Below are 44,287 nucleotides of genomic sequence, written 5' to 3'. Positions count from 1 at the left end.
GGCGGTGGTCGTCTTATTAATTATCGGGATTATCTTTGCCCGCCTGTATCGCCGCGCGTCAGCTGAACAGGCGTTTGTACGTACCGGACTTGGCGGGCAAAAGGTGGTGATGAGCGGTGGCGCAATTGTCATGCCCATCTTCCACGAAATTATTCCTATCAACATGAACACCCTCAAACTTGAGGTGAGCCGTTCGACTGTCGACAGCCTCATCACTAAAGACCGTATGCGTGTGGATGTCGTCGTCGCCTTTTTCGTGCGTGTAAAACCGTCTGTTGAAGGGATTGCTACCGCCGCACAGACCCTGGGGCAGCGGACGCTGTCACCAGAGGATTTACGTGTGCTAATAGAAGATAAGTTTGTCGATGCCCTGCGTGCCACTGCGTCGCAGATGACCATGCATGAACTGCAGGATACGCGTGAAAACTTCGTTCAGGGCGTACAAAATACCGTCGCGGAAGATCTATCCAAAAACGGTCTGGAACTGGAGAGCGTTTCACTCACCAACTTTAACCAGACCGAAAAAGTCCATTTCAACCCGAATAACGCCTTTGATGCCGAGGGTCTGACCAAGCTGACCCAGGAAACAGAACGCCGTCGCCGCGAACGTAACGAAGTCGAACAGGACGTTGAAGTTGCGGTACGTGAGAAAAACCGTGATGCGCTGTCGCGCAAGCTGGAGATCGAACAGCAGGAAGCCTTCATGACGCTCGAGCAGGAGCAGCAGGTGAAAACCCGCACGGCCGAGCAAAACGCCAAAATTGCCGCCTTCGAAGCCGAACGTCATCGTGAAGCTGAACAGACGCGTATCCTTGCTGAACGCCAGATTCAGGAAACAGAAATCGAGCGCGAACAGGCAGTGCGATCCAGAAAAGTCGAGGCCGAGCGTGAAGTTCGCATCAAAGAGATCGAACAGCAGCAGGCAACGGAGATAGCCAACCAAACCAAGTCCATCGCCATTGCCGCCAAGTCTGAACAGCAGTCTCAGGCTGAAGCACGCGCTAACGATGCGCTGGCCGAAGCGGTTCGCGCCCAGCAGAACGTAGAAACCACCCGCCAGACCGCAGAAGCGGATCGTGCCAAACAGGTCGCGCTGATCGCCGCGGCGCAGGATGCAGAAACCCAGGCAGTTGAATTGACCGTGCGGGCAAAAGCCGAAAAAGAAGCCGCAGAATTGCAGGCGGCGGCAATTGTTGAACTGGCCGAAGCGACGCGCAAAAAAGGTCTCGCAGAAGCCGAAGCCCAGCGTGCACTCAACGATGCCATCAACGTGCTTTCCGACGAACAGACCAGCCTGAAATTTAAGCTGGCTCTGCTGCAGTCTCTGCCAGCGGTTATTGAGAAATCCGTTGAGCCAATGAAGTCTATCGACGGAATCAAGATTATCCAGGTTGATGGCCTGAATCGTGGTGGCGCCGTCGGTGAAGTGAACGCAGGTAACGTAAGCGGTGGAAATTTGGCTGAGCAGGCATTATCAGCCGCCCTTGCCTATCGTACACAAGCGCCGCTGATTGACTCACTGTTAAATGAAATTGGTTTGTCCGGCGGTTCGCTAAATGCGCTTACCACTCCGTTAAACGCCACGACAACAGTCGACGTTAACCATCAGACAACGATGAAAGAAGAATAACGACTTCTGCCTTATGTCCCCCGTCCCTGGCCCATAAAGCCGGGGATTTTTTATTCTGGCGTGCCGTTTTGCGTGGATGCTCCAGCAATAAAAAACCTGCGGGAGAAAGCCCTTGCGCCTGTCAGGTCGCTCACTAACAATCGCTTGGTCAGCAAGGGCTGCAACGAGAAAGCCCCTCTCGAAGAAGGGGCTTTAATAAGGAAAGGGTTATGATGAAGCGAGTCATCATACTGGTTGTGCTGTTACTGTTAAGTTTCCACGCTTACTAACAGTCAATCAGAGGGGGGAGAAATCCCCTCTCACCCTTATTCCTGTACTTTAGGTCGAAAAAACAGCAGCGTCAACAGCGGGAAACGCACAGAAACGAAAAGTTTGACCCGTTTCCAGCATTTGTTATTTATCGCTGTCTTTCTGGATCTTCTTGATGATATTGGTCGTCGAACAGCCATCTTCGAAGTTCAGCACCAACACTTCACCGCCGTTCGCCCATACCTCTTTGCTGCCCGCAATATCTTCTGGCTTATAGTCGCCGCCTTTGACCAGCAGATCCGGCAGGACGCCAGCAATCAGACGCTGCGGCGTATCCTCTTCAAAAGAGACCACCCAGTCGACGGATTCCAGCGCGCCCAACACGATCATGCGCTGTTCCAGCGGGTTGACCGGACGCGTTTCGCCTTTCAGACGTTTCGTGGACGCATCGCTGTTAACCGCCACGATCAGGCGATCGCCCAGCTTGCGCGCATTTGCCAGATAGGAGACATGGCCCGCATGCAGGATGTCGAACACGCCGTTAGTCATCACCACTTTCTCACCGCGCTTGCGGGCGCTGGCGACGGCCTGTTTCAGCTCAGATTCGCTCATCACGCCAAAACCAGTATCAGCCCGACCACGCACGGCGTTTTCCAGTTCAATCGGAGAAACGGTGGAGGTCCCCAGTTTACCGACCACAACACCGGCAGCAGCGTTAGCAAAATAGCACGCCTCTTCCAGCGAATTACCCGCCGCCAGCGTCGCCGCCAGCACACCGATTACCGTATCGCCCGCACCGGTCACGTCATACACTTCCTGCGCCTGCGTCGGCATATGCAGTGGCGATTTGCCCGGTTGCAGCAACGTCATCCCCTGTTCTGAACGGGTAATCAGCAGTGCGGAAAGGTCGAAATCAGCAATCACTTTCATGCCGCGCTCAACCAGTTCATCTTCGCTTTTGCATTTACCGGCGACCGCTTCAAACTCAGACAGGTTCGGCGTTAGCAGCGTTGCGCCGCGGTAACGTTCAAAATCGGTCCCTTTCGGATCGATAAGTACCGGCACGCCAGCCTTACGCGCCAACGCAATCATCTGCTGCACGCTTGCCAGCGCGCCTTTGGCATAGTCGGAAAGCACCAGCGCGCCGATAGAACCCAGCGCCTGGTTAATTCGCTCGTGCAGCGGTTGCGGATCCACGCCTTCAAAACCTTCTTCGAAATCCAGACGAATCAACTGCTGATTGCGGGAAAGCACGCGCAGTTTGGTGATTGTCGGATGCGTCGGCACGGAAACGAAGTCGCATTTTACGTTCACATCCGCCAGCGTTTTGCTCAGCGCACGCGCCGCGTCGTCGATACCAGTCAAACCCACCAGACGAGAATTTGCGCCCAGAGAGGCAATGTTCATCGCCACGTTTGCTGCGCCACCGGGACGTTCTTCGATGGTATCGACCTTCACCACCGGAACCGGCGCTTCAGGTGAAATACGGCTGGTAGGGCCGTACCAGTAGCGATCCAGCATCACATCACCGACAACCATGACTCCTGCACGTTCAAACTCTGGCAGCGTTACTTTCATTCCTGTCTCCTGAGAGATTCTCTGAGGGTCTTAAAATTTGCGCGCGATAATAGCACACTTCACTCGGCAACCAGCCACTTCTGCCAGCTGTCACGCACCAGCGTACGTTCAGCGCTGAAGTGTTCCGCCGCTACATGGCCCGGAAGTTCCTGCAGGGCAAGATGGTGAAGTTCGTCGCGCAGCGTTGTATAAGCGCGGGTAAGCGCCAGCGCTTCCTGCTCATCCATAATGTCGTTTTGCGCCAGCAATTCCAGAATGCGCACGTTATCCGACCAGCGCGTCAGCTTCGGTTTTTCATGCGCATAGCGCAGCACCAGATATTGCGTAATAAACTCAATATCGGTAATGCCACCCTCATCCGCTTTAATATCAAAACGATCCCGATGTTTATTGCCCAAATGGGCGCGCATTTTCTCACGCATTTCACGCACGTCGGTCTGCAAGGTTTTCCCATCACGGACGAGGGTCATGATATCGCGACGAATCGCATCAAACTGAGAGGTCAACTGCGGGTCGCCGTATACCACGCGAGCACGCACCAGCGCCTGATGCTCCCATGTCCAGGCTTCGTTGCGCTGGTAATCGGCAAAAGCGTCGGTTGATGTCACCAGCATTCCCGCCGCGCCGGATGGACGCAGTCGCGCATCCACTTCGTACAAAATACCGGACGAGGTGCGGGTGCTGAAAAGGTGCATAATGCGCTGCGACAAACGCAGATAGAACTGTCGCCCGTCAATCTCACGCTCACCGTCCGTCATCACGTCCATCGGACAATCATGCAGGAAGATCAAATCGAGATCCGAACTGTAGCCCAGTTCCCAGCCGCCCAGTTTGCCATAGCCGACGACGGCAAAACCGCGCCCCTCACGTTCACCAAGATGCGTTGGCTGCCCGTAGCGAGCAACCATCTGCGTCCACGCCTGCTGGACTACCGCATCGATAATCGCTTCCGCCAGCCAGGTTAAGTGATCGCTCACTTTCATCACTGGCAGCGTACCGGCAATATCAGCCGCGGCAATACGCAGTAGCTGCGTTTGTTTAAACTGGCGCAGTGCCTCCAGTTGCTGTTCTTCGTCATCTTCCGGTACGCGCAGCAAATACTGGCGCAGCTCATCGCGGTAGGCATCCGTCGCGGTGGGTTGATACAGGGTGTTCGGATCCAGCAGTTCATCGAGCAACAGCGGATACCGCGCCAGCTGGCTGGCAATCATCGGCGAGGCGGCACAGAGCGAAATCAGGTGCTTAAGCGCTCCCGGGAATTCACTCAGCAGCTCCAGATAGGTCGTGCGGGTCACAATGCCCACCAGCAGCGGTGTGATGCGCGACAGCGGTATTGAGGCGTCGTCACGCGTACAGACATCGCTCAACAGATGCGGCATTAAATGATCCAGCACCTGACGTCCGCGCGGGCCAATGGTGCGTTTATCCAGCTCTTTGCGGAAATCGGCAATCAGAGACAGCACGCGCCGGCGATCTTCATCCGCCAGATGCGTCAGCACCGGCGTGGTATCATCTTCCTGTAATGCGTCCTGCCACAGTTCGCGCCACTGTTCTGAGAGTGACTCTTCCTGGGTTTCGGCCTCGTCATCGCCAATCAGCTCGTTAAATACCCGGCGTACGTTGTCCATATGATTGGCCAGTACATCGGTTAATTGCTGCCAGTCATCAACGTTCATCCCCCACGCCAGTCGCGCGCGATTCAGTTCATCGCCCGGCAGCGTTTGGGTCTGTTCATCATTGATGCTTTGCAGCAGGTTTTCCAGGCGGCGTAAATAGAGATAGGCTGCGCGCAGTTGTTCCGCGTCGGTATCAGACAGTAGGTGTAATTCATTGATGGCACTGAGCGTGGGTAACAGCGAGCGGGATTGCAGCGACGGCTCCCGCCCACCGCGAATAAGCTGGAATACCTGCACGATAAATTCGATTTCACGAATGCCGCCCGCCCCGAGCTTAATGTTGTCTTTCAGGCCACGGCGGCGCACTTCTCGGGCAATCATCCCTTTCATGTTACGCAGAGACTGGATCACGCTGAAATCAATATAGCGACGGAAGACAAAAGGCCGCAGCATGGCACGAAGCTCGCTGACGTATGTGCCGTCGGCATCGCCCATAATGCGGGCTTTAACCATCGCATAGCGTTCCCAGTCGCGCCCTTGCTCCTGGTAATAATCCTCCAGCGCGGAGAAGCTCAGCACCAGCGGGCCGCTGTCGCCAAACGGGCGTAAACGCATGTCCACCCGATAGACAAACCCATCCATTGTGGGCTGATCCAGCACTTTGATAAGCCGCTGGCCCATACGGGTAAAGAACTGCGCGTTATCCAACTCGCGACGCCCGCCCTGCGTGCTGCCGTGCTCCGGCCAGGCAAAAATCAGATCGATATCAGAAGAAAAATTCAGCTCGCCGCCGCCGAGTTTTCCCATGCCTAAAATCAGCAGCGGCTGCGCAACACCTTCAGGATTACACGGCGTACCCCACTCACGACAGCAGGCGTCATACAACCAGTCGCGTGCGGCGACAATCAGCGTTTCAGCCAGATGGCTTAACTGCTGCAAAATGCTCTCTTCCGTCACCAGCGATAGCGTCTGCGCCCAGGCAATACGCACCATGATGCGGCGGCGAAACAGGCGCAGCTCGCGCATCAGCGTGTTTTCATCACCGACGTCAACCAATGCTTGCTGCAACCACTCGGCATAGTGTTGCCATTCATCCGCCTGAGGTGGCGCACTTTCCAGCTCAACCAGCCATTCGGGATGGGCAATCATGCTGTCGCGGACAAAATCACTGAATGTAAGCACTGACTTCGCCTGAACGCTAAGCGAGGACTCAGATATTGCTGCTGGCAGCCGCTCAACAACGGTCGGCCAGTACTGCTGTAACGGTGAAGAGAGCTGCTTCATGTATGGGACATCCTTTGCGTATTGAGGCTCATGGTATGGCCTCGTAGGCCTGATAAGCGCAGCGCCATCAGGCATCCCGGCCTCAACCCTGATTATCGTTTTCCGCTGTGCAGCCAGAACGGTTCCAGCGCGATCGCCTCGTTGCGGAAGTGTTCAATTTCAATATATTGGTTGGCCACAATAGCCCGACGTAAGCCCTGCCAGTTGGCGATCCATTCCGATGCAACATTTTCGTCGTAGTATCCCGCCAGCATCAGCATGCTATCAATGTTGCGCGTCAGGCGCGGTAGCTGATCGACGTACTTATCGCCCAACGGCTGAGCGAAAGTGGTTTTCAGTTCAGCGGCATGACGTGAGAGATGCGTATCCGAGAAACGCTTAAAGGAGTCGGCAATTTTGCTCTGCGCCTTCGCATCCAGGAACGGCTGCCATCCTTTGGTCACCAGCCATTCGGTCAGCGCCAGCTTAGCCATTGCCGTTTGCGTACTGTAAACCGCCGAAATAGCAGAAACGTCCGACGCAATGATCGCTTCCGATTGGGTCAGCAACTCACGTAAGTGAGCGCTCGCTTTTCGTGGCACATTACCGCCAAACAACATCAGAATGTGACGCACCAGACCCATTGCCGCCAGCACCTCGGCTTTCGCCCCTTTGACGCCGCGTACCCACAGCTCTTCGTGGTACTGCCACTGTGATAATGCCAGCTCCAGCGCCGCTTCCAGCCCCTGCTCAATGCTCGCCTTCGCCGGAACCTTCAAAATCCGCGTCGGTTTGAGTTCGCGCGGCGCATTCCCCTGAGCCAGATGATAACCGCGCGCTGCTTTGCTCAAACTGCCCTGGCGTAAACCGGTTTGCGAAACCAGCTGGTTTGCCAGCTCCAGTACCGCACGGGTATCGCCGCTTAGCAGTTCAAGTTCAAGCTCACAGATAGGTTCTGCAAACTCGCCCGCTTTCACTTCCCCCAGATCGAGGGCCATTTCAATCCGGCTGCCATCAACATCAACCAACCATTTCTCACGGTAAAAATCGGTGCTGAACAACGGCTGCACTTGAGAAGCAAGTTCAGCGGGCAGCTCGCCATCGGGCCAGACTTCCGTTGGGAACAAGGTGAGATCCAGCTCAGGCGCGTTTAGTGCAACGTTATATTCCGGCCGCTGGTGCAGTCCGCCCGTCACGCGTCCGGCAATTTTCATGGTCATTTCGTAATGACCGTTTTCACCGCGAATACGCAGCCCCATATCGTGACCACGCAACCACGCATCCGGCGTTTCGTAGTAAATATTCAGCAACTGGCTGGGCGCATGATGCTCTCCCCCCAGCGTATTCAGACGTTCACGCAGCGCATCTACAGCGTCACTATTAACGATAAATTTTAATTCGATTTCCTGGGCCATGGTCTTGTACTTATGGGTTATGTCACAGTTGAGAAAACTGACTGCGAACTAAGTTCGTTCTTTATGGTCAGTAGATAGTATTTTGCGCCAAATTGCCATGCAACGAGCAATTTGACGGGCGTAAAAGTTTCGGGTGGTGGCAAAAAGGACACAGATGATTCCGATTGATGTCGAATGCTTTGCGTAGAGACACTGATGCCACTACTATCGTTCCACTTTCTATGACAATAACGACAGCCTGATGCCAAAATTACGCCTGATTGGATTAACTTTACTCGCACTTAGCGCCACTGCAGTCTCTCATGCCGAAGAGAAGCGCTATGTCTCTGACGAACTGAACACCTGGGTCCGCAGCGGTCCGGGAGATAATTATCGCCTCGTGGGTACGGTTAACGCCGGCGAGGAAGTCACGCTATTACAGACCGATGCCAACACCAACTACGCCCAGGTGAAAGACAGCACCGGACGTACCGCCTGGATCCCACTGAAAGAGCTGAACAGTACGCCAAGCCTGCGTACCCGTGTACCCGATCTGGAAAACCAGGTTAAAACACTGACCGATAAGCTCAATAATATCGATACCACATGGAATCAGCGTACCGCCGATATGCAGCAAAAAGTATCGCAAAGCGACAGCGTGATCGACGGGTTGAAGGAAGAAAACCAGAAGCTGAAGAACGAGCTTATCGTGGCGCAAAAGAAGGTAAGCGCAGCCAACCTTCAGCTTGATGACAAACAGCGTACTATCATCATGCAATGGTTTATGTATGGCGGCGGCGTGCTGGGTCTTGGTCTGCTGCTCGGCCTGGTTCTGCCGCACATGATCCCAAGCCGTAAACGCAAAGATCGCTGGATGAACTGAATCGCCTTCTCCGCCACACTGACATATGATTAAGGGATGTTTTTTTCAAAAGGAAAGTGGCGTGAAGATTTATCTGGTCGGTGGTGCTGTTCGGGATGCGTTATTAGGGCTACCGATTAAAGATAAAGATTGGGTCGTTGTCGGCGCCACGCCGCAGGAGATGCTTGACGCGGGCTATCAGCAGGTAGGCCGCGATTTCCCCGTGTTTCTCCACCCACACTCCCGGGAAGAGTATGCGCTGGCGCGCACCGAACGAAAATCGGGCTCAGGTTACACCGGATTCACCTGTTATGCCGCGCCAGATGTGACGCTGGAAGCCGATCTTCAGCGGCGCGACCTGACCATCAACGCAATGGCCCGCGATGACAACGGGGAGATTATCGACCCGTATAACGGACGCGACGATCTGGAAAACCGCCTGCTGCGTCATGTTTCCCCGGCCTTTAGCGAAGATCCGCTGCGCGTGCTGCGCGTGGCGCGCTTTGCTGCTCGCTATGCGCACCTTGGCTTTCGTGTTGCTGATGAAACCATGACGCTGATGCGCAACATGGCCGCCGCTGGAGAGCTGGAACACCTGACGCCAGAACGCGTGTGGAAAGAGACAGAAAGCGCCTTAACCACCCGCAACCCACAGGTATTTTTTCAGGTCCTGCGCGATTGCGATGCCCTGCGCGTGCTGTTCCCGGAAGTAGATGCTCTGTTCGGCGTTCCCGCGCCCGCGCAGTGGCATCCGGAAATCGATACCGGTATTCACACGCTGATGACGCTGTCGATGGCAGCCATGTTAAGCCCGGAGGTCGACGTGCGTTTCGCCACGCTGTGTCACGATCTCGGTAAAGCATTAACGCCTAAAGCACTCTGGCCGCGCCACCACGGCCACGGTCCGGCGGGCGTTAAGCTGGTCGAGCAACTGTGTCAGCGCCTGCGCGTGCCGAATGATATCCGCGACTTAGCCAAACTGGTGGCCGAGTTCCACGACCTGATTCATACCTTCCCGATCCTGCAACCGAAAACCATCGTTAAGCTGTTTGATTCCATCGATGCATGGCGCAAACCACAGCGCGTGGAGCAAATCGCCCTGACCAGCGAGGCCGACGTGCGTGGGCGAACCGGTTTTGAAGCGGCGGATTACCCGCAAGGCAGGCTGTTGCGTGAAGCCTGGCTGGTTGCACAGGCGGTACCCACGAAAGATGTCGTGGAAGCGGGATTCAAAGGTCAGGCAATTCGTGAAGAACTGACCCGGCGTCGCATTGCGGCGGTGGCCAACTGGAAGGAGAAGCGGTGTCCTAAACCCACCGCCTGAACGGATATCACCCGTAGGCCGGATAAGGCGAAACGCCGCCATCCGGCACCACGGTAAGTCATCAGAAGAACACGACGTAAACGGCAGCCGCCACAATAAAGCGGTAAATAGCAAACGGAATGAACGAAATACGCTTAATCAGCTGCAGGAAGGTTTTGATCGCCACCAGTGCCACGATAAACGCCGTCACAAATCCAACTGCAAACATTGGGATATCTGATGCACTAAGGAACGACCAGCTCTTGTAGAGATCCAGCGCCGTCGCGCCCATCATCATCGGCACAGCCAGCAGGAAAGAGAATTCAGAGGCCGCGTAACGGCTCACCCCCATCAGCATACCGCCAGAAATCGTCGCACCGGAACGAGAAAAACCCGGCCACAGCGCGAGACACTGAAAACAGCCAATCATAAACGCCTGTCGATACGTCATATCATCCAGACCCGGCGCGCGCGGCTCTTTCGGTTTGAGGCACTCTGCGACAATCAGCAGCACGCCCCCCACCACCAGCGCATACATCACGTTGATCGGATTAAACAGTGACTTGATGGTGTCGTGGAAGACCAGCCCCAGGACAACGGCTGGAATCATCCCCAACAGGATATGCCCCAGCGTCAGCCGACCTTTACCAGTACCTTCATGCGGGGCCTTGCCAAAGTGAATGCCAATTAAACCAAACAGACGTCGCCAGAACATCACCACTACCGCCAGAATGGAACCCAGTTGGATCACGACTTCAAACGTTTTTGCGGTATCGCCCTCAAAACCTAACAAGTGGCCAACAATTATCATATGGCCGGTACTGGAAACGGGTAGGAACTCCGTCAGCCCTTCGACCACACCCAAAATTGCCGCCACCAGCAGCGAGTGCATATCACTCATCAATAAACCCCTAACGAAAGAGAAAAAGCACGGCAAAAAAGAGCCGACGTCAGGACTCTTTTATACCCGTTTGATTTAGAAATTATTAAATTAATTATTTTCTTTCAGATTATTGCCACGCTCAATGACGACCCCGACGTTTGCCGCACGGGCCACCGCACCAGGTTTGCTCAGCTTGATGCGCACCCACGGAGAATTAAAGCGGTTAAGTAGCAAATCCGCCACCTCTTCCGCCACACGTTCTACCAGCGCAAAACGCCCACCTTCCACATGATTAACAACCGTTTGAGCAATATCAGCATAGCTCAGGCAATCAGCCACATCATCGCTTTTAGCTGATTTGCGGTTATCCCATGCCATTTCGATATCGAACACCAACCGTTGTTCGATCGTTTGTTCCCAGTCGTAAACACCAATAGTGGTGATTACAGAAAGTTGCTCTATAAATACAATATCCATCACGACCTGCCTGCTTTTTGGCTAACCCGGATACCACTTCCGGCGAAATATGCGTATTATCCACAGAAGTAGCGTTTTACACGACATTTTCAAAACGGAACAGCTTATGAGTGCAATCGCGCCTGGAATGATTATCTTCGCGTACCTCTGTGGCTCAATTTCCAGTGCTATTCTGGTATGCCGCCTTGCTGGATTGCCGGACCCGCGCGACAGCGGCTCTGGGAATCCGGGCGCGACAAACGTGCTGCGCATCGGTGGCAAGGGAGCCGCCGTCGCGGTACTGATTTTCGACGTCCTGAAAGGTATGTTACCCGTCTGGGGTGCCTATGCGCTAGGCGTCAGCCCCTTCTGGCTGGGATTGATCGCAATCGCCGCCTGTCTGGGACACATTTGGCCGGTATTTTTCGGCTTTAAAGGTGGAAAAGGCGTTGCCACCGCCTTTGGCGCAATTGCGCCGATTGGCTGGGACTTAACCGGCGTGATGGCCGGAACCTGGCTACTAACCGTCCTGTTAAGCGGCTATTCGTCGTTAGGCGCTATCGTCAGTGCGCTGATCGCCCCTTTTTACGTCTGGTGGTTCAATCCCCAGTTCACTTTCCCGGTGTCCATGTTGTCGTGCTTAATTCTGCTTCGTCACCATGACAACATTCAGCGTCTGTGGCGTCGTCAGGAGCCGAAGATCTGGACCAAGCTAAAGAAAAAACGCGAAAAAGACCCCGAGTGATTTTATTGTCGGATAGCGACGCATCGGCGTCTTATCCGGCCTCGGGGATGTGATACCCCTCCACCGGCTTGCCTAATCGACGCTGACACCACGTCGCCAGAAACTCCACGCACACGCGAAGCTTCACGCTGCGATACAACGGCTCCTGATAAACCGCCCAGATATTGGCGCTTTGCGCATAGTCCGGTAGCACCCGCACCAGTTCACCGCTAGCCAGAAACGGTTGTACGTCCCATTCAGAACGCAGCATGATCCCTTTTCCCTGCAGCGCCCACTGCAGCACAATCTCACCGCTGTTAGAGGAAAGATGTCCCGCCACCTTAACCGACTTTTTCTCCTGGCCGTTATCCAGTTCCCACACCCCGTGAGTCATATCCCGTTCTTTGGTGACCAGACAATCATGTCGAATTAATTCCTGTAACGTCATCGGCTCACCGTATTTTTGTAAATACGTCGGGGCCGCACACAATATTCTTTTGTTTTTCGTTAACAAATGCGCAATATAATAATCCGGAATTTCATCATTAATACGAATATCCAAATCGATATTATCCTGCGCCAAATCAATTTGCCGATCGTAAAGTTCAAAATGTACCTGTAATTCAGGATAGCTGTGCATCAATTCGGTAATTGCCGGTGCAATATAACTGCGCCCAAAACCAAAGCTACAGCCGATACGAATCATCCCTGCCGGACGCGTTTTGAGTTGCGTAACGTCATCGACCAGATGCTGATAACCTGCGAGGATCGCCTGCGCATGTTCATAGCAACGTTGACCACTCTCAGTGAGCGCTACGCCACGCGCAGAGCGGCTTAGCAGCGTCGTCCCCAACGTAGACTCAAGGATCTGAATGCGTTTCGTCACAAACGCCGGCGTTTGCCCCAGCGTCGCAGCGGCGGCGCTGAAACTGCCGCTATGCACAATTTCAACCAGCACCTGCAGGTCTTTCGCCAGGGGATACGTGTTCAGCATGATCGGTAATCCGTAATGTGGTTAACCGCAGTGTAATTCTCCCATACGTATTAAACCCTGCCCTGGCGCAATTTTTATTGCCTTATCTGGACATCATTCACGAACTGTTAATTAGATATTCACAGTGCCAAATAATATAAAACCACATTTTTAGTGGTAGTTTGTGACGGAGAATTTATTTCCAGATAAATAAAAGAACTGGAGTTAATAAGATGAGCAATCAAAATAACCAACATGCGATAACTACGCTGACGAACATTGTCGCCGACTTTACCGCCATGATTTCTACCCGCATGCCTGACGATGTTGTGGATAAATTAAAGCAACTGCGTGAAGGCGAAACATCAAAGATGGGTAAAATCATCTACCACACCATGTTTGACAACATGCAGAAAGCTATCGACCTGAACCGCCCTGCCTGTCAGGACACCGGGGAGATTATGTTCTTCGTGAAGGTCGGTTCCCGTTTTCCGCTACTTGGCGAACTGCAAAGCATTCTGAAACAGGCCGTTGAAGATGCCACGGTAAAAGCGCCGCTGCGCCATAACGCGGTTGAGATTTTTGACGAAGTGAATACCGGAAAAAATACCGGTACCGGTGTTCCGTGGGTCACCTGGGACATCATCCCTGATAATGATGACGCGGAAATCGAAGTCTACATGGCAGGCGGCGGCTGTACGCTGCCAGGGCGCTCAAAAGTGTTAATGCCTTCTGAAGGCTACGAAGGCGTGGTGAAATTTGTCTTCGAAAATATCTCCACGCTGGCAGTCAACGCCTGTCCGCCGGTACTGGTGGGCGTAGGTATTGCCACCTCCGTAGAAACCGCTGCCGTGCTTTCTCGTAAAGCGGTGCTGCGCCCAATCGGTTCACGCCATCCAAATCCAAAAGCGGCAGAACTGGAACTGCGCCTGGAAGAAGGACTTAACCGTCTGGGCATTGGGCCGCAAGGGTTGACCGGGAATAGCTCAGTGATGGGTGTGCATATCGAATCCGCCGCGCGCCACCCGTCGACTATCGGCGTTGCCGTCTCTACCGGCTGCTGGGCGCATCGTCGCGGCACGCTGTTGATTCATGCCGACCTCTCCTTCGAAAACCTGTCTCACACCCGGAGCGCGTTATGAAAAAGATCCTCACAACCCCGATCAAAGCCGAAGATCTGGCTGACATTCGCGTTGGCGATGTCATTTACCTGAGCGGCACGCTGGTGACCTGCCGTGACGTTTGCCACCGCCGCCTGATCGAACTGAAGCGCCCGATTCCTTATGACCTGAACGGCAAAGCCATTTTCCATGCGGGCCCGATCGTCCGTAAGAACGGTGAAAAATGGGAGATGGTCTCCGTCGGCCCAACTACCAGCATGCGTATGGAAGCGTTTGAGAAAGACTTTATCGAGCAGACGGGCGTCAAGCTGGTGGTCGGCAAAGGCGGCATGGGACCGCTGACGGAAGAAGGCTGCAAGCAGTTCAAAGCGCTGCACGTCATCTTCCCGGCTGGCTGTGCGGTCGTGGCGGCAACTCAGGTTGAAGAAATTGAAGAGGTACACTGGACCGAACTCGGCATGCCGGAATCTCTGTGGGTATGCCGGGTAAAAGAGTTCGGCCCGCTGATCGTTTCCATCGATACCCACGGTAATAACCTGATTGCCGAAAACAAAAAGCTGTTCGCTGAACGTCGCGATCCTATCGTCGATGAAATCTGCGAGCACGTGCACTACATCAAATAACCCTCCCGGAGGGGCGTAACGCCTCTCCCTCTTCGCAGGGATACAACAATGGCACCTTTAGCTGGTTGGTGGCGATACCTGGCTCCGCTGGTGGTCATCGCCATTATTGCTGTTCTGCCCGTCCCCACCGGTCTTGAGAGTCACACCTGGCTCTATTTTGCCGTCTTTACCGGTGTGATTGTCGGGCTTATTCTGGAACCTGTACCGGGCGCGGTGGTGGCGATGATTGGCATTTCGATCATCGCTGTCCTTTCACCGTGGCTGCTGTTCAGCCCGGAGCAACTCGCGCAGGACGGTTTTAAATTTACCGCCAAATCACTGTCATGGGCGGTATCGGGCTTTTCAAACTCGGTCATCTGGCTGATCTTCGCGGCCTTTATGTTTGGTACTGGCTATGAGAAAACCGGCCTTGGTCGGCGTATCGCGCTAATGCTGGTGAAAAAGATGGGACACCGGACGCTGTTTCTCGGCTATGCGGTGATGTTCTCAGAGCTGATCCTCGCCCCCGTCACGCCTTCCAACTCCGCGCGCGGAGCCGGAATAATCTACCCGATTATCCGCAACCTGCCGCCGCTGTATAATTCACAACCCAATAGCGCCAGTTCACGCTCCATTGGCTCGTACATCATGTGGATGGGCATTGTCGCTGACTGCGTTACCAGCGCTATTTTCTTAACGGCGATGGCACCGAACCTGCTGTTGATCGGCCTGATGAAAGGCGCGTCCCACACGGCGCTGAGCTGGGGCGACTGGTTCTTAGGCATGCTGCCGCTGAGCATTTTACTGGTGCTGATCGTGCCGTGGCTGGCGTACGTGCTGTATCCACCAGTGCTGAAATCCGGCGATCAGGTTCCACGTTGGGCGGATACAGAGCTAAAAGCGATGGGGCCGCTCTGCGCTCGCGAGAAAAAGATGCTGGTACTGATGGTCGGCGCGCTGGTGCTGTGGATCTTCGGCGGCGACTACATTGACGCCGCAATGGTCGGATACAGCGTGGTGGCGTTGATGCTGGTACTACGCATCATTAGCTGGGATGACATCGTCAGCAATAAAGCCGCATGGAACGTCTTTTTCTGGCTGGCCTCGCTGATCACGCTCGCCACCGGGCTCAATAACACCGGTTTTATCACCTGGTTCGGCAAGCTGCTGGCGGGAGGACTGAGCGGCTATTCGCCGATGATGGTGATGGTGGCGCTGATCGTGGTGTTCTATCTGCTGCGCTACTTCTTTGCCAGCGCCACGGCGTATACCTCTGCCCTCGCGCCGATGATGATTGCCGCCGCGCTGGCGATGCCGGAAATCCCATTACCGGTCTTCTGCCTGATGGTCGGCGCCGCCATTGGTCTGGGCAGCATTCTGACCCCATACGCCACCGGTCCTAGCCCTATCTACTACGGCAGCGGCTATTTGCCGACGGTGGATTACTGGCGGCTCGGCGCTATTTTTGGCCTGATTTTCCTCGTGCTGCTGGTGATCACCGGTCTGCTCTGGATGCCCCTCGTGTTACTGTAAACCCCATTGGGGCGGCGTATTGTCGCCCCTTTTTCCATAAGCTTCTCATATGACCCTTTTCCCGATGCGCTGAGGCATACTTTTTTGTATGCAAACACCCTCATGCTGATAAGGGAAACGCTCTGGACACGGTTGCGCACGAGACACTCACACGGGGCTGGCAGGCCGAACTGGATCTGCATTTTACCCGCACCGGGCACAAAACGGTGCTCGCCTCGGCGCGTCATCATGGTCCATTGACGGTTCAGCGTCCGTTTTACCCGGAAGAGGAGGTCTGTCACCTCTATTTGCTGCATCCACCTGCGGGGATCGTTGGCGGAGATGAGCTTCATATTGCCGTCACACTCGACGAAAACAGCCATGCGTTAATCACCCAGCCCGGCGCGGGCAAGTTTTATCGCAGCCGAGGGCCACAAGCGTTGCTGCGCCAGCACTTTACCCTCGCCTCGCACGCCACGCTGGAGTGGCTGCCGCAGGATACAATCCTCTTTCCCGGTGCCAACGCTGTTATTCAGTCTGTATTTCACATCGCATCAGAGAGTCGTTTGCTGGCCTGGGATCTGTTGTGTCTTGGGCGACCGGTTATGCAAGAGACCTTCAGCCACGGCGTGCTGCAAAACCGTCTGGAAGTGTGGCGAGATGACCAGCCGCTGTTGATAGAACGCTTGCAGTTGCAGGAGGGAGAGCTGAGTGGCATTGCGCATCATCCCTGGGTCGGCACGTTGCTGTGTTATCCGGCCAGCGAACACATGCTGGAGGGCACGCGCGAGCGGCTTACACCGCTTGGCGATTACGCCGGGGCAACGCTTAACGACTCGCTACTGACAATCCGTTTTCTTGCCGACGACAACCTGATTGTACAGCGCGTTATGCGTGACATCTGGCAATTCCTGCGCCCGTTGCTGACACACAAAGCGCCTGTGCTACCGCGAATCTGGCAAACCTAAGAGAACCCTTATGGAACTGACTCCCAGAGAAAAAGACAAGTTGTTGCTGTTTACCGCCGCGCTGGTGGCAGAACGTCGCCTGGCCCGCGGGCTGAAGCTGAACTACCCGGAATCGGTGGCGCTGATTAGCGCTTTCATCATGGAAGGCGCGCGCGACGGGCAAACCGTGGCCGCGCTGATGGAGGATGGGCGTCACGTCCTGCGTCGCGATCAGGTGATGGAAGGCATACCGGAAATGATCCCGGATATTCAGGTTGAAGCCACATTTCCGGACGGATCGAAGCTGGTCACCGTCCACAACCCGATCGTCTAAGGAGCGGCAATGATCCCAGGTGAATATCAGATCGCAAAAGGCAGTATCGCACTTAATCAGGGGCGAGAGATCTGCACGATCGTGGTGGAAAATCATGGCGACAGGCCCATCCAGGTGGGATCGCACTATCACTTTTTCGAAGTGAACCCGGCGCTGCACTTTGACAGGCTGGCCGCACGCGGCTTTCGTCTGAACATTGCTGCGGGCACAGCGGTGCGTTTTGAGCCAGGACAAAAACGCGAAGTCGAACTGGTGCGCGTTGCTGGCGCACAAAGGATCGTGGGTTTTCGCAGCGAAGTGATGGGCGCGCTGGAGGCAGATAATGAGTGAAATTTCCCGGCAAGCGTATGCCGACATGTTTGGCCCAACCACCGGCGATAAAGTGCGCCTGGCGGATACCGACCTGTGGATCGAAGTGGAAAAAGACTTCACCACCTACGGTGAAGAGGTCAAATTCGGCGGCGGAAAAGTGATCCGCGACGGCATGGGCCAGGGGCAAATGCGCGCCGATGCATGTGTGGATCTGGTGATAACCAACGCGCTGATCGTCGATCACTGGGGGATCGTGAAAGCGGATATTGGTATCAAAGCCGGCAGGATCTTCGCCATCGGCAAGGCAGGTAATCCCGATATTCAGCCCAACGTTACGATCCCGATAGGCGTGGGAACTGAAGTCATCGCCGGGGAAGGCAAGATCGTCACCGCAGGCGGCGTGGATACGCATATTCACTGGATCTGCCCACAGCAAGCGCAAGAGGCGCTGGTTTCCGGCGTGACGACGATGATCGGCGGCGGCACCGGTCCGGCCGCGGGCACTCACGCCACCACCTGTACGCCGGGGCCGTGGTACATCGCACGCATGCTGCAGGCGGCAGAAACGTTACCGGTTAACATCGGTTTACTGGGCAAAGGTAACGGCTCAAATCCTGACGCCTTGCGCGAGCAAATCACCGCGGGCGCAATTGGCCTGAAAATCCATGAAGACTGGGGTGCCACGCCCGCCGCTATTGACTGCGCACTGACCGTGGCCGACGAGATGGACATCCAGGTCGCGCTGCACAGTGACACGCTCAATGAGTCCGGTTTCGTGGAAGATACGCTGGCGGCGATTGGCGATCGCACCATTCATACTTTTCACACCGAAGGCGCGGGCGGCGGTCATGCGCCGGATATCATCACCGCCTGCGCGCATCCGAATATCCTGCCCTCCTCTACGAACCCGACGCTGCCCTATACCATCAACACCATCGACGAGCATCTCGACATGCTGATGGTTTGCCACCATCTCGATCCGGATATCGCCGAAGACGTGGCCTTTGCCGAATCACGCATTCGCCGGGAAACGATCGCTGCCGAAGATGTGCTGCATGACATTGGCGCCTTTTCCCTGACCTCGTCCGATTCACAGGCAATGGGGCGCGTGGGCGAAGTGATCCTGCGCACCTGGCAGGTGGCGCACCGCATGAAGACGCAGCGTGGAGCTTTGGCAGAAGAAACCGGTGACAACGACAACCTGCGCGTTAAACGCTACGTCGCCAAATACACCATTAATCCGGCGCTAACCCACGGTATCGCCCACGAAGTCGGCTCCGTTGAGCCTGGCAAACTGGCCGATCTGGTGCTGTGGTCACCGGCATTCTTTGGCGTAAAACCGGCGACGATCGTTAAAGGCGGGATGATCGTCTGTGCGCCGATGGGCGACATCAATGCCTCGATTCCCACCCCGCAGCCGGTACATTACCGCATGATGTTCGGCGCACTTGGCGCTGCGCGGCATCACACCCGGCTGACCTTTATTTCGCAAGCCGCTGACGCGCAAAACATCGCGCAGCAGCTCAATCTGCAAAGCGCCATCGCCGTCGTCAAAGGCTGCAGAACGGTGAAAAAGGCTGACATGATCCACAACGACCTGCAACCCAATATCACCGTCGATGCTCAGACCTACGAGGTGCGTATTGATGGCGAACTGATTACCAGCGAACCGGCAAACGTTTTGCCGATGGCGCAACGCTATTTTCTGTTTTGAGGAGTGACGATGATCTACCTGACCCAACGCCTTGACCACGCTCACCGCGTCACCGCAAGCGTCACGCTACCCATTGATATGCGGGTAAAAAGTCGTGCCAGAGTGGCGCTGAACGACGGTCGCGAAGCCGGGCTGATGCTACCGCGCGGTTTGCTGTTACGCGGTGGCGACCTGCTGACCACCGACGATGGCAGCGAGGTGATCGAAGTGATCGCCGCGCCGGAGTCGGTTTCCGTGGTGCGCTGCGCCGATCCTTTCCTGCTCGCCAAAGCCTGTTATCACCTCGGCAATCGCCACGTTCCGCTGCAAATTCTGCCCGATGAGCTGCGCTACCACCACGATCACGTGCTGGACGCCATGCTGCGCCAGTTCAACCTCGAGGTGACGTTCGCTCAACTACCGTTTGAACCGGAAGCAGGCGCTTATGCCAGTGAATCACACGGGCATCATCACGGCCATGCGCACTGATGCATAACACCCAACAGCTGCGTCTGATGCAGCTCGCCAGCAGCGCACTCCCGGTGGGGTCGTTTACCTGGTCCCAGGGTCTGGAGTGGGCGGTGGAGATTGGCTGGGTGAAAAGCGTCGATGACTTCTCTGCCTGGCAAATTCAGCAGATGGAGCAGAACTTTTTTACCGTCGACCTACCGCTGCTGGCGAGACTGTATCGCGCCTGCGAGCAGGACGATCTCGCTGCCGCACGCCGCTGGACCACTTACCTGTTAGCCTGTCGCGAAACCCACGAACTGCGGGATGAAGAACGCAGCCGGGGCGCGGCGTTTACGCGGCTGGTCACCGACTGGGAGGCGGATTGCTCGCGAGAGTGGCGTACGCTCTTTGTTGACAGCCAGCTTTGCGGCATGGCCTGGCTGGGCGTGCGCTGGAATATCCCCCTGACCGAACTGGCGTTAAGCCTCGGCTACAGCTGGATTGAGAGCGCAGTGATGGCTGGCGTCAAGCTGGTTCCTTTTGGACAACAGGCGGCCCAGCGTTTGATTATTGCGCTCTGCGATCGCTATGCGCAGGGTCTGGCACAGGCGCTGGCGTGTCCTGACACCAGTCTCGGCTCCGCAACGCCGTTGGCCGCCATCGCCTCTGCCCGGCATGAAACGCAATATTCCCGATTATTCCGCTCCTGAGGAGAAAAAATGAGTAACAGCAAGCATCCCCTGCGCGTAGGCGTTGGCGGCCCGGTCGGTTCCGGCAAAACGGCGCTGCTGGAAGCGTTATGCAAAGCCATGCGCAGCAGCTATCAACTGGCGGTGGTCACCAACGATATCTACACCAAAGAAGATCAACGCATTCTCACCGAAGCGGGCGCACTGGAGCCAGACAGGATCGTCGGTGTGGAAACCGGCGGTTGCCCGCATACCGCCATCCGCGAAGATGCATCGATGAATCTGGCTGCCGTAGAGGCGTTAAGCGAGAAATTCGGCAATCTGGATCTGATTTTTGTGGAAAGCGGCGGCGATAACCTGAGCGCCACCTTCAGTCCGGAATTAGCGGATCTGACGATCTATGTGATCGACGTTGCCGAAGGCGAGAAGATCCCGCGTAAGGGAGGCCCGGGGATCACTAAATCCGATTTTCTGGTGATCAATAAAACCGATCTGGCCCCTTACGTCGGCGCCTCGCTGGAGGTGATGGAACGCGATACCCTGCGTATGCGCGGCGAGCGTCCGTGGACGTTCAGCAATTTAAAATCCGGAGAGGGTCTGGAAAAAATTATCGCGTTTCTGGAAGAGAAAGGAATGCTGCGGATGTAGCGTCTTGCCCGGTAACATTGCGTCACCGGGCAAAAAATCACGCCGCCGGTAATTCCGCCAGCGGCCAGCGTGGGCGCACGGTTACGCCAAGATCCGCCGTTGCGCCTGCTTTAAAACGCACCATGCCCGCGTAGGCGATCATCGCCCCGTTGTCGGTACAAAATTCCGGACGCGCGTAAAATACTTCGCCACGACGTTTTTGCATCATTTCAGCCAATTTTGCGCGCAGCGTACGGTTCGCGCTCACGCCCCCCGCCATCACCAGACGTTTAAAACCGGTTTGATCCAGCGCGCGTTTGCACTTGATCATCAGCGTATCAACTACCGCATCTTCAAAGGCACGGGCGATATCTGCGCGCGTCTGATCGTCATTTTCGTTATTACGAATGGTATTCGCGGCAAAGGTTTTCAGCCCGGAGAAGCTGAAATCCAGCCCCGGACGGTCGGTCATCGGGCGCGGAAAGACAAAACGTTTTTCAACGCCTTGCGAGGCCAGCTTTGACAGCATTGGACCGCCAGGATAATCCAGTCCCAGCAGCTTGGCGGTTTTGTCGAACGCTTCACCAGCAGCATCATCAATCGATTCGCCGAGTAATTCATACTGACCGATACCGGTGACGCTAATCAGCTGCGTGTGACCGCCAGAAACCAGCAGCGCGACGAACGGAAAAGCAGGAGGATTATCTTCCAGCATCGGCGCCAGCAGATGACCTTCCATATGGTGTACAGGAATCGCCGGCACGCCCCAGGCGAACGCCAGGGAGCGTCCTACGGTTGCGCCAACCAGCAGCGCGCCAACCAGACCAGGACCTGCGGTATACGCTACCGCATCAATCTCTTTTGCCGTCAGTCCCGCTTCTTTCAGCGCGGCCTGGATCAGCGGTACGGTTTTACGTACATGATCGCGCGAGGCCAGTTCTGGCACTACGCCGCCGTAGTCAGCGTGTAATTTCACCTGACTATACAATTGGTTGGCTAAAAGACCTTTTTCATCGTCGTAAATGGCGATGCCGGTTTCATCGCAGGATGTTTCAATACCCAGTACACGCATGACTTGTTTTACCTCGCTCTATTACCGCGCAGTGTAGGACCAATGCGGGTTGATGTAAAACTTTGTTCGCCCCAGGAGTTCCGCTCGTGTATACTCCTTGTCCTTATAAAAGTCCCTTTCAAAATCGCGTCGGTGCTTTACAAAGCAGCAGCAATTGCAGTAAAATTCCGCACCATTTTGAAATAAGCTGGCGTTGATGCCAGCGGCAAACCGAATTTATTAAAGGTGAGAGTTACATGCCGGTAATTAAAGTACGTGAAAACGAGCCGTTCGACGTAGCACTGCGTCGCTTCAAGCGTTCATGCGAAAAAGCAGGTGTTCTGGCGGAAGTTCGTCGTCGTGAGTTCTATGAAAAACCGACTACCGAACGTAAGCGCGCTAAAGCTTCTGCTGTGAAACGTCACGCGAAGAAACTGGCTCGCGAAAACGCACGCCGTACTCGTCTGTACTAATCTATTGAGAGCCAAAGCTCTCAATTCAGACTGAGTTGTAGTTGTAAGGCCGTGCTTCCGGAAGGAATGCGCGGCTTATTTTCGTTTATACACGTCATCATTCAAGCTGCCTCTGTGTTGGCTGCAGTCGCTCACCCCAGTCACGTACTGATGTACGCTCCTGAGGATTCGCTTCCTTGCCGCCTTGATGCATCCTGAATGATTTTGTGTATATGAGTCATCAAAAAACAGGGGCTTATGGCTGGACGAATTCCTCGCGTTTTTATCAATGACCTGCTGGCAAGAACCGACATCGTCGATCTCATCGACGCGCGGGTAAAGCTGAAAAAGCAGGGCAAAAATTATCACGCGTGCTGTCCGTTCCATAACGAAAAAACCCCCTCTTTCACCGTAAACGGTGAAAAACAGTTTTATCACTGCTTTGGGTGTGGCGCGCATGGCAACGCCGTCGACTTTCTCATGAACTACGACAAGCTCGAGTTTGTGGAAACCGTCGAAGAACTGGCCGCAATGCACAACCTTGAAGTGCCCTATGAAGCAGGCAGTGGCCCCAGTCAGATAGAGCGCCATCAACGGCAAAGCCTTTATCAATTGATGGACGGCCTGAACACTTTTTATCAACAGTCTTTGATGCAGCCCGCCGCTACCCCCGCGCGCCAGTACCTGGAAAAGCGAGGATTAAGTAGCGACGTTATCACCCGTTTTGCTATTGGTTTTGCGCCCCCCGGCTGGGACAACGTCCTGAAACGGTTTGGCGGCAATGCTGAGAATCGCAAATCGTTGGTCGATGCGGGGATGTTGGTCACCAACGATCAGGGACGCAGTTACGATCGCTTCCGCGAACGGGTGATGTTCCCCATCCGCGACAAACGTGGTCGGGTCATTGGTTTTGGTGGACGCGTGCTGGGCGATGCCCTGCCGAAGTATCTCAACTCCCCGGAAACCGATATTTTCCATAAAGGTCGCCAGCTGTATGGCCTTTATGAAGCCCAGCAGGATAACGCCGATCCGCAGCGCCTGTTAGTGGTAGAAGGCTATATGGATGTGGTGGCGCTGGCGCAATACGGCATTAACTACGCCGTGGCATCCCTTGGGACATCCACCACCGCCGATCACATTCAGCTGTTGTTCCGCGCGACGAACAACGTAATTTGCTGTTACGACGGCGACCGCGCCGGGCGCGACGCAGCATGGCGCGCGCTGGAAACCGCACTGCCCTATATGACAGACGGACGCCAGCTACGCTTTATGTTTTTACCTGACGGCGAAGATCCCGATACGCTGGTGCGCAAAGAAGGGAAAGAGGCCTTTGAAGCCCGGATGGAGCAGGCGCTGCCGCTCTCTGCGTTTTTATTTAACAGCCTGTTGCCGCAGGTGGATTTGAGTACCCCAGACGGACGCGCACAGCTCAGCACGCTGGCATTACCGCTGATTACTCAGGTACCAGGCGAAACGTTGCGCATTTACCTGCGACAGGAGTTGGGAAACAAGCTCGGCATTCTGGATGACAGCCAGCTTGAACGTTTAATGCCAAAACTGGCAGAAAATGGGGCTTCCCGCCCTGTTCCACAGCTAAAACGTACGACCATGCGTATACTTATAGGGTTGCTGGTGCAGAACCCGGAGCTCGCCCCGCTGGTTCCACCGTTAGGCGCACTGGATAGCAATAAGCTGCCTGGACTTGGCTTATTCAGAGAACTGGTCAACACTTGTCTGGCTCAGCCAGGTCTGACCACCGGGCAACTTTTAGAACACTACCGTGGCACAAATGATGCTGCAACCCTTGAAAAACTGTCGATGTGGGACGATATAGCAGATAAAGATATCGCAGAAAAAACCTTCACCGACTCACTCAACCATATGTTTGATTCGATGCTTGAACTGCGCCAGGAAGAGTTGATAGCTCGTGAGCGCACACACGGTTTAAGCAGCGAAGAACGCCGGGAACTCTGGACGCTGAACCAGGAACTGGCCAGGAAATAAGAGAAAGACAAAATCATTCGCGTTGTATCAAGGCAGCAAGTAAACGAACGCAGCTAACGCAGAGACAACGTGAAAGATGAAGTATTTAACGGCTTAACTGCCGAATATCGATCGGGAAGCCCCCGACAGCCGCACGGAGAGGCAGCGGCAAAATATAAGTATGCCCTCGTTTTGCCGTTGGCGGTTTTACCGCCCAACACCAATCAAACGAATTAAGTGTGGATACCGTCTTATGGAGCAAAACCCGCAGTCACAGCTGAAGCTTCTTGTCCAACGTGGTAAGGAGCAAGGCTATCTGACCTATGCCGAGGTCAATGACCATCTGCCGGAAGATATCGTCGATTCAGATCAAATCGAAGACATCATCCAAATGATCAATGACATGGGTATTCAGGTGATGGAAGAAGCACCTGATGCCGATGATCTGCTGCTTGCTGAAACCTCCAACAGCACCGATGAAGACGCGGAAGAAGCGGCTGCCCAGGTTCTGTCCAGCGTTGAGTCCGAAATCGGTCGTACAACTGACCCGGTCCGCATGTACATGCGTGAAATGGGTACCGTTGAACTGTTAACCCGCGAAGGCGAAATCGACATCGCTAAACGCATCGAAGACGGGATTAACCAGGTTCAATGCTCCGTTGCCGAATACCCGGAAGCTATCACCTACCTGCTTGAGCAGTACGATCGCGTAGAAGCTGAAGAAGCACGTCTTTCCGATCTGATCACTGGCTTTGTCGATCCAAACGCGGAAGAAGACATGGCGCCAACGGCGACCCACGTCGGTTCTGAACTCTCTCAGGAAGAGATGGATGACGATGAAGACGAAGATGAAGAAGATGGCGACGACGACAGCAGCGATGACGACAACAGCATCGACCCTGAGTTAGCGCGTGAAAAATTCGGTGAACTGCGTACTCAGTACGAAATCACTCGCGACACCATTAAAGCGAAAGGCCGCAGCCATGCTGCCGCGCAGGAAGAAATTCAGAAGCTGTCCGAAGTGTTCAAACAGTTCCGTCTGGTGCCGAAGCAGTTCGACTACCTGGTAAACAGCATGCGCGTCATGATGGACCGCGTGCGTACTCAGGAACGTCTGATCATGAAGCTCTGCGTTGAGCAGTGCAAAATGCCGAAGAAAAACTTCATCACCCTGTTCACTGGCAACGAAACCAGCGAAACCTGGTTCAACGCGGCAATCGCGATGAACAAACCGTGGTCTGAAAAACTGCACGACGTGGCAGATGACGTTCACCGCGGCCTGCAGAAACTGCAGCAGATTGAAGAAGAAACCGGCCTGACCATCGAGCAGGTTAAAGACATCAACCGTCGCATGTCCATCGGTGAAGCGAAAGCCCGCCGTGCGAAAAAAGAGATGGTTGAAGCGAACTTACGTCTGGTTATCTCTATCGCTAAAAAATACACCAACCGTGGCCTGCAGTTCCTGGATCTGATTCAGGAAGGTAACATCGGCCTGATGAAAGCGGTTGATAAGTTTGAATACCGTCGTGGTTACAAGTTCTCCACCTATGCAACCTGGTGGATCCGTCAGGCGATCACCCGTTCGATCGCGGATCAGGCGCGTACCATCCGTATCCCGGTACATATGATTGAGACTATCAACAAGCTCAACCGTATCTCCCGTCAGATGCTGCAAGAGATGGGCCGCGAGCCGACACCGGAAGAGCTGGCTGAACGCATGCTGATGCCGGAAGACAAGATCCGTAAAGTGCTGAAGATCGCCAAAGAGCCTATCTCCATGGAAACGCCGATCGGCGACGATGAAGATTCGCATCTGGGTGATTTCATCGAGGATACCACCCTCGAGCTACCGCTGGACTCCGCGACCACCGAGAGCCTGCGTGCCGCAACGCATGACGTTCTGGCTGGCCTGACCGCTCGTGAAGCGAAAGTTCTGCGTATGCGTTTCGGTATCGATATGAACACTGACCACACGCTGGAAGAAGTCGGTAAACAGTTCGACGTTACCCGTGAACGTATCCGTCAGATCGAAGCGAAAGCGCTGCGTAAACTGCGCCACCCGAGCCGCTCTGAAGTACTGCGTAGCTTCCTCGACGATTAATCTCGCCACATAAGCATAAACGCCACCGCAAGGTGGCGTTTTTCTTTATAGTCCCCGCCTGAGCAGGGCGTCGTTCACTTCCCGATACGCTTCCACCAGTTTATCCAGCGTGATCCGGCTTAACCCGCTGGGATTCGGCAATACCCATAATTGCGTCGCGCCAATGGTCAACGTCTGCTTCCCCCACTGCGCCCCACGCTGGCTAAGGCCCTGCTCAAAGGCCTGCTTACCGAGGATTGCGAGCGCGGCGGGCTGATACTCTTCTATTTTCTCAATGAGCAGACGACCGCCGTTGCGCATTTCCTGTAGCTTCACTTCATTGGCTTGCACCGTTGGTCTGTCGACAAATTTCGTCACGCCGCAGCGGAAGTCCAGCAGGTGCTGTGCCTCTTCAGGTTTAAGCTGGCGATCGGTAAATCCCGCCTGATGGATAACCTTCCAGAAGCGATTCGCGGGATGCGCAAAGGGAAATCCTGTACCCGCAGAAGAGAGCCCCGGATTGATGCCGCAAAATACTACCCGCAGCCCCGGTGCCAGTATGTCCTTAACCATAATTACTCCGAACAATACATCAAGGGACAAGTATAACGGACTGAAAATACATTGTTTATAAAAACAGCATCCGTACGCTTATGTCTGGATTGCAACGCGGAGTTACTTTATAATCCACCGCCACGGCCCCTTAGCTCAGTGGTTAGAGCAGGCGACTCATAATCGCTTGGTCGCTGGTTCAAGTCCAGCAGGGGCCACCAAATTTCAAGGACTTGCGAGAAATCGCAGGTCCTTTTTGTTATTGGAAATATATGCAATTGTTGGCAAAGCCAATAATTGGATGGCTCTGAATGCGTAGCGGGGGATGGCGAGGGAATAAGGTATATCATGCGATACGCCAGCCCATATTGCTGGCATGCCATTAGGACGCTACCATCAGAGATGGAAACGTCCGTTAGCGTGTTATTCGATAGTCAGCTCACACGAGTTCTTTGAGCTGCTCCTGCATATAGGTCGAAAAATACTCTGGATTCTTGATAAGGATACGGTTACCGGAGGCGACTTTTTCTGCCCATCCGGCTACTTTTTTCGTGAACTCAGGATTCCATCCCTCCTGCTCACCCCGTGCCATTACAACTTCCGGACTCGCTGGCACACCTAAGTCATGCAAATACTTTAGGATTCCCTTAGCGGTACTTTCATCCATTGAATGGGGTACTGACGCCGAAGTGTTCATACCACCAATAAAATCCAATGCTTTCTCAATTGCTGTTGGCATGCTCTTATCCTTAAAATTAACCACGTGAGAGACACATTTATACTATGTACCCAACTCCGCCGGGATATCAAAGAGAACGTTGCCTTTATTTGATTTACCCCGCAGCTAAACGCTTGCGGAGGCTGTTTTCTGCACGATTAATTCGCCATTCCGGCCAAAACCAGCCCGGTCGCCACCGCATTACGCGGCCCTTCGGTACCACGAATGTTGCCCTGTCCGGCGACAACCCCGTAATGTGCCAGCGCGTCGGTAATCATCTGTGGGATTTCGAAATCCAACGAGGAACCGCCCACCAGCACCACGAAAGAGATATCGCGAATGGATCCGCCGGGAGACACCTGGCGCAATGCACGCAGGCAGTTGGTCACAAAAACCTTCTCTTTGGCCTGACGTCGCACCAGACGAATTTTTTCCAGCGAAGTCTGGTTATCTACCGGGATCAGCTCGCCACCTTTCAGATACACCACTTTGGCGAATACTGATGGGCTGAGCGGTTCGCGGAAAAACTCCACCGCACCGTTCTCATGACGAATACTGAACAGGCTCTCTACTTTCGCCAACGGGTATTTTTTTATTTCCTCGGCCAGAAACGGATCGCTCAGACCCAGCTCCGTCTGAATCAACAGGCTGACCATATTACCCGCACCGGCCAGATGTACCGCCTTTACTGTCCCTTCGCTATTGATGATGGCTGCATCAGTGGAACCTGCGCCTAAATCGAGGATCGCCAGCGGTGCAGCACATCCAGGCGTCGTTAACGCACCTGTCACGGCCATATTGGCCTCTACCCCTCCTACTTCAACGGAGGTGTTTAATCGCGCGCTCAACTCGCTGGCAATAGCCTGCATTTGTAAACGATCGGATTTCACCATCGCCGCAATGCCGACAGCATTTTCCATCGAACACTCCCCGGCGATGCCGCCCTGCACCTTGCGCGGAATAAACGTATCAACCGCCAACAGATCCTGAATATGCACCGCGTTCATATCATGCCCAGTCAGCGAGGCCATCACCTTTCGCACTCGCTCCAGCATGCCGCCTGCGTGCGTACCAGCTTCCCCACCAATATCGCGCACGGGCGCGCAGGCGTTCATCGCCTGCATAATGGCCTGCGCACCTTGCGCTACGTCGGCTTCACCGCCGCGCTTTTCACCACGGATAAAGATCTTACCCGCCGGGATCACTCTTGATTGCACATCGCCCTGCGGGGTTTTTAGCACCACGGCGGAGCGGTTACCAATCAGCGCTCTGGCAATAGGGACGATGGTTTGTGTTTCCTCCGGCGTCAGGGCAAAGAACGTGGCGATGCCGTAGGGGTTAGACAGCGCACGAACAACCTGGCCCGCGGCCGCCACTTCCACCGCCGCCAGCACACCTTCCGGCACCTTCTCCAGCAGGGTGACTTCATCAACCACCGGCATTGGCCGACGCAGGCGATTATTCACCAACACGCCATCATCTTTTTTCAGGATGGCCGCCACCACGTTGATTCCGCGATCCAGTGCCTCATTAATGAGCCAAACTGCCTCGAGAAAATCCATTGCCTCACCCACCAATGGGATCCAGCCCTGAGCAAATCGATCCTCACTCAATGCCGCCAGCTTCTCCACAGCAATGGTGGTTCCCATTCCCACGCCAACGCCGCCGGGCGTTTGTGGGTTATGCCCTATCATCGTTGATTCGGTAATGATGGTTTCCGTGATGGTTTCCATCGCCACATCGCCAATCACCGGTGCGGCTTCATTGATACAGATTTTCGCCACATCTTTAAGCGACCATGGCGTTTTTTCCAGCGCCTGCTGCAGGGAAGCGACCACCCCGGCAATATTGTCCCGCGTTCCTTTCATGCCCGTGGTCGCGACAATCCCGCTGGCGATAAACCGGTCATGCTGCGCCAACGCCACTTCCGTGGTGGCGTTGCCGATATCAATCCCTGCGATTAACGGCATATTCCCTCCGTCACTGGCTGCCTTTACGCAGCTTGTTTCTCTGCTGATACACCTCTGCCGACTCACGCACAAATCCGGCGTTCACCGTCGCGTGCCAGGTATGTTCCAGCTCATCAGCGATCGCCTGTAGCTCCGCGAATGAAGAGCGAAACGGACGTAGCGCGTTGTAGATTTCCAGAATGCGGGTATCCGGGATGGCAATCAGTTCGGCCGCGCGGCGGAAGTTGCGCGCCACGGCGTGACGTTGCATCTGTTCGGCAATCTGCGCCTGATACTCCAGCGTTTGCTGAGAAATACGCACATCCTGCGGCCCTACATGTCCCGCCAGCACATTCTCAAGGGTGATATCGGTTAGCGGTTTCCCGGTGGGGGTCAGGATTTTCTCCGGGCAGCGGGTAGCTAAAGGATAATCCTGCGCGGTCATGATGTTGTCGTTCATTGTCATTCCCTTACTAATGCAATATGCAGCGTGACAGGCGCAGCATCCTGCACCACATGCTTGGTTTCTTTAATGTGAAACAGCGCGGCTTTGGCCATAAATTTGGGGCGCACCATCTGGTCATTGACCACCGGAACCGGCGAGGGCGACTCTTTGCGTGCATAGCGCGCAGCGTTCTTTCCAATCTGGCGATAGGTTTCCAGCGTCAGCAGCGGGGCCTGAGAGAAGAGTTCAAGGTTACTCAGGGGCAGCAAATCACGCTGATGAATAACTGTGGTTCCCTTTGACTGAATACCAATCCCGATGCCGGAGCCACTGAGGTTCGCCGCATCCCACGCCATAAAAGAGACATCAGAGGTGCGCAGAATTCTCACCACTCGCGCATGCAGCCCCTCTTCTTCAATCCCTGCCACCAGCTCTTTCAGAATCGCGTTGTGCGGCATATCAATCAGGGTTTTATGCTGGTGCTTGCCAAAGGCCGGCCCGACGCCAATCACCACTTCATCAGCGCGATCGTCTGCTTTTGCCGCCTCGCCTTCACTGACCTGCAAGGTAAAAACGGGCTTACGTTCAGTTGTGCATTCCACGGTGTACCGCCTTATTCAATCGAGCTGGGCTGAACCACGCCCGCAATATTTTTAATTTCTGCCCAGCGTTCGGCACTGATGCGATAGCCGGTGCCGGGTCCCTGATAATCATTGATGTCATTCACGGCGCTGACCACGTCGAACTGACGATCCAGAATGGCCGATGTTTGCAGGTAATCACCGGTCACGCGCTGTCTCAACATATTGAGAATATTGCTGGCGATATCTTCAAATCCGCTACCGCTTAGCGCCCCGACGATATCCAGCCCGGTAATGTTGCGCTTCATCATCTCTTCCACTGCCGCCAGATCTTCCACCACATTGCGCGCAGGCATGTCTTTGCTGCCGTGAGCGTAGGTGGCAGCCTCCACTTCCTCATCACTGATAGTCGGCAGGCCCAGTTCTCGGAATACCGCCTGGATAGCCCGCGCCGCCTTGTTACGGATAGCGATGGTTTCTTCTTCGGTTACCGGGCGCAGGCCGCCGTCAACCATCAGGTCACGTTGCAGTATGTTGTAATCATCGAAGTCTTCAGCATCGAAGTTAGAACCGGCAAACATGTTGTCGTAATTGGGGACGGCGCTATAGCCAGAGAAGATAAAGTCGGTGCCGGGCAGCATCTGCATCAGGGTGCGGGCGGTACGGCGAATATCGGAGTGTGAGAAGGTCTGGTCATTAGCCGAGGCCACTTCAAGGTCGAGCATCGACGCAATCAGGTTTTCCGCCAGTACCGCGCGGATCCCCGACGGCACTGCGCCCGTCATCCCGATACAGCTAACCGCGCCGTTTTGCAGCCCCTGTACACCCGCGCCTTTGGTGATAAAAATGCAGCGCGACTCCAGGTACAGCATCGATTTACTTTCGGAATAGCCCATCAAGGCTTCCGAACCGGTACCGGAGGTATAGCGCATCTTCAGGCCGCGGGACGCATAGGCCGAGGCGAGAAATGCTTTTGACCATGGCGTATCGTCGCCGTCAGTGAATACCGATTCCGTTCCGTAGACCGACACCGTTTCGGCGTAGCTGGTTAACCCACGCATTCCCAGCTCCAGCTCAGTAGCCTCTTCAACAGAACATTGTGTCAGTACGCCAGGGCGACCACACTGAGAACCGACCAACAGCGCAAGGGCGTTAAACGGCGCATAGCGGGCAATCCCGACCGTCGTTTCCTGTTCGGAAAAACCACGAATCCCCGCTTCAGCGGCATCGGCGGCAATCTGCACCGGATTATCTTTCAGGTTGGTCACATGGCACTGGTTAGAGGGGGTGCGTCGGGCGCGCATTTTTTGCAGCGCCATCATCATCTCTACCACGTTCATTTTCGCCATCACCTCCACCGCTTTCGCCGGGGTAATAGCGGTGGTAATAGCAATGATCTCTTCGCGACTGACGTGGATATCCACCAGCATTCTGGCGATCTCCAGTGCGTCGAGCTGCATGGCACGCTCGGTTTCAGCCACGTTTATCGCGTAGTCGGCAATAAAGCGGTCAATCATGTCGAACTCGGCGCGGCGCTTGCCGTCCAGTTCAACGATACGACCCTTTTCCACCTTCACAGAAGAGGCTGGATCGTAGGGACTTTCCATGGCGATCAGACCTTCTTCCGGCCATTCGCCAATAAGCCCATCCTGATTTACAGGGCGCTTCGCAAGAACTTCGAATCGTTTTGATCTTCTCATAGTTTATAGACTCAAAAGATAAAGAATAGGGACGCCAGGCTGTATCGCTGGTGCTCTATCCCCCCAGCAATCGCCTTTATCAGCAATAGCCGAACTTTAAATGAGCAGGCCGATAAAAAAATAAAATTAATTACGTTCCAATTTGATACATATTTAAATGTCAGCGTTTCATATTGAAACGGTCAACAGGAATATCCATAAAGAATTGTGACGCGCTTAAATGATCATTATCAACAAATGCCGAACGCAGGGAATTAAATTAATATTTTAGAAAAATCCACACTATTGACTTAATAACGCGTCGCGAGAAAATACAGAAAACCCAATGAGAAAAAATAGCTGTAGCGCGATATTTTTTGCGACCTCAGCCCTACAACCTTGTCAGGAGATACTGTGAATAAGAGCCAACAAATTGCCACCATTACGCTGGCGGCCGCAAAGAAAATGGCGACTGCCGTCGAGGCAAAAGCGATTGAAATCAACGTTCCGGTGGTCTTTTCCGTGGTCGACCACGGCGGAAACACGCTACTGATGCAGCGCATGGACGAGGCGTTTGTCACCAGTTGTGATATTTCTCTCAATAAAGCCTGGACCGCCTGCTGTCTGCGACAGGGCACCCATGAAATTACCGATGCAGTACAACCAGGTGCTTCTCTATATGGTTTACAGCTCACCAACCAACAGCGAATCGTTATTTTTGGTGGCGGTTTACCTGTTGTATTTGACGGTCAATTAATTGGTGCCGTCGGCGTTAGCGGCGGCACCGTGGAACAAGACAGATTATTAGCAGAAACCGCACTGAATTGTTTCTCTGAATTATAATTTAAATCTAAGAAGGTATATTATGAGCTATCGTATGTTTGATTACCTGGTGCCAAATGTGAACTTCTTTGGCCCAAATGCTATTTCCGTTGTCGGCGAACGTTGCAAACTATTAGGCGGTAAAAAAGCGCTGCTGGTCACCGATAAAGGTCTGCGGGCGATAAAAGACGGTGCGGTAGATAAAACGCTGGCACATCTGCGTGAAGCCGGGATTGAGGTGGTCGTATTTGACGGCGTAGAGCCGAACCCTAAAGATACCAACGTGCGCGACGGTCTGGAGGTCTTTCGTAAAGAGCAGTGCGATATCATCGTTACTGTCGGCGGCGGTAGCCCGCATGACTGCGGTAAAGGTATCGGTATCGCAGCCACGCACGAAGGCGATCTCTACAGCTATGCCGGGATTGAAACCCTGACCAACCCGCTGCCGCCGATTGTCGCGGTGAATACCACTGCCGGTACGGCCAGCGAAGTCACCCGCCACTGCGTGCTGACCAATACCAAAACCAAAGTGAAATTCGTGATCGTCAGCTGGCGTAACCTGCCGTCGGTTTCCATTAATGACCCGCTGCTGATGCTCGGTAAACCCGCCCCGCTGACCGCCGCCACCGGGATGGACGCCCTGACCCACGCCGTGGAAGCCTATATTTCCAAAGATGCCAACCCGGTCACCGATGCCGCCGCTATCCAGGCGATCCGCCTGATCGCGCGTAATTTACGTCAGGCTGTGGCGCTGGGCAGCAACCTGAAAGCCCGTGAAAATATGGCCTATGCTTCGCTGCTGGCGGGTATGGCCTTCAACAACGCCAATCTCGGCTATGTTCATGCGATGGCACACCAGCTCGGTGGTCTGTACGACATGCCGCACGGCGTGGCAAATGCGGTATTGCTGCCACACGTAGCCCGTTATAACCTCATCGCTAACCCGGAAAAATTTGCCGATATCGCTGAGTTTATGGGCGAGAACACCGACGGGCTGTCAACCATGGATGCCGCTGAGCTGGCCATTCACGCCATCGCCCGTCTCTCCGCTGATATCGGCATTCCGCAGCATCTGCGCGATCTGGGCGTCAAAGAAGCCGATTTCCCGTACATGGCGGAAATGGCGCTGAAGGACGGCAACGCCTTCTCTAACCCGCGCAAAGGGAACGAGAAAGAAATTGCCGAGATCTTCCGTCAGGCATTCTGATAGTACAGGGGGCGCAATGTCACTTTCATCACCGGGCGTACATCTGTTTTATCACCCACGCTGGCAGGATACCCGCGCGCTTGATGAACTGTGCTGGGGACTGGAAGAGCAAGGCGTCCCATGCCGGACGGTCTGTTGCGACGAGAATGACTGCGCACTGGCATTGAGCAAACTTGCGGCCAAAAGCTCCACGCTGCGTGTCGGTCTTGGTCTTAACGCCACGGGTGATATTGCTTTAACCCACGCCCAGTTGCCAGAGGATCGGGCGCTGATCCGTGGTCATATCGCCGCCGGAATGGCGCAGATCCGCACGCTTGGTGCCAATGCCGGTCAACTGGTCAAAGTGCTTCCTTTCAGCGAGATAACATAAATGTACCGTATCTATACCCGCACTGGTGATAAGGGCACAACCGCGCTGTTTGGCGGCAGCCGTATCGACAAAGACGATATCCGCGTGAATGCCTATGGCACCGTGGACGAACTGATTTCCCAGCTTGGCGTCTGCTACGCCAGCACGCGCCTGACAGAGCTTCGCCAGGATTTACATACCATCCAGAAGACGCTGTTTGTGCTCGGCGCGGAACTTGCCAGCGATGAGAAGGGTCTTGCTCGCTTAACGCAGACGATCAGTCCCGAGGATATTCAGGCGCTGGAGCAGCTTATTGATCGCAATATGACGCAAAGCGGTCCGCTAAAAGAGTTTGTTATTCCGGGGAAAAACCTCGCATCGGCACAGCTACACGTTGCGCGCACGCTGGCGCGTCGGCTGGAGCGACTCCTCATCACCATGGGCAGAACGTTGACGCTGCGTGATGAGCTTAAGCGTTACATCAATCGTCTGTCAGATGCGCTGTTTTCGATGGCCAGAATCGAAGAAACTACTCCAGATGTTTGCGCTTAAACTGGCTGGCATCGATGTCGTACTGCTTCATCTTGCGCCACAAGGTGGTGCGGCCAATATTCAACAGTTGCGACATTTCCTGCACACGTCCGCTGGTGACGCGGGCGGCATGGATAATCGCCTCTTTTTCGATGGCGGTAAACGTCAGGCTGGCTGGCAGCAGTGAAGATGCTGCTTCCAGACCCGGACGTTCGGCAAACAGATAATCCGGCAGATTACTCAGGCGAATATGGCCATTGTCGCTACTAATGGCGATATTTTCGATAATGCTGTTGAGTTCAAAATCATTGCCCGGCCACGAGTAGGCCACCAGTTGCGCCAGCGCGTCATCGTCCAGCTTCAGGCTGGATGAAAAGCGTTTTTTCAGGCTATTTAAGCGTGTATGAATCAGCGCCGGAATGCTGTTACGCCGTGCCCGCAGCGGTGGAATAACAATTTCAAAGGAGTGTAACGCGTAATACAGTTGGCGGCTAAAGCGGTTTTGCTCCACCAGGTTGGCGAGATCAACCGTGGTAGTAGCAATCACTTTGACATCTACCGGGATCAGGCGGCGGGCATCAAGGCGGGTTAATACCCCCTGCTTGATAACCTGCAACAACGCGGATTGCAACTCTGGTGCCAGATACTCAATTTTTTCCAGAAACAGCGTACCGCCGTTCGCCAGTTCAAGGCGGCTCAGCCGACCGTTTTCATCATCGGTTGGCGCACTGCCCATAAAATCCTGCCCCAGCACGCTGTTGGCATACAGTTGGCAGTTCACGGCGATATACGGCCCGCTGGCACGTTCACTTTCATTGTGAATAGCCTGGCTCAATAGCTCTTTACCCACTCCCTCTTCACCACACAACAGAATAGGGAAACTCCCTCTCGCCGCCTGGCGACCAAAATGGATCAGCCGACGGGTTTCCGGGTCATCCGTCGACATCTGTTCAAAGGTGTGGCTGACTTTTCCGAGCTGGCTGGTCATCAGTTGGCGCATTTGTTCGACCGGGTGCAGCAGCAGAATAAAGCTGTTGCCCTGCTCTTCAACAATCGGCTTCAGGGTAATGACGGCATCAACAAACTGATGCTGGCTTTCAAAGGTGACTTCGACGTGATTCAGGCCGCGGGCATGTTTTATCGCCCGGCGCAGCAGCATGGGCAGATTGAGCAAGTCATTAATGTTTTTACCCTGGCTGGCCTGTGCATCCAGATGTAAAAGCAAAGCGGCACGGGCATTAAGAAATTGCAGAACGCCCTGCTCGTTCCACGCCATCACGCCATCATCCATGCTTTCCAGCAGTCCGTACATCTGATTCAGATGGCGGTTAGATTCGGCCAGCAGGCTATCAGTCAGCAAAGAGTTGCCGACTTCTCTGGCAATCGCCAGCGTCAGGGACAAATCAGAAACGCACTCATGCTCTACCAGACAGCACAAAGAAATAGAGCCAAACAGTCGACCATGGTTATCGAAGACCGGCGTCGAGCAGAACGACCACGGATGCAGCGCCTGCTTAAAATGCTGATCGCCAGAGGTTTTTGTCGGCTGCCCTGGCATCGTTGCCAGCGATAGCGCACAACTGCCGATAATGCTTTCCGCGCAGTAGCTACCGTCACGAAAGCCAAGCTCCGCCAGCTGTTCCACCGTCTGTGGATCGCCGCACCGGCTGAGAATACAAGCCGATTCATCCAGAATCAGCAGTGCGCACGGACGTCCATCCATAAACTCCCAGGCATCTTCCAGCGCAGCCTGTCCAATCGTCAGTAGCGCAGTCTTACGGCGACAAATCGACGCAAAAGTCAGTCCCTGTGCCTGATGCGGTGCCTGCCAGGTTTCCCGCTGCATAAACTTGCTGCAACGATGCCATGACTGAGCAATGACCGAAGAGACTTCCTTCCCTATGCCATGAGTGTGCGCCGTCATATCCATTTCCGCTGTTTTACCATAGACAACCCCTCCGGCAGAGACTGCCAGAGGGGGAGAAGATGCCAAATAAAAGGCTTACCGACGTCTGATTAACGTGCCAGCCACTGCTGTCCCAGCAGGTCTGCCGTCAGAATAGCGGCATGGACGCTTTCAGGCGTCACCGGGAACGGCATATTGTGAATGGTTTCACCTTCCGCGCAGGTGGCTTTCGCAACGGCCATAATCTTAGCGTCGATGCCGTCTTTCACGCCCATTTGCGCCAGCGTTACCGGCAGATCTACTTTCTGGCAGAAATTCAGCACCGTTTCGATCTCTTCCATCGGGCTGTTCTGCAGCACCAGTTGCGCCAGCGTACCAAAGGCGACTTTTTCACCGTGGTACAAATGGTGACACTCTTCCAGAATGGTGAAGCCATTATGGATGGCGTGTGCACCCGCAAGACCACTGCTTTCAAAGCCGATGCCGCTGAGATAGGTGTTCGCTTCCACGATACGTTCCAGAGCATCGGTCACCACGCCAGCTTGCGCCGCCAGGCGAGCCTTTTCACCTTCTGCCAGCAACGTATCATAGCACAAGCGCGCCAGGCTCAGGGCCGCCGCCGTGGACTGTCCTCCCGCCATGCTGGTCGCTCTGGCATCAAAACACGCTTTTGCTTCAAACCAAGTCGAGAGCGCATCGCCCATCCCGGCTACCAGCAGACGTACCGGCGCTTTGGCGATAATTGCCGTATCCATGACAACCATATCCGGGTTTTTCGGGTAGATCAGATATTCTTCGAACTCACCGGCTTCGGTATAGATAACAGACAGCGCACTGGTTGGCGCATCAGTTGAGGCGATAGTTGGGATCACCACCACCGGCAGTTTCTGGTAGTAACCGATCGCTTTGGCTGTATCCAGCGTTTTCCCACCGCCAATCCCAACCACACCACGGCAACCGTGCTGCTTCAGAATGGCAATCAGGCGATTAATTTCAACATGGCTGCATTCGCCATTGAAGCGTTCCGCGTGGCAACTAATACCGTGGCTGTGCAGGCCATTGAGTACTTTGTCTCCCGCCAGTTTCATGACGAAGTCATCTGCAATCACGAAAAAGCTGTCTGCCAGATTTTTAGCGTATTGACCAAATAAGGTAGAAGCGTCAGGACCCTGGAGATATTTGGCTGGAGATTGAATAACTTTTAGCATTCCTTTCATCCTCAAATAAGTACATGTTTTTACATGGTGAGCCCTGGCGTTAACCTGTTTAGCCTATTGCGAACGGCGAAAACGGGAGACCGGAGCGATGCAATAACTGTATGGCGAGGCGGGAACAAAAAAATTATTCGTCTTTTTGTTCTGATATGAAACAGATAAAAATGACATGCGTTCCATATTGAAACGGTTAACCCTGAAAATACTAAGGTTTGCGATCCCGATCCGTTCATTTTCCGACAAATCCTTGCAGAACGCGAAAATCAAATTCCCTTTGCCCCTCTCTGACGCCGTTAAAAGCAGTAACAAAACGTTTACTGTGCGGTGTGGCCAGCACTGAAAAGGCGATAAAAAAGTCGAGCGGGCTCGCATTGTGATCGTTCATCTCACAAATGCGTTCCATTACGGAACAAAAAATAACAATTACGTTCCGTAATGAAACTCATTTTGCCGCTGTTTTTTTCCACGCTGACTCCGCCAGAATCTCCCCATCGCCTCCGCACCATGACAATGCATTCGGGGGTTTGTCTTACACTCAACCTCGAGGAGCCGTTATGTCTCAATTCTTTTTTAATCAGCGTACCCAACTCGTTAACGACGTCATCGACGGTACGATTATCACCAGTCCGTGGAACAATCTGGCGCGTCTGGAAAGCGATCCGGCTATTCGCATCGTGGTACGTCGCGATCTCAACAAAGATAACGTGGCGGTCATTTCTGGCGGCGGTTCAGGGCACGAACCCGCGCACGTTGGGTTTATCGGTAAAGGTATGCTAACCGCTGCGGTCTGTGGCGACGTTTTCGCCTCCCCGAGCGTGGATGCGGTACTGACCGCCATTCAGGCGGTGACCGGTGAGGCGGGCTGTTTATTGATCGTTAAAAATTACACCGGTGACCGTCTTAATTTCGGTCTCGCCGCCGAGAAAGCCCGTCGCCTTGGCTATAACGTCGAAATGCTGATTGTCGGCGACGATATCTCCCTGCCGGATAACAAGCATCCTCGCGGGATTGCGGGCACTATCCTGGTTCATAAAGTGGCAGGCTATTTCGCTGAACGCGGCTACAACCTCGCTACCGTCCTGCGTGAAGCGCAGTATGCAGCAAGTAACACCTTCAGCCTGGGCGTCGCCATTTCCAGTTGCCACCTGCCGCAGGAAACCGACGCCGCACCGCGCCATCATGCGGGCCATGCCGAACTGGGCATGGGCATTCACGGCGAACCAGGTGCTTCGGTTATCGACACGCAAAACAGTGCGCAGGTGGTGAATTTGATGGTGGATAAACTGCTGGCGGCACTGCCCGAAACCGGCCGTCTGGCAGTAATGATTAATAACCTGGGCGGCGTGTCCGTTGCTGAAATGGCTATTATCACTCGGGAACTGGCAAACAGCCCACTGCATCCGCGTATCGACTGGCTGATTGGCCCGGCCTCGCTGGTCACCGCCCTGGATATGAAAGGTTTCTCGCTGACCGCCATCGTACTGGAAGAGAGCATCGAAAAAGCACTGTTAACCGAAGTAGAAACCAGCAGCTGGCCAACCCCGATCCCACCACGCGAAATCAACTGTGTGCCGTCATCGCAGCGCAGCGCGCGTGTCGAATTTCAGCCCTCAGCCAACACGCTGGTTGCCGGGATTATTGAGCAGGTCACCGGAACGCTTTCCGATCTGGAAACACACCTCAACGCGCTGGATGCCAAAGTAGGCGATGGTGATACGGGTTCAACTTTTGCCGCTGGTGCGCGTGAAATCGCTGACCTGCTGCATCGTCAGCGACTGCCACTGGATAACCTTGCCACGCTGTTCGCCCTGATCGGCGAACGCCTGACCGTGGTGATGGGCGGGTCCAGCGGCGTACTGATGTCCATCTTCTTTACCGCCGCCGGGCAGAAACTCGAACAAGGGGCTAACGTTGCCGAGGCGCTGAATACGGGCCTGGCGCAGATGAAGTTCTACGGTGGTGCAGACGAAGGTGACCGTACGATGATTGACGCGCTGCAACCCGCACTGACGTCTCTGCTGGCACAACCGCAAAACCTGCAAGCCGCTTTTGACGCCGCACAGGCAGGCGCAGAACGTACCTGTCTGTCGAGCAAAGCCAATGCGGGCCGCGCATCGTATCTCAGCGGCGAAAGCCTGCTGGGCAATATGGACCCCGGCGCGCACGCCGTCGCAATGGTGTTTAAAGCGCTGGCAGAGAGTGAGTTGGGATAAGCCATAAGTGCCTGATGCGCTGCGCTTATCAGGCCTACGAGTGCAAAGCTTTGTAGGCCGGATAAGGCAACGCCGACATCCGGCGGAACGTTAACGATAAACGCGGATCCCGCCTTCTACGCCCCGGCTAAACAGTACTTGCCACAGCTCAATATCTCTGGCGCGGAACGCACCAGCACAAGCGCACAGGTAATAATTGAACATCCTTCTGAAAGTCGCGGAATAACGCGATGACAGCTCCGGCCACGCCTGATTAAACCGCGCATGCCAGGCCATCAGCGTTTTATCATAGTCACTGCCAAAGTTATGCCAGTCTTCCATCACGAATCGCGACTCGCTCGCTTCAGCAATATGAGAAATCGCCGGTAAGCAGCCATTCGGGAAAATATATTTATTGATCCACGGATCGACGCTCATCCCTTTTTTATTGCTACCAATAGTATGTAACAGGAACAGCCCATCCGATTTTAAACAACGGTCGGCGATGCTGAAATAGGTGTCGTAGTTTTTCGGCCCTACGTGTTCAAACATCCCCACGGAGACAATACGATCATAGTGTTTATCGAGGTCGCGATAATCCTGCAGCAGAATATTAACGTCCAGCCCTTCACAGCGCTGCTGCGCCATTTTTTGCTGCTCTTTCGAGATAGTGACGCCTTCTACCGCCACGCCGTAATGACGCGCCGCATATTCGGCCAGCCCGCCCCAGCCACAACCAATATCGAGTAAACGCATGCCCGGTTTCAGTTGCAGCTTCTCGCAAATCATTTTTAATTTGGCGTTTTGCGCGTCTTCTAAAGTGGTTGCCTCTTTCCAGTAGCCACAGGAATATTGCATGTGGGGATCCAACATGAGTGCAAAGAGATCGTTGCCAATATCGTAGTGTTCTTTACCGACAATCCACGCACGACTGCGAGACTGCAAATTAAACAGGCGGGCGCTGGCAATACGTAATATATCTTTCAGATTTCCCGGCATTTGCTGGTCGAGTTTTGCTTTCAGAATTTTGCAGAACAGAACATCGAGGCGTTCACAGTCCCACCAGCCTTCCATATAGCTTTCGCCAAGCCCCAAGGAGCCTTGTTGCAGCACCCGTTTAAAGAAACCGGCATGATGAAGTTGAATGTCCCAGGGGCGGGAACCATTGATCTGAATATCTGCTTGCTGGAGCAGCTCTTTTCCCATTCGGGTCCAGTTATCATTTGTTTCATTGACGATGACAGCATCTGAACAAAGCGTGTTCATGGTATTTACCAAAAGTGGGCTATTAATTATTACGCAAGATTATTATGGAAAAAAGAATGTATGTATTATGATTTGCGGACAAGATCTATCGAACAGCGGCCACACCACCGGGAGCATTGACGATTTATTTATGGAAACTCTCGCGCAAAAACATTGGAATTCCTTCCCGGACGATTCCATGGCAGAACTGCCGCAGGACGTTTACTTTCGCTCTTATGTCCTGGAAGCCAACCACCATGTTCCGCAGCACTCGCACGCTTTTATGCAGTTTCATTTTGCCCGCAAAGGCAGTATGCGCATTGATGTCGCCGGCAAGTGCTGGATAATCCCCGCGCATTACGGCATCTGGATCCCCAATAATACTGAGCATGCAGTTTGGGCGCTGGATGATGTGCATTTAGAGAATCTGGATATTAAACCGGGTTTTCTCGAAGAAAGTATCCATGAGTGTAAAGTCGTGGCGATCAGTGATTTCGCCAGAGAGTTTATTCATTACGCCACGAATTCAATTTCAGGCCATTATGATAGCCAGTCAAAAGAAGGCAAACTGGTCAGTGTGCTGGTTGACATTATTCTGCAATTACCAGAGGTCGCCTTTGTATTACCCTGGCCGCAGGATCGTGAATTAACCCATGTGTGCCGAACAATACAAGCGTCACCGGCGCTGGAACATTCAGTAGAGTATTGGGCACAACATTTGGGTATGTCTGCCCGTACCTTTTCGCGTCATTTCAAAAAAGAAACCGGATTACCCTTCAGCGTCTGGAAGCAAAAAATGCGAATTCTGGAGTCTGTACTCATGCTGAAGAAAAATAAAAGCGTAACCGCCGTGGCGCTCGATGTGGGATATTCAAGCACCGCAGCGTTTAGCTATGCATTCCGCCAGGCGTTTGGCGTTTCACCGTCACATTATTAATTAACGTTCCGACGTTGATGCCAGTAAGCCGCGGCACGCACCAACTGCTGATCGAAAGCCTCAGTAGCAAAGCGGGCGCTCAGGTTTTTCACCACTTTTCCTTCGCCAGTTATCCAAATGAAATAATCCTGTGCAGGTACGGTCAGCTGTGAAAGCTGATCATTCACTGCCTGTTCGTCATGGCCGACAAACCACTGAATCGTAAAACCATCGAGATGAGCGAAATAATCCTGATACGCTGCATCGTGTACGCTAACCAGCGCCGTCACGTTTGGACGTACCGCTAAACGACCGATCGCCTCCAGCCGACGACGTAGCGCAGGCATTCCAGATTCATCACACACGTAAACCTGGTACGCATAATCTTCTGGTACCACCAGCGAGCCACGCGGTCCGCCAATCGTCAATTTGTCACCTTCACGCGCATTCATCGCCCACGTACTCGCCACGCCGCCGTCGTGGATATAAAAATCCAGCGCCAGTTCATGGCGTGCCTGGTCATACAACGGCGTGTAATCACGGGATACCGGACGCACACCCTCCGGCCAGACAATCCCCTCATCCGTCACTACGGGCGGCACAAAGTGACTGCCCTGCTCAGGGAAAAAGACCTTGGTGTGGTCGTCAAAACCATGTGAGCTAAAACCATCCAGAGCGTCACCGCCCAGTACAATGCGCTGGAAACCCGCGCTGATACGTTCAACCCGCAGGACGGTCAGTTCACGGAAGCGCAGCTCATTGCGAACGCGCTGTGGATAGCGTGGAATGTTATTTGTCATTTTTTCGCCTTCGTGACAGAGATTAGATATATCTAAATAAATTTTAAATGATAATGATTGCTAATTGAGAATATTGCAAGAACTTTTTTGATAGAGTATGGATAGCCACTCCAAACGCGAAACAAAAAAATAAATATATATAAATCAATAAATTAAATTAATATTCCTGTATACACTTGCAAATAGAAAAAGTTTAGATATAAATTAGATATATCTAAATAACGTCAGGAGATGAATGATGCAAGATCATCATGAAGGGTGCTGCAAACATGCAGAACACCAGCACGAAGGCTGCTGTAAGGGTGAAGGACATCGCCACGAAGGTCATCACAGCGAACACCACGAAGGTTGCTGTAAAGGTGAAGAACGTCATCACGAAGGCTGTAACAAAGAACAC

At 54.1% G+C, this 44,287-nt stretch carries 41 protein-coding genes, 1 tRNA gene and 1 pseudogene; 26 read left to right on the top strand and 17 right to left on the bottom strand.

Going from position 1 to position 44,287, the window contains the following annotated elements:
• Together FDX03_RS13645 and FDX03_RS13640 are read left to right on the top strand one after the other, a co-directional pair.
• The coding region (locus FDX03_RS13645; protein WP_249357059.1) for a flotillin family protein at positions 1-1,630 on the top strand (1,630 nt) is incomplete at its 5' end.
• Positions 1,631-1,839: 209 nt separating this feature from the next.
• Positions 1,840-1,899, top strand: a complete 60-nt coding sequence (locus FDX03_RS13640; protein WP_137346154.1) for a type I toxin-antitoxin system Ibs family toxin — start codon at positions 1,840-1,842, stop codon at positions 1,897-1,899.
• A 124-nt stretch (positions 1,900-2,023) separates the two neighbouring features.
• Here the strand turns inward: FDX03_RS13640 and hldE are convergent, their stop codons facing one another.
• The 3 genes from hldE to FDX03_RS13625 form a co-directional block, all read right to left on the bottom strand.
• Positions 2,024-3,457: a bifunctional D-glycero-beta-D-manno-heptose-7-phosphate kinase/D-glycero-beta-D-manno-heptose 1-phosphate adenylyltransferase HldE gene (hldE, locus tag FDX03_RS13635; RefSeq protein WP_115642829.1), complete on the bottom strand. Its 1,434-nt coding sequence runs from the start codon at positions 3,455-3,457 to the stop codon at positions 2,024-2,026.
• Positions 3,458-3,516: 59 nt separating this feature from the next.
• Entirely contained in the window at positions 3,517-6,357 is a 2,841-nt protein-coding gene (glnE, locus tag FDX03_RS13630) for a bifunctional [glutamate--ammonia ligase]-adenylyl-L-tyrosine phosphorylase/[glutamate--ammonia-ligase] adenylyltransferase (RefSeq protein WP_137346063.1), read from the bottom strand.
• Positions 6,358-6,449: 92 nt separating this feature from the next.
• Complete coding sequence (locus FDX03_RS13625; RefSeq protein ID WP_137346062.1) at positions 6,450-7,751, bottom strand: inorganic triphosphatase; 1,302 nt, start codon at positions 7,749-7,751, stop codon at positions 6,450-6,452.
• Between the two features lie 241 nt (positions 7,752-7,992).
• On the opposite strand from FDX03_RS13625, the gene FDX03_RS13620 reads away from it, so the two are divergent.
• Complete coding sequence (locus FDX03_RS13620; protein ID WP_048213254.1) at positions 7,993-8,613, top strand: TIGR04211 family SH3 domain-containing protein; 621 nt, start codon at positions 7,993-7,995, stop codon at positions 8,611-8,613.
• A 61-nt stretch (positions 8,614-8,674) separates the two neighbouring features.
• On the top strand, positions 8,675-9,916 hold the full coding sequence (locus FDX03_RS13615) for a multifunctional CCA addition/repair protein (RefSeq protein WP_115642826.1): 1,242 nt from the start codon (positions 8,675-8,677) through the stop codon (positions 9,914-9,916).
• Between the two features lie 61 nt (positions 9,917-9,977).
• Here FDX03_RS13615 and bacA read toward each other — a convergent pair whose 3' ends face one another.
• Both bacA and folB read right to left on the bottom strand, forming a co-directional pair.
• A complete protein-coding gene (bacA, locus tag FDX03_RS13610; RefSeq protein WP_137346061.1) occupies positions 9,978-10,796 on the bottom strand; it encodes an undecaprenyl-diphosphate phosphatase in 819 nt (272 codons plus the stop codon).
• A 90-nt stretch (positions 10,797-10,886) separates the two neighbouring features.
• A complete protein-coding gene (folB, locus tag FDX03_RS13605) occupies positions 10,887-11,255 on the bottom strand; it encodes a bifunctional dihydroneopterin aldolase/7,8-dihydroneopterin epimerase (protein WP_003838117.1) in 369 nt (122 codons plus the stop codon).
• Between the two features lie 106 nt (positions 11,256-11,361).
• On the opposite strand from folB, the gene plsY reads away from it, so the two are divergent.
• Positions 11,362-11,979, top strand: coding sequence for a glycerol-3-phosphate 1-O-acyltransferase PlsY (plsY, locus tag FDX03_RS13600; protein ID WP_003024662.1), 618 nt, complete (start codon positions 11,362-11,364; stop codon positions 11,977-11,979).
• Positions 11,980-12,010: 31 nt separating this feature from the next.
• Here the strand turns inward: plsY and FDX03_RS13595 are convergent, their stop codons facing one another.
• Positions 12,011-12,952 carry a LysR family transcriptional regulator gene (locus tag FDX03_RS13595; protein WP_137346060.1) on the bottom strand — a complete coding sequence of 314 codons (942 nt, stop codon included), beginning with the start codon at positions 12,950-12,952 and terminating at the stop codon, positions 12,011-12,013.
• Positions 12,953-13,164: 212 nt separating this feature from the next.
• On the opposite strand from FDX03_RS13595, the gene ttdA reads away from it, so the two are divergent.
• From ttdA to ureG, 10 genes are all read left to right on the top strand, one after another.
• Positions 13,165-14,073: a L(+)-tartrate dehydratase subunit alpha gene (gene ttdA, locus FDX03_RS13590; protein ID WP_137346059.1), complete on the top strand. Its 909-nt coding sequence runs from the start codon at positions 13,165-13,167 to the stop codon at positions 14,071-14,073.
• Entirely contained in the window at positions 14,070-14,675 is a 606-nt protein-coding gene (gene ttdB / locus FDX03_RS13585) for a L(+)-tartrate dehydratase subunit beta (protein WP_115601445.1), read from the top strand. The genes ttdA and ttdB overlap by 4 nt, the downstream gene beginning before the upstream one ends.
• 48 nt (positions 14,676-14,723) lie before the next feature.
• Positions 14,724-16,187, top strand: a complete 1,464-nt coding sequence (locus FDX03_RS13580) for an anion permease (RefSeq protein WP_101742460.1) — start codon at positions 14,724-14,726, stop codon at positions 16,185-16,187.
• A 122-nt stretch (positions 16,188-16,309) separates the two neighbouring features.
• Positions 16,310-17,134 carry an urease accessory protein UreD gene (locus tag FDX03_RS13575; protein ID WP_199945826.1) on the top strand — a complete coding sequence of 275 codons (825 nt, stop codon included), beginning with the start codon at positions 16,310-16,312 and terminating at the stop codon, positions 17,132-17,134.
• A gap of 10 nt (positions 17,135-17,144) precedes the next feature.
• A complete protein-coding gene (locus tag FDX03_RS13570; RefSeq protein ID WP_115601442.1) occupies positions 17,145-17,447 on the top strand; it encodes an urease subunit gamma in 303 nt (100 codons plus the stop codon).
• A gap of 9 nt (positions 17,448-17,456) precedes the next feature.
• Positions 17,457-17,777, top strand: a complete 321-nt coding sequence (locus FDX03_RS13565) for an urease subunit beta (protein ID WP_003024680.1) — start codon at positions 17,457-17,459, stop codon at positions 17,775-17,777.
• Positions 17,770-19,473, top strand: a complete 1,704-nt coding sequence (ureC, locus tag FDX03_RS13560) for an urease subunit alpha (protein ID WP_137346057.1) — start codon at positions 17,770-17,772, stop codon at positions 19,471-19,473. Before FDX03_RS13565 ends, ureC begins: the two co-directional genes overlap by 8 nt.
• A 9-nt stretch (positions 19,474-19,482) precedes the next feature.
• Complete coding sequence (gene ureE / locus FDX03_RS13555; protein ID WP_003024684.1) at positions 19,483-19,941, top strand: urease accessory protein UreE; 459 nt, start codon at positions 19,483-19,485, stop codon at positions 19,939-19,941.
• Positions 19,941-20,612 (top strand): urease accessory protein UreF, encoded by a 672-nt coding sequence (locus tag FDX03_RS13550; RefSeq protein WP_137346056.1) that lies wholly within the window; start codon positions 19,941-19,943, stop codon positions 20,610-20,612. Before ureE ends, FDX03_RS13550 begins: the two co-directional genes overlap by 1 nt.
• Before the next feature lie 9 nt (positions 20,613-20,621).
• The gene (gene ureG / locus FDX03_RS13545) at positions 20,622-21,239 is read left to right on the top strand and encodes an urease accessory protein UreG (protein ID WP_115601438.1); all 618 of its coding nucleotides are present in this window, start codon (positions 20,622-20,624) and stop codon (positions 21,237-21,239) included.
• 37 nt (positions 21,240-21,276) lie between these two features.
• Here the strand turns inward: ureG and tsaD are convergent, their stop codons facing one another.
• The gene (gene tsaD / locus FDX03_RS13540) at positions 21,277-22,290 is read right to left on the bottom strand and encodes a tRNA (adenosine(37)-N6)-threonylcarbamoyltransferase complex transferase subunit TsaD (RefSeq protein ID WP_003024694.1); all 1,014 of its coding nucleotides are present in this window, start codon (positions 22,288-22,290) and stop codon (positions 21,277-21,279) included.
• 236 nt (positions 22,291-22,526) lie between these two features.
• On the opposite strand from tsaD, the gene rpsU reads away from it, so the two are divergent.
• The 3 genes from rpsU to rpoD all read left to right on the top strand — a co-directional run bounded on the left by rpsU (position 22,527) and on the right by rpoD (position 26,805).
• Positions 22,527-22,742, top strand: coding sequence for a 30S ribosomal protein S21 (gene rpsU / locus FDX03_RS13535; RefSeq protein ID WP_001144069.1), 216 nt, complete (start codon positions 22,527-22,529; stop codon positions 22,740-22,742).
• 237 nt (positions 22,743-22,979) lie between these two features.
• Positions 22,980-24,725: a DNA primase gene (dnaG, locus tag FDX03_RS13530; RefSeq protein ID WP_048213264.1), complete on the top strand. Its 1,746-nt coding sequence runs from the start codon at positions 22,980-22,982 to the stop codon at positions 24,723-24,725.
• 232 nt (positions 24,726-24,957) lie between these two features.
• Positions 24,958-26,805 (top strand): RNA polymerase sigma factor RpoD, encoded by a 1,848-nt coding sequence (gene rpoD, locus FDX03_RS13525; protein ID WP_003024699.1) that lies wholly within the window; start codon positions 24,958-24,960, stop codon positions 26,803-26,805.
• A 45-nt stretch (positions 26,806-26,850) separates the two neighbouring features.
• Here rpoD and mug read toward each other — a convergent pair whose 3' ends face one another.
• Positions 26,851-27,357, bottom strand: a complete 507-nt coding sequence (gene mug / locus FDX03_RS13520; RefSeq protein WP_101742455.1) for a G/U mismatch-specific DNA glycosylase — start codon at positions 27,355-27,357, stop codon at positions 26,851-26,853.
• 124 nt (positions 27,358-27,481) lie between these two features.
• Between mug and FDX03_RS13515 the strand changes: the two genes are divergently transcribed.
• Positions 27,482-27,557: transfer RNA gene (locus FDX03_RS13515), tRNA-Ile, on the top strand.
• Positions 27,558-27,775: 218 nt separating this feature from the next.
• On the opposite strand, the gene FDX03_RS13510 is transcribed toward FDX03_RS13515, so the two are convergent.
• From FDX03_RS13510 to FDX03_RS13490, 5 genes are all read right to left on the bottom strand, one after another.
• Entirely contained in the window at positions 27,776-28,099 is a 324-nt protein-coding gene (locus tag FDX03_RS13510) for a DUF1889 family protein (RefSeq protein WP_001573898.1), read from the bottom strand.
• Between the two features lie 113 nt (positions 28,100-28,212).
• Positions 28,213-30,024 carry a diol dehydratase reactivase subunit alpha gene (locus tag FDX03_RS13505; protein ID WP_137346055.1) on the bottom strand — a complete coding sequence of 604 codons (1,812 nt, stop codon included), beginning with the start codon at positions 30,022-30,024 and terminating at the stop codon, positions 28,213-28,215.
• A gap of 10 nt (positions 30,025-30,034) precedes the next feature.
• Entirely contained in the window at positions 30,035-30,463 is a 429-nt protein-coding gene (locus FDX03_RS13500; protein WP_005131409.1) for a glycerol dehydratase small subunit DhaB3, read from the bottom strand.
• A 2-nt stretch (positions 30,464-30,465) separates the two neighbouring features.
• Positions 30,466-31,050, bottom strand: a complete 585-nt coding sequence (locus tag FDX03_RS13495) for a propanediol/glycerol family dehydratase medium subunit (RefSeq protein ID WP_040230555.1) — start codon at positions 31,048-31,050, stop codon at positions 30,466-30,468.
• 11 nt (positions 31,051-31,061) lie between these two features.
• Positions 31,062-32,729: a propanediol/glycerol family dehydratase large subunit gene (locus tag FDX03_RS13490; RefSeq protein ID WP_061068648.1), complete on the bottom strand. Its 1,668-nt coding sequence runs from the start codon at positions 32,727-32,729 to the stop codon at positions 31,062-31,064.
• A gap of 393 nt (positions 32,730-33,122) precedes the next feature.
• Between FDX03_RS13490 and FDX03_RS13485 the strand changes: the two genes are divergently transcribed.
• From FDX03_RS13485 to FDX03_RS13470, 4 genes are read left to right on the top strand one after another with little or no spacing between them, the layout of a single operon-like run.
• Positions 33,123-33,551: a heme-binding protein gene (locus tag FDX03_RS13485; protein WP_061068649.1), complete on the top strand. Its 429-nt coding sequence runs from the start codon at positions 33,123-33,125 to the stop codon at positions 33,549-33,551.
• Positions 33,552-33,573: 22 nt separating this feature from the next.
• Complete coding sequence (gene dhaT, locus FDX03_RS13480; protein WP_048213323.1) at positions 33,574-34,737, top strand: 1,3-propanediol dehydrogenase; 1,164 nt, start codon at positions 33,574-33,576, stop codon at positions 34,735-34,737.
• 16 nt (positions 34,738-34,753) lie between these two features.
• On the top strand, positions 34,754-35,107 hold the full coding sequence (locus FDX03_RS13475; protein WP_061068650.1) for a glycerol dehydratase reactivase beta/small subunit family protein: 354 nt from the start codon (positions 34,754-34,756) through the stop codon (positions 35,105-35,107).
• Entirely contained in the window at positions 35,108-35,638 is a 531-nt protein-coding gene (locus FDX03_RS13470) for a cob(I)yrinic acid a,c-diamide adenosyltransferase (RefSeq protein WP_061068651.1), read from the top strand. It abuts the gene before it with no gap.
• On the opposite strand, the gene dhaR is transcribed toward FDX03_RS13470, so the two are convergent.
• A complete protein-coding gene (dhaR, locus tag FDX03_RS13465; RefSeq protein WP_048213505.1) occupies positions 35,616-37,541 on the bottom strand; it encodes a dihydroxyacetone kinase operon transcriptional regulator DhaR in 1,926 nt (641 codons plus the stop codon). The genes FDX03_RS13470 and dhaR overlap by 23 nt on opposite strands.
• A gap of 92 nt (positions 37,542-37,633) precedes the next feature.
• A complete protein-coding gene (locus FDX03_RS13460) occupies positions 37,634-38,731 on the bottom strand; it encodes a glycerol dehydrogenase (RefSeq protein WP_005131422.1) in 1,098 nt (365 codons plus the stop codon).
• 560 nt (positions 38,732-39,291) lie between these two features.
• Here FDX03_RS13460 and FDX03_RS13450 point away from each other — a divergent pair.
• Positions 39,292-40,950: a glycerone kinase gene (locus FDX03_RS13450; RefSeq protein WP_115642814.1), complete on the top strand. Its 1,659-nt coding sequence runs from the start codon at positions 39,292-39,294 to the stop codon at positions 40,948-40,950.
• 90 nt (positions 40,951-41,040) lie between these two features.
• Here FDX03_RS13450 and cfa read toward each other — a convergent pair whose 3' ends face one another.
• On the bottom strand, positions 41,041-42,195 hold the full coding sequence (gene cfa / locus FDX03_RS13445; RefSeq protein WP_137346054.1) for a cyclopropane fatty acyl phospholipid synthase: 1,155 nt from the start codon (positions 42,193-42,195) through the stop codon (positions 41,041-41,043).
• A 67-nt stretch (positions 42,196-42,262) separates the two neighbouring features.
• Here cfa and FDX03_RS13440 point away from each other — a divergent pair, with 67 nt between their 5' ends.
• Positions 42,263-43,111, top strand: a complete 849-nt coding sequence (locus FDX03_RS13440; RefSeq protein WP_040230561.1) for a helix-turn-helix transcriptional regulator — start codon at positions 42,263-42,265, stop codon at positions 43,109-43,111.
• Here FDX03_RS13440 and FDX03_RS13435 read toward each other — a convergent pair.
• On the bottom strand, positions 43,108-43,890 hold the full coding sequence (locus tag FDX03_RS13435; RefSeq protein WP_061068652.1) for a siderophore-interacting protein: 783 nt from the start codon (positions 43,888-43,890) through the stop codon (positions 43,108-43,110). The genes FDX03_RS13440 and FDX03_RS13435 overlap by 4 nt on opposite strands.
• A 238-nt stretch (positions 43,891-44,128) precedes the next feature.
• Here FDX03_RS13435 and FDX03_RS23375 point away from each other — a divergent pair.
• Positions 44,129-44,287, top strand: a pseudogene (locus tag FDX03_RS23375) (PadR family transcriptional regulator); the annotation flags it as partial.

The organism is Citrobacter sp. wls827, assembly GCF_005280875.1.
In the GTDB taxonomy this organism is placed as follows: Bacteria; Pseudomonadota; Gammaproteobacteria; order Enterobacterales; family Enterobacteriaceae; genus Citrobacter; species Citrobacter youngae.
Note: the sequence above shows the minus strand (reverse complement) of the source record. Positions and strands in the feature narration are given on the sequence as shown.

Coding starts and splice junctions, on each gene's coding strand:
- hldE (WP_115642829.1), bottom strand. CDS start 3,457: ATGAAAGTAACGCTGCCAGAGTTTGAACGTGCAGGAGTCATGGTTGTC.
- glnE (WP_137346063.1), bottom strand. CDS start 6,357: ATGAAGCAGCTCTCTTCACCGTTACAGCAGTACTGGCCGACCGTTGTT.
- FDX03_RS13625 (WP_137346062.1), bottom strand. CDS start 7,751: ATGGCCCAGGAAATCGAATTAAAATTTATCGTTAATAGTGACGCTGTA.
- FDX03_RS13620 (WP_048213254.1), top strand. CDS start 7,993: ATGCCAAAATTACGCCTGATTGGATTAACTTTACTCGCACTTAGCGCC.
- bacA (WP_137346061.1), bottom strand. CDS start 10,796: ATGAGTGATATGCACTCGCTGCTGGTGGCGGCAATTTTGGGTGTGGTC.
- folB (WP_003838117.1), bottom strand. CDS start 11,255: ATGGATATTGTATTTATAGAGCAACTTTCTGTAATCACCACTATTGGT.
- plsY (WP_003024662.1), top strand. CDS start 11,362: ATGAGTGCAATCGCGCCTGGAATGATTATCTTCGCGTACCTCTGTGGC.
- FDX03_RS13595 (WP_137346060.1), bottom strand. CDS start 12,952: ATGCTGAACACGTATCCCCTGGCGAAAGACCTGCAGGTGCTGGTTGAA.
- ttdA (WP_137346059.1), top strand. CDS start 13,165: ATGAGCAATCAAAATAACCAACATGCGATAACTACGCTGACGAACATT.
- ttdB (WP_115601445.1), top strand. CDS start 14,070: ATGAAAAAGATCCTCACAACCCCGATCAAAGCCGAAGATCTGGCTGAC.
- FDX03_RS13580 (WP_101742460.1), top strand. CDS start 14,724: ATGGCACCTTTAGCTGGTTGGTGGCGATACCTGGCTCCGCTGGTGGTC.
- FDX03_RS13570 (WP_115601442.1), top strand. CDS start 17,145: ATGGAACTGACTCCCAGAGAAAAAGACAAGTTGTTGCTGTTTACCGCC.
- FDX03_RS13565 (WP_003024680.1), top strand. CDS start 17,457: ATGATCCCAGGTGAATATCAGATCGCAAAAGGCAGTATCGCACTTAAT.
- ureC (WP_137346057.1), top strand. CDS start 17,770: ATGAGTGAAATTTCCCGGCAAGCGTATGCCGACATGTTTGGCCCAACC.
- ureE (WP_003024684.1), top strand. CDS start 19,483: ATGATCTACCTGACCCAACGCCTTGACCACGCTCACCGCGTCACCGCA.
- FDX03_RS13550 (WP_137346056.1), top strand. CDS start 19,941: ATGCATAACACCCAACAGCTGCGTCTGATGCAGCTCGCCAGCAGCGCA.
- ureG (WP_115601438.1), top strand. CDS start 20,622: ATGAGTAACAGCAAGCATCCCCTGCGCGTAGGCGTTGGCGGCCCGGTC.
- tsaD (WP_003024694.1), bottom strand. CDS start 22,290: ATGCGTGTACTGGGTATTGAAACATCCTGCGATGAAACCGGCATCGCC.
- rpsU (WP_001144069.1), top strand. CDS start 22,527: ATGCCGGTAATTAAAGTACGTGAAAACGAGCCGTTCGACGTAGCACTG.
- dnaG (WP_048213264.1), top strand. CDS start 22,980: ATGGCTGGACGAATTCCTCGCGTTTTTATCAATGACCTGCTGGCAAGA.
- rpoD (WP_003024699.1), top strand. CDS start 24,958: ATGGAGCAAAACCCGCAGTCACAGCTGAAGCTTCTTGTCCAACGTGGT.
- mug (WP_101742455.1), bottom strand. CDS start 27,357: ATGGTTAAGGACATACTGGCACCGGGGCTGCGGGTAGTATTTTGCGGC.
- FDX03_RS13505 (WP_137346055.1), bottom strand. CDS start 30,024: ATGCCGTTAATCGCAGGGATTGATATCGGCAACGCCACCACGGAAGTG.
- FDX03_RS13500 (WP_005131409.1), bottom strand. CDS start 30,463: ATGAACGACAACATCATGACCGCGCAGGATTATCCTTTAGCTACCCGC.
- FDX03_RS13490 (WP_061068648.1), bottom strand. CDS start 32,729: ATGAGAAGATCAAAACGATTCGAAGTTCTTGCGAAGCGCCCTGTAAAT.
- dhaT (WP_048213323.1), top strand. CDS start 33,574: ATGAGCTATCGTATGTTTGATTACCTGGTGCCAAATGTGAACTTCTTT.
- FDX03_RS13475 (WP_061068650.1), top strand. CDS start 34,754: ATGTCACTTTCATCACCGGGCGTACATCTGTTTTATCACCCACGCTGG.
- FDX03_RS13470 (WP_061068651.1), top strand. CDS start 35,108: ATGTACCGTATCTATACCCGCACTGGTGATAAGGGCACAACCGCGCTG.
- dhaR (WP_048213505.1), bottom strand. CDS start 37,541: ATGACGGCGCACACTCATGGCATAGGGAAGGAAGTCTCTTCGGTCATT.
- FDX03_RS13460 (WP_005131422.1), bottom strand. CDS start 38,731: ATGCTAAAAGTTATTCAATCTCCAGCCAAATATCTCCAGGGTCCTGAC.
- FDX03_RS13450 (WP_115642814.1), top strand. CDS start 39,292: ATGTCTCAATTCTTTTTTAATCAGCGTACCCAACTCGTTAACGACGTC.
- cfa (WP_137346054.1), bottom strand. CDS start 42,195: ATGAACACGCTTTGTTCAGATGCTGTCATCGTCAATGAAACAAATGAT.
- FDX03_RS13440 (WP_040230561.1), top strand. CDS start 42,263: ATGATTTGCGGACAAGATCTATCGAACAGCGGCCACACCACCGGGAGC.
- FDX03_RS13435 (WP_061068652.1), bottom strand. CDS start 43,890: ATGACAAATAACATTCCACGCTATCCACAGCGCGTTCGCAATGAGCTG.